The sequence below is a fragment of the Marinobacter azerbaijanicus genome, assembly GCF_030250645.1.
In the GTDB taxonomy this organism is placed as follows: domain Bacteria; phylum Pseudomonadota; class Gammaproteobacteria; order Pseudomonadales; family Oleiphilaceae; genus Marinobacter; species Marinobacter azerbaijanicus.
The window spans coordinates 115343-172563 of sequence record NZ_JASSVS010000006.1 but is presented as its reverse complement, the minus strand read 5'-3'; the positions used below and the strand labels follow the sequence as shown (position 1 = coordinate 172563).

53 protein-coding genes (2 of these 53 running past the window's edge) are annotated in these 57221 nt (G+C 58.1%); 34 read left to right on the top strand and 19 right to left on the bottom strand.

Going from position 1 to position 57221, the window contains the following annotated elements; all coding sequences use genetic code 11:
- The 4 genes from QPM17_RS13375 to QPM17_RS13360 form a co-directional block, all read left to right on the top strand.
- Positions 1-469, top strand: partial view of a S8 family peptidase gene (locus tag QPM17_RS13375; protein ID WP_285391291.1) — the 3' end only. Its footprint begins 2168 nt before the window's first position; the window shows 469 of its 2637 coding nt (coding positions 2169-2637); its start codon lies off the left edge, out of view; the stop codon is at positions 467-469.
- The gene (locus tag QPM17_RS13370) at positions 466-957 is read left to right on the top strand and encodes a protease complex subunit PrcB family protein (RefSeq protein WP_285391290.1); all 492 of its coding nucleotides are present in this window, start codon (positions 466-468) and stop codon (positions 955-957) included. Before QPM17_RS13375 ends, QPM17_RS13370 begins: the two co-directional genes overlap by 4 nt.
- Before the next feature lie 114 nt (positions 958-1071).
- Positions 1072-2967: a DNA topoisomerase IV subunit B gene (parE, locus tag QPM17_RS13365; RefSeq protein ID WP_285391289.1), complete on the top strand. Its 1896-nt coding sequence runs from the start codon at positions 1072-1074 to the stop codon at positions 2965-2967.
- A 101-nt stretch (positions 2968-3068) separates the two neighbouring features.
- Positions 3069-4844, top strand: a complete 1776-nt coding sequence (locus QPM17_RS13360; protein WP_285391287.1) for an SLC13 family permease — start codon at positions 3069-3071, stop codon at positions 4842-4844.
- Here QPM17_RS13360 and QPM17_RS13355 read toward each other — a convergent pair.
- A complete protein-coding gene (locus QPM17_RS13355) occupies positions 4831-6126 on the bottom strand; it encodes an EAL domain-containing protein (protein WP_285391286.1) in 1296 nt (431 codons plus the stop codon). The genes QPM17_RS13360 and QPM17_RS13355 overlap by 14 nt on opposite strands.
- Before the next feature lie 565 nt (positions 6127-6691).
- Between QPM17_RS13355 and QPM17_RS13350 the strand changes: the two genes are divergently transcribed.
- Positions 6692-7252, top strand: a complete 561-nt coding sequence (locus QPM17_RS13350) for a cytochrome b (protein WP_285391285.1) — start codon at positions 6692-6694, stop codon at positions 7250-7252.
- 65 nt (positions 7253-7317) lie between these two features.
- Positions 7318-7899 (top strand): YceI family protein, encoded by a 582-nt coding sequence (locus QPM17_RS13345; protein WP_285391283.1) that lies wholly within the window; start codon positions 7318-7320, stop codon positions 7897-7899.
- An 84-nt stretch (positions 7900-7983) separates the two neighbouring features.
- Here the strand turns inward: QPM17_RS13345 and QPM17_RS13340 are convergent, their stop codons facing one another.
- Entirely contained in the window at positions 7984-8223 is a 240-nt protein-coding gene (locus QPM17_RS13340) for a hypothetical protein (protein WP_285391282.1), read from the bottom strand.
- A 208-nt stretch (positions 8224-8431) separates the two neighbouring features.
- Here QPM17_RS13340 and parC point away from each other — a divergent pair, with 208 nt between their 5' ends.
- Entirely contained in the window at positions 8432-10738 is a 2307-nt protein-coding gene (parC, locus tag QPM17_RS13335; RefSeq protein ID WP_285391281.1) for a DNA topoisomerase IV subunit A, read from the top strand.
- On the top strand, positions 10731-11960 hold the full coding sequence (serB, locus tag QPM17_RS13330; RefSeq protein WP_285391280.1) for a phosphoserine phosphatase SerB: 1230 nt from the start codon (positions 10731-10733) through the stop codon (positions 11958-11960). The genes parC and serB overlap by 8 nt, the downstream gene beginning before the upstream one ends.
- A 16-nt stretch (positions 11961-11976) precedes the next feature.
- On the opposite strand, the gene QPM17_RS13325 is transcribed toward serB, so the two are convergent.
- From QPM17_RS13325 to epmB, 3 genes are all read right to left on the bottom strand, one after another.
- Entirely contained in the window at positions 11977-14064 is a 2088-nt protein-coding gene (locus tag QPM17_RS13325) for an EAL domain-containing response regulator (protein WP_285391279.1), read from the bottom strand.
- Positions 14065-14215: 151 nt separating this feature from the next.
- Positions 14216-16030: a GTPase gene (locus tag QPM17_RS13320; RefSeq protein ID WP_285391277.1), complete on the bottom strand. Its 1815-nt coding sequence runs from the start codon at positions 16028-16030 to the stop codon at positions 14216-14218.
- A gap of 227 nt (positions 16031-16257) precedes the next feature.
- Positions 16258-17298, bottom strand: a complete 1041-nt coding sequence (epmB, locus tag QPM17_RS13315) for an EF-P beta-lysylation protein EpmB (protein ID WP_285391276.1) — start codon at positions 17296-17298, stop codon at positions 16258-16260.
- Between the two features lie 45 nt (positions 17299-17343).
- On the opposite strand from epmB, the gene efp reads away from it, so the two are divergent.
- Positions 17344-17919, top strand: coding sequence for an elongation factor P (efp, locus tag QPM17_RS13310; RefSeq protein WP_285391275.1), 576 nt, complete (start codon positions 17344-17346; stop codon positions 17917-17919).
- A 12-nt stretch (positions 17920-17931) separates the two neighbouring features.
- Positions 17932-18906: an EF-P lysine aminoacylase EpmA gene (gene epmA, locus QPM17_RS13305; RefSeq protein WP_285391274.1), complete on the top strand. Its 975-nt coding sequence runs from the start codon at positions 17932-17934 to the stop codon at positions 18904-18906.
- Here the strand turns inward: epmA and asd are convergent.
- Positions 18878-19756 (bottom strand): archaetidylserine decarboxylase, encoded by an 879-nt coding sequence (gene asd / locus QPM17_RS13300; RefSeq protein ID WP_285391273.1) that lies wholly within the window; start codon positions 19754-19756, stop codon positions 18878-18880. The genes epmA and asd overlap by 29 nt on opposite strands.
- Before the next feature lie 179 nt (positions 19757-19935).
- On the opposite strand from asd, the gene motA reads away from it, so the two are divergent.
- Positions 19936-20787 carry a flagellar motor stator protein MotA gene (motA, locus tag QPM17_RS13295; RefSeq protein WP_285391272.1) on the top strand — a complete coding sequence of 284 codons (852 nt, stop codon included), beginning with the start codon at positions 19936-19938 and terminating at the stop codon, positions 20785-20787.
- A 29-nt stretch (positions 20788-20816) separates the two neighbouring features.
- Positions 20817-21776, top strand: coding sequence for a flagellar motor protein MotB (motB, locus tag QPM17_RS13290; RefSeq protein ID WP_285391271.1), 960 nt, complete (start codon positions 20817-20819; stop codon positions 21774-21776).
- Between the two features lie 6 nt (positions 21777-21782).
- Here motB and rsgA read toward each other — a convergent pair whose 3' ends face one another.
- The gene (gene rsgA, locus QPM17_RS13285; protein ID WP_285391270.1) at positions 21783-22838 is read right to left on the bottom strand and encodes a small ribosomal subunit biogenesis GTPase RsgA; all 1056 of its coding nucleotides are present in this window, start codon (positions 22836-22838) and stop codon (positions 21783-21785) included.
- A 228-nt stretch (positions 22839-23066) separates the two neighbouring features.
- On the opposite strand from rsgA, the gene orn reads away from it, so the two are divergent.
- Complete coding sequence (gene orn, locus QPM17_RS13280) at positions 23067-23609, top strand: oligoribonuclease (protein WP_285391269.1); 543 nt, start codon at positions 23067-23069, stop codon at positions 23607-23609.
- On the opposite strand, the gene queG is transcribed toward orn, so the two are convergent.
- Positions 23604-24668 carry a tRNA epoxyqueuosine(34) reductase QueG gene (gene queG / locus QPM17_RS13275; RefSeq protein WP_285391268.1) on the bottom strand — a complete coding sequence of 355 codons (1065 nt, stop codon included), beginning with the start codon at positions 24666-24668 and terminating at the stop codon, positions 23604-23606. The two genes, orn and queG, sit on opposite strands and share 6 nt — an antisense overlap.
- A gap of 119 nt (positions 24669-24787) precedes the next feature.
- Here queG and QPM17_RS13270 point away from each other — a divergent pair, with 119 nt between their 5' ends.
- The 11 genes from QPM17_RS13270 to QPM17_RS13220 all read left to right on the top strand — a co-directional run bounded on the left by QPM17_RS13270 (position 24788) and on the right by QPM17_RS13220 (position 37830).
- The gene (locus tag QPM17_RS13270; RefSeq protein ID WP_285391267.1) at positions 24788-26353 is read left to right on the top strand and encodes an NAD(P)H-hydrate dehydratase; all 1566 of its coding nucleotides are present in this window, start codon (positions 24788-24790) and stop codon (positions 26351-26353) included.
- Positions 26353-26859, top strand: coding sequence for a tRNA (adenosine(37)-N6)-threonylcarbamoyltransferase complex ATPase subunit type 1 TsaE (tsaE, locus tag QPM17_RS13265; protein WP_285391266.1), 507 nt, complete (start codon positions 26353-26355; stop codon positions 26857-26859). The genes QPM17_RS13270 and tsaE overlap by 1 nt, the downstream gene beginning before the upstream one ends.
- Positions 26860-26893: 34 nt before the next feature.
- On the top strand, positions 26894-28246 hold the full coding sequence (locus QPM17_RS13260) for an N-acetylmuramoyl-L-alanine amidase (RefSeq protein WP_285391265.1): 1353 nt from the start codon (positions 26894-26896) through the stop codon (positions 28244-28246).
- Positions 28247-28265: 19 nt separating this feature from the next.
- Entirely contained in the window at positions 28266-30173 is a 1908-nt protein-coding gene (gene mutL, locus QPM17_RS13255) for a DNA mismatch repair endonuclease MutL (RefSeq protein ID WP_285391264.1), read from the top strand.
- A gap of 7 nt (positions 30174-30180) precedes the next feature.
- Positions 30181-31224, top strand: a complete 1044-nt coding sequence (gene miaA, locus QPM17_RS13250) for a tRNA (adenosine(37)-N6)-dimethylallyltransferase MiaA (RefSeq protein WP_285391263.1) — start codon at positions 30181-30183, stop codon at positions 31222-31224.
- A gap of 40 nt (positions 31225-31264) precedes the next feature.
- Positions 31265-31513, top strand: coding sequence for an RNA chaperone Hfq (hfq, locus tag QPM17_RS13245; protein WP_007154829.1), 249 nt, complete (start codon positions 31265-31267; stop codon positions 31511-31513).
- 119 nt (positions 31514-31632) lie between these two features.
- Positions 31633-32931, top strand: coding sequence for a ribosome rescue GTPase HflX (hflX, locus tag QPM17_RS13240; protein ID WP_285391262.1), 1299 nt, complete (start codon positions 31633-31635; stop codon positions 32929-32931).
- A 78-nt stretch (positions 32932-33009) separates the two neighbouring features.
- A complete protein-coding gene (hflK, locus tag QPM17_RS13235) occupies positions 33010-34209 on the top strand; it encodes an FtsH protease activity modulator HflK (RefSeq protein ID WP_285391261.1) in 1200 nt (399 codons plus the stop codon).
- 1 nt (position 34210) lies between these two features.
- Positions 34211-35086: a protease modulator HflC gene (gene hflC, locus QPM17_RS13230; RefSeq protein ID WP_285391260.1), complete on the top strand. Its 876-nt coding sequence runs from the start codon at positions 34211-34213 to the stop codon at positions 35084-35086.
- Positions 35087-35269: 183 nt separating this feature from the next.
- Positions 35270-36451 (top strand): ATP phosphoribosyltransferase regulatory subunit, encoded by a 1182-nt coding sequence (locus QPM17_RS13225; protein WP_285391259.1) that lies wholly within the window; start codon positions 35270-35272, stop codon positions 36449-36451.
- Between the two features lie 83 nt (positions 36452-36534).
- A complete protein-coding gene (locus tag QPM17_RS13220; protein WP_285391258.1) occupies positions 36535-37830 on the top strand; it encodes an adenylosuccinate synthase in 1296 nt (431 codons plus the stop codon).
- A 25-nt stretch (positions 37831-37855) separates the two neighbouring features.
- Here the strand turns inward: QPM17_RS13220 and cmoB are convergent, their stop codons facing one another.
- Genes cmoB through QPM17_RS13195 form a run of 5 tightly spaced genes read right to left on the bottom strand, consistent with a single transcriptional unit; the run spans position 37856 to position 41434 of the window.
- Positions 37856-38851 (bottom strand): tRNA 5-methoxyuridine(34)/uridine 5-oxyacetic acid(34) synthase CmoB, encoded by a 996-nt coding sequence (gene cmoB, locus QPM17_RS13215; RefSeq protein ID WP_285391257.1) that lies wholly within the window; start codon positions 38849-38851, stop codon positions 37856-37858.
- Between the two features lie 11 nt (positions 38852-38862).
- Positions 38863-39618: a carboxy-S-adenosyl-L-methionine synthase CmoA gene (gene cmoA / locus QPM17_RS13210; RefSeq protein ID WP_285391255.1), complete on the bottom strand. Its 756-nt coding sequence runs from the start codon at positions 39616-39618 to the stop codon at positions 38863-38865.
- Entirely contained in the window at positions 39611-39967 is a 357-nt protein-coding gene (locus tag QPM17_RS13205) for a PA3694 family proteiin (protein ID WP_285391254.1), read from the bottom strand. Before QPM17_RS13205 ends, cmoA begins: the two co-directional genes overlap by 8 nt.
- Positions 39968-40000: 33 nt before the next feature.
- Positions 40001-41002 carry a serine/threonine protein kinase gene (locus QPM17_RS13200; RefSeq protein ID WP_285391253.1) on the bottom strand — a complete coding sequence of 334 codons (1002 nt, stop codon included), beginning with the start codon at positions 41000-41002 and terminating at the stop codon, positions 40001-40003.
- A 9-nt stretch (positions 41003-41011) separates the two neighbouring features.
- The gene (locus tag QPM17_RS13195) at positions 41012-41434 is read right to left on the bottom strand and encodes a hypothetical protein (protein WP_285391252.1); all 423 of its coding nucleotides are present in this window, start codon (positions 41432-41434) and stop codon (positions 41012-41014) included.
- Between the two features lie 160 nt (positions 41435-41594).
- On the opposite strand from QPM17_RS13195, the gene QPM17_RS13190 reads away from it, so the two are divergent.
- Positions 41595-42695 (top strand): NAD(P)/FAD-dependent oxidoreductase, encoded by a 1101-nt coding sequence (locus tag QPM17_RS13190; RefSeq protein WP_285391464.1) that lies wholly within the window; start codon positions 41595-41597, stop codon positions 42693-42695.
- 11 nt (positions 42696-42706) lie between these two features.
- Here QPM17_RS13190 and QPM17_RS13185 read toward each other — a convergent pair whose 3' ends face one another.
- Positions 42707-43486: a ComF family protein gene (locus QPM17_RS13185; RefSeq protein WP_285391251.1), complete on the bottom strand. Its 780-nt coding sequence runs from the start codon at positions 43484-43486 to the stop codon at positions 42707-42709.
- A 40-nt stretch (positions 43487-43526) separates the two neighbouring features.
- Here QPM17_RS13185 and bioB point away from each other — a divergent pair, with 40 nt between their 5' ends.
- The 9 genes from bioB to QPM17_RS13140 all read left to right on the top strand — a co-directional run bounded on the left by bioB (position 43527) and on the right by QPM17_RS13140 (position 53193).
- Positions 43527-44585 carry a biotin synthase BioB gene (gene bioB / locus QPM17_RS13180; protein ID WP_285391250.1) on the top strand — a complete coding sequence of 353 codons (1059 nt, stop codon included), beginning with the start codon at positions 43527-43529 and terminating at the stop codon, positions 44583-44585.
- A gap of 26 nt (positions 44586-44611) precedes the next feature.
- Positions 44612-45790 (top strand): 8-amino-7-oxononanoate synthase, encoded by a 1179-nt coding sequence (bioF, locus tag QPM17_RS13175; protein ID WP_285391249.1) that lies wholly within the window; start codon positions 44612-44614, stop codon positions 45788-45790.
- Positions 45787-46539 (top strand): alpha/beta fold hydrolase, encoded by a 753-nt coding sequence (locus tag QPM17_RS13170; protein WP_285391248.1) that lies wholly within the window; start codon positions 45787-45789, stop codon positions 46537-46539. Before bioF ends, QPM17_RS13170 begins: the two co-directional genes overlap by 4 nt.
- Complete coding sequence (locus tag QPM17_RS13165; protein WP_340366741.1) at positions 46527-47375, top strand: methyltransferase domain-containing protein; 849 nt, start codon at positions 46527-46529, stop codon at positions 47373-47375. The genes QPM17_RS13170 and QPM17_RS13165 overlap by 13 nt, the downstream gene beginning before the upstream one ends.
- Before the next feature lie 20 nt (positions 47376-47395).
- Positions 47396-48088: a dethiobiotin synthase gene (gene bioD / locus QPM17_RS13160; protein ID WP_285391246.1), complete on the top strand. Its 693-nt coding sequence runs from the start codon at positions 47396-47398 to the stop codon at positions 48086-48088.
- Positions 48089-48139: 51 nt separating this feature from the next.
- Positions 48140-48385: a flagellar biosynthesis protein FlgE gene (locus tag QPM17_RS13155; RefSeq protein WP_285391245.1), complete on the top strand. Its 246-nt coding sequence runs from the start codon at positions 48140-48142 to the stop codon at positions 48383-48385.
- A 53-nt stretch (positions 48386-48438) separates the two neighbouring features.
- Entirely contained in the window at positions 48439-49149 is a 711-nt protein-coding gene (locus QPM17_RS13150; RefSeq protein ID WP_285391244.1) for a putative metalloprotease CJM1_0395 family protein, read from the top strand.
- Positions 49150-49387: 238 nt separating this feature from the next.
- Complete coding sequence (locus tag QPM17_RS13145) at positions 49388-51187, top strand: acyl-CoA dehydrogenase C-terminal domain-containing protein (RefSeq protein WP_285391242.1); 1800 nt, start codon at positions 49388-49390, stop codon at positions 51185-51187.
- Positions 51188-51402: 215 nt separating this feature from the next.
- Positions 51403-53193: an acyl-CoA dehydrogenase C-terminal domain-containing protein gene (locus QPM17_RS13140; protein ID WP_285391241.1), complete on the top strand. Its 1791-nt coding sequence runs from the start codon at positions 51403-51405 to the stop codon at positions 53191-53193.
- A gap of 70 nt (positions 53194-53263) precedes the next feature.
- On the opposite strand, the gene QPM17_RS13135 is transcribed toward QPM17_RS13140, so the two are convergent.
- The 5 genes from QPM17_RS13135 to leuS all read right to left on the bottom strand — a co-directional run.
- On the bottom strand, positions 53264-53899 hold the full coding sequence (locus QPM17_RS13135; protein WP_285391240.1) for an endonuclease: 636 nt from the start codon (positions 53897-53899) through the stop codon (positions 53264-53266).
- Positions 53900-54086: 187 nt separating this feature from the next.
- Positions 54087-54350 (bottom strand): hypothetical protein, encoded by a 264-nt coding sequence (locus tag QPM17_RS13130; protein WP_285391239.1) that lies wholly within the window; start codon positions 54348-54350, stop codon positions 54087-54089.
- 99 nt (positions 54351-54449) lie between these two features.
- Entirely contained in the window at positions 54450-55457 is a 1008-nt protein-coding gene (gene holA, locus QPM17_RS13125) for a DNA polymerase III subunit delta (RefSeq protein ID WP_285391238.1), read from the bottom strand.
- Positions 55454-56029: an LPS-assembly lipoprotein LptE gene (locus tag QPM17_RS13120; protein WP_285391237.1), complete on the bottom strand. Its 576-nt coding sequence runs from the start codon at positions 56027-56029 to the stop codon at positions 55454-55456. The genes holA and QPM17_RS13120 overlap by 4 nt, the downstream gene beginning before the upstream one ends.
- Before the next feature lies 1 nt (position 56030).
- Positions 56031-57221: the final stretch of a leucine--tRNA ligase gene (leuS, locus tag QPM17_RS13115; protein ID WP_285391462.1), read on the bottom strand. The gene runs 1395 nt beyond the window's last position; the window shows 1191 of its 2586 coding nt (coding positions 1396-2586); the start codon falls outside the window, past its right edge; it ends in the stop codon at positions 56031-56033.

Here is a 57221-nt window from a genome sequence, read left to right as displayed (position 1 = left end):
GCAGAATGGCGATCCCGACACCCTTACAGTACCAGTTTCCCTGCGTCTCGGTACCTCGACGGATGACCGGGATGCAGGAAGGCACTATGTGCTCCTGGTTAATGCGGATGACAAACAGGATACCATTGAGCAGGTCGTCGTCTCGGCAAGCGGCGGTGAGTACCGTTTTGCATTTGACCAGGTGGAGCCGGGAGAATACTTCCTGGTGGCGGGTACGGACATGGACAACAATGGCCTGATATGCGAAAACGGTGAAGCCTGTGCCGAGTACCCGGTCAACGGCTTGCCGGAGAAAATCGTGATTGGCGACAAGCCAATCAGTGGCGTAGGGTTAAGCACCAGTTTCCGCCGGCCTACCATTTCTGCCCTGGGCCTGCCACGGGTCGGATTTGAAGGTTATCGCCTGAAATCGGACAGCGGGGAAGAGCGGGGCAGTGAGCCGGTCCGCAGCGTGGAGAGCGACCTTTGACGAGAAATTTCATAGATATCACAGCACTGGCCCTGTCCATTGTACTGGTGACAGGCTGTGCCATTAATCGCTCGGCAACCGCCGATGGCGCACCACTGGCGCGACAGGTAACAGAGTCCGACCATTGCGGGTTGACCGCGCCAGGGCTGGTCTATATCCGCAACGCCAGTGAGCTGGACAGTTTGTCGCGCCTGCCATCCGGGAATCTGTCCATGAATCAGCTCCGGGCCATTGATCTGGATCAGGAGCATCTGGTGCTTGTGGGGCTGGGTCAGAAGTCCACCGGAGGCTACGGGGTGACTCTCGAGACCGCCGAGATCGTTGACGATGTGCTGGAACTGACTCTCAAAGCCCGGGAACCGTCGCCCGACGCCATGGTCACCCAGGCCCTGACCACCCCCTGTGCAGTGATTGCCATCAGTCCGGAAGACTGGGAGCGGCTCAGGGTATCCGGCGAGGGCCTGGATACCATTACACGGGAGCGGTAATCGTTCTGCAGTGGTGTTGGTCCTCACCGGCACAAATCAACCGTTGATCTTTCCCCCCGAATCCCTAAGCTATGGGCCTGTTTAATAACAAACCCGTGGAGTCGCTTTCTTCCCATGAGCCAGAAACAGTACAACGCAGACGCCATTGAAGTTCTTAGTGGCCTGGACCCGGTTCGCAAACGTCCCGGCATGTACACCGACACCAGTCGGCCCAACCATCTGGCCCAGGAAGTCATCGATAACAGCGTCGACGAAGCACTGGCAGGCCATGCCCGCCGGATTGATGTGATTCTCCACAGCGACGGCTCGCTCAGTGTTGAGGATGACGGCCGCGGTATGCCGGTGGATATGCACAAAGAGCATGGTGTTCCCGGCGTTGAGCTGATCCTTACCCGTCTTCATGCTGGCGGCAAGTTCTCCCAGGGCAACTACAATTTCTCAGGTGGTCTGCATGGTGTTGGTGTGTCGGTGGTCAATGCGCTGTCGACCCACCTTGAGGTCCTGATCAAACGGGACGGACAACTGCACCGGATGACCTTCGAGAATGGCTACAAGCAGACCGATCTTGAAGTTGTGGACACCGTTGGTAAACGCAACACCGGCACCCGGCTGAAGTTCACACCGGATCCCAGTTATTTCGACAGCCCTAAATTCTCTGTCAGCCGATTACGCCACAACCTACGGGCCAAGGCGGTTCTCTGCCCAGGCCTGAACATCACCTTTCTGCAGGAGCAGACAGGCGATAAAGATGAGTGGTGCTACGAGGGCGGTCTGCGCGATTACCTGCGTACGGAGCTGGCAGACATCGAGGCGGTTCCACTGGAACCATTTACCGGTAGTTTTTCCGGTAACAAGGAAGCGGTGGACTGGGCCATCCAGTGGCTGCCGGAAGGTGGCGAAGCGGTGATGGAAAGCTACGTGAACCTGATACCCACGGCCCAGGGCGGTACACACGTTAACGGGCTTCGCACCGGCCTGCTGGAGGCCATGCGCGAATTCTGTGAGTTCCGCAGCCTGCTGCCCCGCGGCGTGAAGCTGTCACCGGAAGACATCTGGGAGCGCTGCGCCTATGTTCTGTCCTTCAAGATGCAGGAACCCCAGTTCTCCGGCCAGACCAAGGAACGACTGTCATCCCGGGAAGCCGCCGCGTTTATCTCTGGCGTGGTCAAGGATGCTTTCAGCCTGTGGCTGAACCAGCACACGGATATCGCGGAGGCACTGGCTGAGCTGTTTATCAGTAACGCCCAACGCCGCCTTCGGGCCAGCAAGAAAGTCGCCCGCAAAAGGGTCACCTCGGGCCCGGCCCTGCCCGGCAAGCTCGCAGACTGCTCCGGCAGCGACAGTAACCGCTCCGAACTGTTCCTGGTGGAAGGCGATTCCGCCGGCGGTTCCGCCAAGCAGGCTCGTGACCGTGAATTCCAGGCCGTGATGCCTTTGCGGGGCAAGATCCTAAACACATGGGAGGTGGACTCCGGTGAGATCCTCGCCTCCCAGGAAGTTCACGATATTGCCGTTGCCATCGGGGTAGACCCGGGCTCTGACAAGCTCGACGGCCTCCGCTACAACAAGATCTGCATCCTCGCCGATGCCGACTCCGACGGGCTCCACATCGCCACATTGCTGTGTGCGCTGTTCGTCAAACATTTCCGCCCGCTGGTCGCTGCCGGCCATGTCTTTGTTGCCATGCCTCCGCTGTATCGGGTGGACCTGGGCAAGGAGACCTTCTATGCCCTGGACGAGCACGAGAAGCAGGGCATCCTTGACCGCCTGGCGGCGGAAAACCGCCGTGGCAAGATCTCGGTTACCCGCTTCAAGGGCCTGGGGGAGATGAATCCGCTCCAGCTTCGCGAAACCACAATGGCCCCGGATACCCGCCGGCTGGTCATGCTCACCATCGCCGATGGGGACGATACCGACAGTCGTATGGATATGCTGCTGGGCAAAAAACGGGCGTCTGACCGCCGGATATGGCTTGAGACCTACGGGAATATGGCAGATATTGAGGTGTAGCTCTCTCTATATTCTTATTAGTGCTTTAAGCAGCATCCTTTATTCTTTCTCAGCCTCTATAAAACTGGTTATCCTGCCCCTTTTATCCAAGGGAACACCAGATGGACTGGCAGGGCTGGTTTGCTTTAAGCCTCGCGGGAGTAGCGTTACTGTTGATGAGTGTTGGGCGGTTTGGCCCGCACCTCGTCATGATGGGCGTGCTCGTCGTGCTGAGTGCCAGCGGTATTGTCACCGCCGATCAGGCGCTCGCCGGCTTCAGTAACACGGGGCTGATTACCGTGGTTGCCATGTTCGTGGTAGCCGCTGGCATCCATCATTCCGGTGGTGTGGATCTGGTGGTTCATCATCTTCTACGCTCGCCCCGCACTGTGCGCTCAGCCCAGGCCCGCATTGCTTTTCCAGTGGCGTTGCTGAGCGGATTTCTCAATAACACCCCGGTGGTTGCCACCATGATCCCGGCGGTTCACGCCTGGTCACGGAAAATCGGTATTTCCCCCTCGAAACTGATGATTCCCCTGAGTTATTCCGCCATTCTGGGCGGCACGCTGACACTGATCGGTACCAGCACCAACCTGGTGGTAAACGGGCAGTATCAGCAATTGACCGGGGAAGACGGTTTCTCGATTTTCTCGATAACCGCTGTCGGGCTGCCGGTCGCCGTGATTGGTCTGGCTGTGATGCTGCTGGTGCTGCCCAGGGCCTTGCCGGAGCGCAAGGACCAGCAGAAGTTCGGCTCCATGCGGGAGTTTACCCTGGAGGTTGCCGTTGCCTTTGACGGGCCGCTGGTCGGCAAGAGCGTTGGCGAGGCTGGCCTTCGAGAGCTGGAGCGGCTGTATCTGGTAGAGATCGAGCGTGATGGCAGTGTGGTAACTGCTGTTCCCTCGGAAGAGCGCCTGCGGGGCGGCGACAGGCTGGTATTTGCCGGTGATACCCAGGCCATCTCCGACCTGCTGCGGATCAATGGCATTGTACCTTCGGTTCACGATGATGAGCCCAGTTTGAGCAAAGACCGGGCAGAACGCCGGCTGGTTGAGGCCGCCCTGTCTCCGCAATCGGAAGTGCTCGGCCAGACGATTCGTGATGCCCGTTTCCGAGACCGTTACGGTGCCGTGGTGCTGGCGGTTGCTCGTGGTGGTGAAAGGGTGTCCGGCAACCTTGGCAATATCCGACTGAAGACCGGTGATGTTCTTCTGCTGGAGGCCCGCCCTGCGTTTGTCAGCCGTCAGCGCTACGCCAAGGACTTCCTGCTGATCAATGACCTGGAAACCGAGACCCCCCGTCATGACCGCGCCTACCTGTCCTGGGGGATTCTGCTGATACTGGTGGGAGCGGCGGCCCTTGGTGTGTTGACGATGCTCAATGCCGCATTGATGGGAGCTGCACTGATGATCCTCAGCGGCTGCTGTTCGGTTGGTCAGGCGCAGAAGGCCGTGGATGTCCCCGTCATTCTCACCATTGCCGCCTCGTTTGCACTGGGTGCGGCCCTCCAGGAAACCGGTGCGGCGGCCTATGTCGCCGAGGGGATTCTGAATGTCAGCAGTGGTCACCCGCTACTGACGATTCTGTTGGTGTATTTTGCTGTCTCGGTGCTGACGGAGGTCATTACCAACAACGCAGCAGCGGTGCTCGTGCTGCCGATCGTTCTGTCGATGACAACCTCTCTCGGTATTGCCTCAGAACCCTATGTGATTGCCGTCATGATGGCCGCTTCGGCAAGCTTTGCCACCCCGCTCGGGTATCAGACCAATATGATGGTATTTGGCCCGGGGGGCTACCGGTTCATGGATTTCGTGAAAGTGGGCTTGCCGATGAACCTGTTTATCGGGCTGGTCACCGTCGGGGTGATTTCCCTGGTTTACGGGATCAATCTTTCCTGACTGCGGTTTCAGTCGGGTTGGCCAGAATGTCGCAGCAAAGTACCCGTAGCTGGCCATGGTGGTAATAGCCCAGAGAGAGGGTGACACACATGTAGGCGCCGGTGATGCACAGGTAGGGAGCTGTTATCTGAAGGTAACCCGGCTGTGCGATGGCCTGACGCAGGTACTGCTGGCGATACCAGTCAGCACTGGTGGTGCTTTCCAGCGGGCGGAAGCGGGGGTCAAGACTGCTGGCCATGGCATCTGACACCAGGGTGTCGTCAATCTGTACGCCATTTTCATCCACCAGGTAGCACCGTGAGACTGCCGGGTGATTCAGCAGGGTATTGCAGGCCTCTCCCATCAACATGCCCTGGCTGAGCCGGTCTACGGCATTGCGGAAAAATCCCTCGAAAAAGGACGTCAACTGCCGGGTCGGATCCCGGGTTACCCGGTTCTGGTTCTTGTAGTCCTTCAGCAAACCATCCAGATCGGTTATTTCTCCCGGGATGTCCGCCAGTGCCGTGCTGGGCCTGCGGAAGTAGAACCCCTGAACGAAATCCACGCCCGCATCAATGGCGATCATTGCCTGGTCGTGAGTCTCAACACCTTCCAGGAGGACAAGGCAGCCGGACTGGTGCAGCAGCGATACGATGCCGTTCAGTATCTGTCTGGCCTTGTGATCGTTGGTGGCCCGAGTCAATAGTTTGCGGTCCAGTTTTACGATATCCGGAGACAGGTTCCAGATCCGCTCGAAGTTGGAATGGCCCGCGCCGAAATCATCAATAGCGGTGAGACAACCCAGTTTCTGGTAGTAAGCGACGGTTTCGCGCAGTCTTTCAGCGTCATCAGTGGGCTGCTCAACAATCTCCATCACGATGCGGTGAGGGGGGAGCCCGGTTTTTTTCAGCAATTCGCCGAAAAATGAGTCAGCCCGGTTGCCCGCAGATACCACACGTGGAGAAACATTCAGAAACAGCCAGTTAAGCTGATCCTGGAAGTCTGAATAGTTACGGATGTGTAAATAGCGACAAAGACGGTCAAGGAGGAGGTTTTCGGCGTCGGACGATGGCAATTCGAACAGGTGCAGGGGGAGCACCGCAGCATTATCCGTATCAAAGGCGCGGATAAGGGCCTCATAGCCGACAATACGTTTGTGGGAGATGCTGAATATGGGTTGTAATGCCGTTCGCAGCGTCAGCCCCTGGTACTCTGCCGTCCATGATTCACCCTCCCTGGTCAACATCGGCGACAGCACATCAACTTCGGGTGCGGTCAACTCTTCTGGGAGGGTTCGCGACATAGGCCATTCTGTTCCGGATAAACGAAAACATCGGCAACGCCCGGTGGCATCCCGATCTGTCAATCCCGGTCGCACTCCACTGATTTATGGTGAAAACCTATTCGGAGCGCACAGGATAATGAAAGCAGACAGAAGAGTGCCAAAACCCACAAATTATTGCCACTATTTCATGTAAAAACAGGCAACTTCGGGTAACAACGCACAGAATTGCGCTGGAGGGAGTAGTGTAGACGGCCCGTCGGAGCCGTCTGAAATCAGTTGTTGCTTGGAACTACAACAGTTTCGTCAAATTCAATTTCCATGTCTATTCCTCTCGTTCAATGAGCAGCCCTAACGGGGCTTTTGATATACACAAAGTTTATCCTGATCATCGTTTTCTGCAATCCGTAGAACCCGTATCAGACCAAAGGTATAAGGGAAAGTACGTGCGGCGCAGTGGGGAAGCCCTTGGTCAGAATTTCTGATCTAAGTATGCAAAACATTTTGATTGGCTTTGTGAGCGCCTGTTTCTACACTGCTTTCAGTGTTTCCGGCAGGCTGGAGCCTGTTAAGCAGGGAGATAGATATGCAGGTACGCAATACCGCCAACCGGTTTGGAGCTTTAAGTATCGGTATCCACTGGGTGGTTGCCGTTGCCGTTTTCGGGCTGTTCGGCCTTGGCTACTGGATGGTGGATCTGTCCTATTATGATGACTGGTATCGCACGGCGCCGGACATCCACCGTAGCATCGGCATTCTGCTGTTCATGGTTATGTTGCTGCGGCTGGTGTGGCGATTTGTTAGCCCGGTGCCCCGTCCGCTGCCCAATCACACTCGCTTCGAGGTAGTAGCGGCTCGTGTTGCTCACCTGGTGCTTTATGTTCTGGTTTTTGTGGCGATGGTCAGCGGCTATCTGATTTCCACAGCTGACGGGTCGTCCATCAGTGTGTTTGACTGGTTTGAAGTGCCTTCGGTAACCGGTCAGATCAAGGGAATGGAGGATACCGCCGGGCTCGTTCATTACTGGACCACCTGGGCCCTGGTGGTGCTTGCCAGCCTGCATGGTCTTGCCGCGATAAAACATCATCTGATTGACCGGGACGACACCTTGCGGCGTATGCTGGGTACAGACCGGCGCCACCACTGATGCCATTACCGCTGTGAACAACGCCTACAATCGCGCCTTCGGGCTGTTTCAACGAGGAGATGACTATGAAAAAATTGCTGCTTGCATCCGCTGTGACACTCACAATGGTTGGTGGAACCCAGGCATCCGAACACAGTGGAACCTATGCCTTTGATACCGAGGGTGATCACCAGTTCATTACTTTCAAGATTTCCCATCTGGGTTATAGCTGGCTTTACGGTCGCTTCAATGAATTTGACGGGCAGTTTGTTTACGACGCGGAAAACCCGGAAAACAGCTCGGTGGAAGTGACGGTGGATACCTCCAGCGTTGACTCGAATCACGCCGAACGGGACAAGCACCTGCGCGAGGAAGATTTCCTCTATGTCAGAGAGTATCCGGAAGCAACGTTCAAGAGCACGAAAGTTGTCGTGGACGACAAGGGAGAGGCTGACATCATCGGTGACCTGACTCTGCGTGGAGTTACCAAAGAGATCACCCTTGATGTGGAGATGGTGGGCCACGGCAAAGATCCCTGGGGAGGTTACCGCATGGGCTTTGAGGCTGGAACAGAGTTCAAGCTGACTGACTTTGGAATACCAATGGATTTGGGAAAGGCGTCTGAAACAGTGGAGTTGATTATCTCTGTGGAAGGTGTTCGCCAGTAAACGCTGAACTGACAATGCCTCCCGGGGTGCCGGGAGGTATTGTGAGTTTAACCCATCGCCTCCGCTTCAGAGGCATTCAGGCTATCAAAGCAGGTCAGTGGGTTGTCCGGAACCGCTATCATTGCGGCAAAGGTGCCGCTGTCGCCAGAACTGGCCAAAAAAGATCACCAGCCCGATCAGAAGTCCCGCCCATAAGTAGGGTTCTGCAAGCTGAAAACTGCCGCTTATGGCAAACTCCACCAGCAGCATCAGAGCCAGAGCAAGAACAGCATTCACCACGGCCGTCATCATGGCCTGCCCGCAGGCCTTCAGGTTGGGTCTCATAGTTCTCCACTCTCGGATGTCGTGAAACGGATCATCGTTTTACTGATTGCGAGCATACGGCGAGGGTTAAACTCTCTCCATGCGGGAATTCCGCTATTGGAAATCCGACAGGGTGTTGGTGTATCTGCCCCCGCCTCCATATAATGTGCCCTCCGGCTGCCGGCCGGGGTAACCAGCGGAATTCATATCACGCAACAAAGGGGCATCCATGCCAGAGTTTCAGACCACGGATGAAGGCTTTGAGCGGGTTTCATTGAGGGACTACACCGAGAAGGCCTACCTTGATTACTCCATGTACGTCATTCTCGACAGGGCGCTGCCCAACGTAGGTGACGGGCTGAAGCCGGTTCAGCGCCGGATCATCTACGCCATGTCCGAGCTCGGTCTCAAGTCCACCTCCAAATACAAGAAGTCCGCCCGTACGGTAGGTGATGTTCTGGGTAAGTTCCATCCCCATGGTGACAGCGCCTGTTACGAGGCCATGGTGCTGATGGCCCAGCCTTTCTCATACCGCTATCCGCTGGTCGACGGTCAGGGTAACTGGGGCGCGCCTGACGACCCCAAGTCTTTTGCTGCCATGCGTTACACCGAATCCCGGCTGGCCAGATTCGCGGATGTCCTTCTCAGTGAGCTGGGGCAGGGTACGGTCGACTGGGTGCCGAACTTTGACGGCACCATGGATGAGCCCTCGGTGTTGCCCGCCAGGTTACCCCACGTTTTGCTGAACGGAACAACCGGCATTGCCGTGGGTATGGCAACGGATATCCCGCCTCACAATGTACGGGAAATTACCGCAGCCTGTGTGCGCCTGCTCGACCAGCCAGACGCCACCACCGACGACCTTTGTGAACACGTCAAGGGCCCGGATTTTCCGACTTACGCAGAGATCATTACCCCCAGAAAAGACATCCGGCAGATGTACGAAACCGGTAAGGGATCCCTGCGGATGCGTGCCCGCTGGATCAACGAGGGTGGCGAGATTGTAGTGACGGACCTGCCGCACCAGGTTTCGGGTAACCGGGTGCTGGAGCAGATCGCTCAGCAGATGCAGACCAAAAAGCTGCCCATGGTGGCAGACCTGCGTGACGAATCGGACCATGAGAATCCGACCCGGCTGGTGATCGTGCCCCGTTCCAACCGGGTGGATCAGGAAGGGCTGATGGCCCATCTGTTTGCCAGTACCGACCTGGAGAAGACCTACCGGGTCAACATCAATGTCATCGGTAATGACGGTCGCCCGGGCGTCAAGGGCCTGCGTGAGATGCTGACGGAATGGCTAAGCTTCCGCCGCACCACTGTCACACGTCGCCTACAGCACCGTCTGGACAAGGTGTTGGCGCGCCTGCATATCCTTGAGGGCTTGCTGGTTGCGTATCTGAATATCGATGAAGTCATCGCGATCATCCGTTATGAGGACAAGCCCAAAGCTGAATTGATTTCCCGTTTTGGCCTGTCGGAACAGCAGGCCGAAGCCATCCTTGAGCTGAAACTGCGTCATCTGGCCAAGCTTGAGGAAATGAAAATCCGTGGTGAGCAGGACGAGCTGGCTGCTGAGCGGGATGAACTACAGGCCATTCTGGGTTCCGAAGACCGTCTGCGGGGGCTGATCAAGGACGAGCTGCTGGCAGACGCGGAAACCTTTGGCGACGATCGTCGTTCGCCCATTGTTGAGCGCCGCGAGGCCAGGGCCTTCAGCGAAACCGAGCTGGTATCCAATGACCCGGTGACCGTTGTGCTGTCCGAGAAGGGATGGGTCAGGGCTGCCAAAGGCCATGACATTGAGCCCGAAGGGCTCAGCTACAAGGCCGGCGACCGCTTTGCCATGGCTGCGAAGGGCCGAAATAACCAGCAGGCCGTGTTCCTGGATTCCACCGGCCGGGCCTATTCCCTGGTCGCCCATACGTTTCCCTCCGCCAGGGGCCAGGGTGAACCACTCAGTGGACGAATCAATCCACCGTCGGGGGCCACTTTTGCAGGTCTTCTGATGGGTGACCCGGCCCGCAAGGTGCTGCTGGTTACTGACGGTGGCTACGGGTTTGTTACCTCGCTCAATGACATGATCAGCAAGAACCGCAATGGTAAAGCTGTGGTATCGGTGCCGAAAGGGGCCAGGATCATGCCTCCGGTGATGGTGCCGGATTCCGACAAACCACTTTACCTGGGCGCTATTTCCAATGAGGGCAGGATGCTGGTGTTCCCTCTGAGCGAGCTGCCGGAGCTGGCCAAGGGCAAGGGCAACAAGATCATCAGTATTCCCTCTGCACGGGTGCAGAACCGGGAAGAATACGTGGTAGCAGTTGCGGTGTTTGCCGAGGATGACCAGCTGGAAATCCGCGCTGGCAAGCGAAAGATGGGATTGCAGTTCGCCGATCTGGAGCACTACCTGGGCGAGCGCGGCCGCCGCGGCCATAAGCTTCCACGGGGGCTCCAGCGGGTGGACGCCATTGATGTCATCCAGTCGGCCAGCAATGCCGCTGATGCCGCCAGTTCAGAGGAGCAGCCTGACAGTGAGTGAGCTGGTACTGATTAACGTGTCGGGGCGCGACAAGCCCGGCCTGACGTCGGAGATTACCGGCATCATGGGGCAGTACGATGTGCGGATTCTGGATATTGGCCAAGCGGTGATTCACGACCACCTTACTTGGGGAATCCTGATTGAAATCCCGGACGAATCCAAATCCTCACCGGTTATCCGGGACCTGCTGTTCCGGCTGCACGCGCTGGATCTTCAGGTTCGCTTTGCCCCCATTACCATCGAGGCGTATCAGCAGTGGGCGGAAGGGCGCAATCGCGCCTGCTACATCGTCACGCTGCTGTCCCGGGACATCAAGGCCGAACAGATTGCGCGGGTGTCGGCGATCACCGCCCGTCATGGTCTGAACATCGACAATATCAGCCGGCTCTCGGCCCGCCCGTCTTTGAACCCGTCCGAGAACCGCATTGCCTGTGTGGAGTTTTCCGTCAGGGGGACGCCATCGGACCTGGAGCAATTGCGTTATGATTTCCTGCACATCGCAGGGGAAATGAATGTGGATATCGCCTTTCAGGAAGATTCCATTTTCCGTCGCAACCGCCGTCTGGTGGTGTTCGATATGGATTCAACGCTGATTGACGCGGAAGTAATCGATGAGCTGGCGCTGGAAGCCGGGGTGGGCAAGCAGGTGGCGGAGATTACCGAGCGTGCCATGCAGGGCGAGCTGGACTTCAGCCAGAGCTTTGCCGAGCGTCTGGCGTTGCTCAAAGGGTTGGATGAGTCGGTGCTGGAGGGTATCGCAGCTCGCCTGCGCCTGACTGAAGGAGCAGAACACCTGATCCGCAGTCTCAAGTCACTGGGTTATCGCACGGCGATTCTGTCAGGCGGCTTTACCTACTTCGCCCGTCACCTGCAGCAAAAGCTGGGGATTGACTACGTTTATGCCAACGAGCTGGAAATCGAGAATGGCAAGGTGACCGGCCGGGTGGCCGGCCAGATTGTTGATGGCAAGCGCAAGGCCGAACTGCTTCAGGAAATTGCCGAGCGGGAGCACATATCACGGGAACAGGTAATCGCAGTGGGGGACGGTGCCAATGACCTGCCCATGCTGAGCCAGGCTGGCCTGGGTGTTGCGTTCCGGGCAAAGCCTCTGGTGAAGGAATCTGCCCGTCATTCCATTTCGACCCTGGGACTGGACGCCATTCTCTATCTGATCGGGTTCCGGGAAAGTGACAGTCTGCAGGTAGGGCAGGCGGGAAAATAACGCCCCCTGGGGGGCGTTAGTGGTCGCCGAAGTCGTAGTTCATCTCTGGAACAGGCGCCTGCAGGTAGTAGCCCTGAATGTAGTTAACGCCAGCCTGCCACAGGGTTGCCAGTACACTGGCGTTTTCCACCAGCGGTACGATGGTCAGTTTGCCGGCGCTTTGCAGGCTCTTGACCATTTCCTTGACCTCTTCCTTGGCTTGGTCCTTCTTCTGGATTTCTTCGGTGAACGAGCCGTCAATCTTTACGTAATCCACGTCGATATGCTTGAGCGTGTTGAACGGGTTCAACGCACACCCGAACTGGCAGATGGAGACCTTGGCGTGCAACTCATGAACAGCTTTGGCAAACTCCTTGGCCTGTTTCATGTAATTGTTGGCGTCCCCTTCGCGGATCTGGAAAATCAGCGAGTCACCCGGCAGGCGAGCCGCCTTCAGCGCCACGCTCAGCCAGGGGGTAAAGGTTTTGTCTTCAAGGGTTTCTGCCGTTACGTTCAGGAACAGACGCGTGTCATGCCCTCGTGAACGGTGGCTGGATAGCTGCTTGATGGTTTGCAGAATTACCCAGCGATCAATCTTGATGGCCATTTCCGAGGGGCCGACCGGCGGCAGGAAGTCGTAGGGAGAGACCTCCTCATCGTCTTTGTTCAGCATCCTGACGAAGGCTTCGTAATGTTCCTCACCCTCACCCCTGAGGTTGATAATGGGCTGGAACAGGAGTCGGAACCGGTTGTCGTCCAGGGCTTTCTGTATGGCGTCGGCTGAATTGCTTTCGTCCAGCGACTCGTGGTCAGCCGGGTTGTAGACCATCACACCATTACCACGCTCATGACCCTCTTTCTTCTTCAGCTCCGAGGAAGCGGTATGGGCCCGCCCCATCAGGTCAGGCGCCTTGGGTGCGTTCTCGGTAATGGCTGCAACCCCAATGCTCAGAGTCAGTTGGACGGTGCGGCCGCTGATATCAAACAGATGATCCTCCACCTTCCTGCAGAGGGTCTCGCACAGTTCAGCCATGGTTTTTTCTTCACAGGGCTGGCAAAGCAGGCAGAAAGCGTCGTCGCTCAGGCGCGCAAGAATCATGTTGTCTGGGGTGTGTTCTTTCAGCAGGCTGGCCAGGTCCCCCAGCATGAGATCCGCACCGGCTATACCGACCTGTCCCTTCAGGCTCATGAAGTTGTCCAGGGCAATGTAGGCCAGCGCACCGGTCTGATTGTCCTTGCCAGCCGTTGCTATGGCCTGGCCCAGCGCATCCATCAGGTACTGCCGGTTGAACAGGCCGGTAAGCAGATCCTGGCTGCTGATCTGCCGAATTTTCTCCTCCAGCTCGGCGTCGCTATGTTCTGGCTGGATGACGATCTGCGTGCAGGCTTCGCCATCATAGGTTGCCGCAGACACAGACATGGTAACGTTGAGCTCCTGATCATCACTGCGGCGGGCGACGCAGTTCATGGTCATGCCGTCCTCCCCGCTCTCGGCGAAGGATTTCATGAATTCTTTGTACTTTTCCTGGCTTTCCGGTGTCAGGGTGTCCAGAACCGGGATGCAGATCAGGTCGTCGATATCGTCGTAGCCAAGGAATTCCATGTAGGACTGGTTGGCGTAGATATGCATGCCATCGTTGATGTAGGCAATGGCGTCCTTGGAGCTCTCAAGCAACAGCTGGCAGCGCTGCTCCGCCTCGCGCAGATGCGATTCGAGGATTCTGCGCCGCCGGCGATCATCCAGGGCGCCCAGTTCGCGGTTAACCACCAGTACCAGCTGATCCGTGTTCTCAAACGGCACCGTATCCTGGGCGCCGGCCTTCATCACAGCCACTGTGCGCTCACGGTTGAATTCCCGGGTAAGCAGTACGAACGGGATGTCTTTGTCCATGCGGCGGATCATCGCCAGGGCACTGTCCGGCCCGAATTCCTGCTCGACGTCGTCCCGTGCCAGCAACAGGTCCCAGTTACCAGCTTTCAGGGTTTCCTCAAGATCTTCCTCGGACGTGATGCGGTGGGCGCGTGTAGCCTTGCCTGAATTCCGGAGAAGGCTGACCAGGGTCTCAGCGTCATTTTGAGAGGGGTCGAGGATGAGCAGGTGTACGGTTGCGTTCTTTTTCTGCATTCGTCAGATGTCTCGTGGTACGCATTGGCTGTGCCAACTCTTTCGAATGTGCAGAGCCGGCCTTTCACTAACGCTGAATGATGCAGGGGTTAACAGCTAATAACAACCCCTGGCACCGGCCCGAACGCTGCTGATTGTTGGAAACAATGATCTAGAGTGACGGCCACAGGGAATCAAACTCATCTTCGCTGGTTCCCGCCGCTGCCGGCGTGTTGACCATGGCTGTGGCAGTAGCACCGGTATTGTGCAGTTTGAGCTCAAACTGACTGATGCTTCCGGTTGCGGAGATCTTGCGGGAAAGTGTGCCCTGATCCTCACGGCCATCATGGAGAAGCGAAATCCGGCTTCCGGACTGGAAGGGAAGCCTGGGCGTAATAAGGGTTGCCGCCTGATTGACCACACTTATTTCCGGTAGCAACAGGCCGCGAAGGTATTCGCTGCTGTTGCCCACTTTCTGGATCAGCCTGACGCCACAGGGCGCAGCGCTGGGGGCAAGCAGTTCGATGCCGGCCTGGGTCCCCTGATTGCGAACCTGGCGTATCCATCGCACCACCGCGATGCTCCAGGGGTAGTTGGTCTGTTCACGTACTCCCAGTATTTCGCCGGCCTGGAGAGACGCCGGGACGCCGGTTTCCCAGGCCACGCAGTAACCACCCGGGCTGGTGTTTATCAGCAGGGCATGATGGGACTGCGGGCGCCTGCGGTCCTGCTCGCTGTCGGGTGTGGCGCCGATACTGTTGCGAAAGTTGATGGGAGTGTCCGCCGATTGCATCGGATCATCACCAACGCCGGCATCATGGGCGCCAGCCCAGGCATCTTCTTTCCGGCGTGATGCCTTCAGAAACTGGTTGTCCTGATCATGGCGGCCGTTGTCATTGCCACTGACAAACTCATTGAACGTTTTCGCGCCGGCCACAAAGAAATGGGTGGCGGTCAGCCCAACGCATATTTCCAGGGTGCCCTGGCTGGCAATGCGGTTGAAGTTGCGTTTTGCCAGAATTCCCAGCGCCTGGCTGAGATGGGTCAGCAGGGTGTCACTGACCCGGGACGGAAGCTCCAGGTCGCTGGTGGAGTGGCCGTCTTTCTGATGGCGTGCATGTTGTGCTTCGGTAATCTGTTCCGACAGTTCGCGGGTGTCGAAGTTGTAACTGTCATTACCTGGCTTCTGTTCAAGCAGGCTGCGGTAAACGGGTGCGGTATCCCGCTCCATATTGACCACAAACAGGCTGTCGTTGTCTGTCTCGGGCCCGCAGGAAACAAGATGGGTCCAGTTCTCAAACAGTTCATAAACCCGGGCCAGTTCGGTCTGGCGCAACTGGTTGGGTCGGGCACAGCCAAGCAGTAGTATGCGCTTGTAGCTGTCTTCTACTGTACTGGTGCGACGGTGGTTCAGGGTTTCATCGTTAACAGAAAGGCCGTGGAGTTTGTTGCGATGGGCGAACCGGTACAGGCGATGGCATTCCAGCCAGCTGTTTGTGGGGCTGGGGCAGTAGAGCTGATGGGATCGCACAATAGTAGCGGCCAATTCGGAAATGGCGCGGTGAATCGCCGTGGCCAGGCCTTTACGGTTCTTGTCCAGCCCACCATTGTCCAGAAACTCCAGTACGCAGAGCTTGTAACCACTGGCAGCATGGAGCTGGAGCGCCTGGGACAGGTTGGCGATCTTGCGCTGTTTTTCGGGCAGCGCAATGGCCAGGCCAAGATAGTGCCTGGACAGTTCGGAGCAGACAAAGTGTATCTTGGGGCGAATCAGCTCCAGCAGCTGTAGCCGCTGCTGCGGTGCAATAAACAAGTGATTCAGCTCAATAATGGCATGGTATAGCTGCCGCGAAGCCTCACCAATGTTGGCCATTGGTAGCTGGTTGACCCAGTCCCTGAAGGCCTTTGGTGAAGTATGGCAAAATGAAAGACTTGCCGTTTTCTGTTCAGGAACACGGAGGTCAGGTTTCAGGATCATGCCTTCCATGAGTTCACGCCAATTGTCTGGGCCACGGTTGGTACTCCGGGTTGCACCACGAACCACAGGCGCGGAGCTACTGACGCCTGCGTGAATAAATGGGAAAACGCCTTAGATACGGCTTTTTTTGTTATCACTCTTTTGCACTCTAAAATAGCAAACCCACAACAAAAAGCGAGAAAAGCACGAGTTGACAATATTTTACAAGTAGATTTGCCCCGACTTTGCCAAATGTGTCACGCAAACAGGTCCAGTGGTGTTTTTCCGGGGCGGTCAGGCACCTCCCTGACAAGCCTTGGCACCAGGAATCCCGGAAGAATGCCGATCAGTTCCCGAACCAGCGCCCTTGCCCCGTCGTCACTGACGTTAAAGTGATGGGCGCCCTCCACAGGATCAAATGCGTGGAGGTAATAGGGCAGCACGCCACATTCAAACAGTCGCTCGCTAAGATCGGCCAGCACACCTACCGTGTCGTTGACACCTTTCAGGATGACGCTCTGGTTAAGCAGGGTGACGCCGGCGGCCTTCAATTGTCCTAGCGCATGTCGGGTGTCGGTATCCAGTTCCGCCGGGTGGTTGGTGTGGATCACCATCACAATCTGCAGTCGGGTTCCCGCCAGCCACGCAAGCAGCGAGTCGCACACACGCTGGGGAATGACAACGGGCAGGCGCGTGTGAATTCTCAGGCGTCGAATATGGGGTATATCCGCAAGAGCTTCGGCCCAGAACGACAAAAGCCGGTCGCTGGCCACAAGCGGGTCCCCGCCGCTGAGAATCACCTCGTTGATATGGGTGTCTTCGGTCAGGGTGGTCAGTATCTTCGACCGGTCGGCTGGTGAAAGCCGGTTGTCTTCATAGGGAAAATGGCGGCGGAAGCAGTAACGACAATTGATGGCGCACTGACCGGTGACCATCAGCAGAGCCCGGCTCTGGTATTTGCGGATAAGTCCGGTGGTCTGCATCGAGTCGCCCTCCTGCAGTGGATCACGGACAAATCCCGGTTCGGTGTCTGCTTCTTCAGAGAGTGGCAGAACCTGCCGTAACAATGGGTCCGCAGGATCACCGGGAACAATGCGTTGCAGGTAGGGCTCCGGCACCCGCAGTGGAAACAGCCGGTGGCCTTCGGCGGCACCGGAAAGCCAGACGGCGGGGTCAAGCCTGAGCCGCCGGAGCAGCTCCTCGGGAGTTGTGACAGAGGCTGACAGCAGTTGCTGCCAGCTGCGTGTGTCACGATCGAGTGGGCGGGCTTCTATACGGGTGGCGGTTCGCTGTATCATAGCGACCTTCGAATTTTTATACGCATCTTTTCAGGTGATAATTTCATGGCTTCATATTCTACCAACGAATTCCGTGGCGGTCTTAAGGTTTTGCTGGACGGCGACCCCTGTATCATTCTCGAGAACGAATTCGTAAAGCCCGGAAAGGGCCAGGCGTTCAACCGGGTCAAGCTTCGCAACCTGATGACCAATCGGCAATGGGAGCGCACTTTCAAGTCTGGTGAAAGCCTGGAAGCTGCCGACGTCGTCGATCTGGAAATGGAATATCTGTACACGGATGGCGAGTTCTGGCACTTCATGAAAACCGATGGCTCCTTCGAGCAGTACCCTGCCGATGCGAAGGCCGTTGGTGATGCCCTCAAGTGGCTGAAAGAGCAGGACGTTTATACCGTCACACTCTACAACGGCGCGCCGCTGACCGTGACACCGCCGAATTTCGTTGAGCTGGAAGTGGTGGACACTGATCCGGGTATGAAAGGCGATACCGCCCAGGGCGGGTCCAAGCCTGCAACCCTGTCTACGGGGGCTGTCGTGAACGTGCCGCTGTTTATTACCATTGGCGAGGTGCTCAAGGTTGATACCCGCTCCGGCGAATATGTCAGCCGCGTTAAAAGCAGCTGATCGGTTGTTTTAGTGACTGCAACCACTCCCTGGCAGCCTGCCACATCCCTGCCTGCTCTTGAAAGCCGTGCACGCCAGCTGGCCTGGGTGCGCGGCTTTTTTGCACAGCGTGGCGTGATGGAAGTTGAGACACCCGTGCTGGGCCGGTGCGGTGTTACCGATATCAACATCGACAGCATCCCTGCCTGCCCCCGGGCTGTGGCTGCCGGTTTCTCGAAAGCCTGGCTCCAGACCTCCCCCGAGTACCACATGAAACGCCTCCTGGCGTCAGGTTCCGGTCCCATCTACCAGGTGGCGCGGGTGTTTCGCGATGGTGAGTACGGGCGCAGGCATAATCCTGAATTTTCCCTGCTTGAATGGTACCGGCCTGGTTTTACGGATTCCGACCTGATGGCCGAGGTGTCTGAGCTGGTGTGCGGATGGCTGGGCTGTGAAGCGCCAACGACCATGCTTTACCGTGACGTCTTTTGTCGCTTTGCGGGGGTTGATCCGTTCCTGGCCAGTGACGGCGAGTTGTCGGCCCTTTGCGAGAAGTGGATGGAGCCGGCGCAGCTGGAGGCGTTTACTCGTGACGAATATCTGGATCTGCTGATGAGTTGTCAGGTAGAGCCGGCGCTGGCGGAAGCCGGGCCGGTGTTCGTTACAGGTTATCCGGAGTCCCAGGCAGCGCTGGCACGGGTGTCCGAACAGGACGGGCTGCGCCAGGCGCACCGCTTCGAACTCTATGTACAGGGGGTGGAACTGTGTAACGGTTATTGGGAACTGACTGACAGGGAAGAGCAGCAGCGCCGATTTGCGGCAGATAACCAGGCGCGTGTGGCCGCCGGCAAGCCGGAAATGCCCGTTGATCAGGCACTTCTGGCGGCACTGCAGGCCGGCATACCAGACTGTGCAGGCGTGGCCCTGGGTCTTGACCGCTTGCTGATGCTCAAGCTGGGGCTGGATGATCTTTCTGGGGTTATTGCGTTTCCTGCTGACCGGGCGTGATCCGTCCGAACGCAGCTCCCATGCGAACTCTCCCACCTGCCACCTGATCACTGTTCCAGGTGACCGAGCCCTTGGGCATGACCATGATAACGGTTGATCCCAGGCGGAACCGCCCCATTTCCTCGCCCTTTTCAAAGCGTATCGGTGTTTTGAGGTTATCGTAACGTGTAACGTCCACATGGCGTTTGCCCGGGGCTACGATGCCTGCCCAGGTGGTTTCAACACTGCCGACAATCATGGCACCGACCAGTACGAAGGCCATGGGGCCCGCAGCAGTGTCGAAAATGCAGACTACCCGCTCGTTTCGCGCAAACAGATTGGGTACGTTTTCCACCGTTGTCGGGTTGACCGAAAACAGCTTGCCGGGGATGTAGATCATCTCTCGCAGGGTGCCGGCCAACGGCATATGAATGCGATGGTAGTCCCTCGGAGCCAGATAGATAGTGGCAAACTCGCCATTGGCAAAGGTCCGGGCCCGCTCCTGCTCGCCACCGAGCAGTTCATTGAGGCTGAAGGATTGTCCTTTTGCCTGGAAAACCCGACCATCGCTGATGTCGCCTAACTGACTGATGGTGCCATCCACGGGGCTGACGATCACTGACTCGTCGGTATCCATTGGTCGCAGGCCGGGCTTGAGGGCGCGGGTGAAAAAGGCATTGAAGCTGGGGTATGCGTCAGGGTCTGGCTCAAGTGCCTCGCTCATGTCTACGCCATAACGGCCGATAAACCAGTTTACAACCCGGTTCTTGAGCGCCGGAACGCTTTCATTGTCTGCAAGGCGGCCAGCCAGGCGTGAAATGGCCAGCTGTGGTGCCAGATACTGGCCCGTTACAAAAAGCTTGTCGTACATCAGGGGTGATCCTTGGCGCGCAAAGTGGCAGAGTTTACCAAACCACGCGGTGTGTATAGAAATTGTTTCACACCTTCGCGGTTACGACCGGTGCTTGCTATTATCTGCTCAAAGCGGAATGGCTGCCTGGGCTCTGTCGCAGTTTCCGATAACAACCATAGAAGGTATGTTCTCTTTCCATGCTACTTATAATCGGCGCAGTAATTGTAATTGCAAGCGTCCTGGGGGGCTATGTCCTTCACGGCGGCAATCTCATGGTGTTATGGCAGCCCACTGAAATCCTGATCATCGGGGGTGCAGCCGTGGGATCCTTCATCATTGCCAATCCCATGCACACCATCAAGGAGGTGGGTAAAGGCGTTCTCAGCCAGTTGACCGGTTCCCCCTACAACAAGTCTTTCTATATGGACCTGTTGAGCCTGATGTATGAAATTTTCGACAAATCCCGCAAGCAGGGCGTCATGGCCATTGAGGAAGATATTGATAATCCCCAGGAGAGCCAGATTTTCACCCGCTATCCGGCCATCATGAAGTCCAAATACCTGCTCGCCTTCATGACCGACTACCTGCGGATTATCAGTTCCGGAAACATGGCGACCCATGAGCTGGAAGGCATGATGGAGAACGAGATCGACAGCCGTCAGCACGAACTGGAGGAACCTTCCCATGCCGTTAACAAGATAGCGGACGCATTACCGGGCCTGGGGATTGTTGCAGCGGTGCTGGGTATCGTTATCACCATGAACTTTCTGAGCGAGGGGCCGGAGAAGATCGGTCTCAGCGTGGCAGCGGCCCTGGTGGGTACGTTTCTGGGTATCTGGATGGGCTACGGCTTTGTTGGTCCCACCTCCATCGCCATGGAGCATTCTGCCCGGTATGAACTCAAGGCTTATGAGTGTGTGAAATCCGCGATTGTTGCGACCGTCTCCGGCCAGGCACCGCAAATGGCCATTGAGTTCGGCCGCAAGGCGCTGCCGTCGGACAAGCGGCCGGGATTCCAGGAACTGAACGACCACGTGCGTTCGAAATAATCTGAACAAGAGCCGTCTGGAGCAGTTTCTTGGAAGAACAGCCAATCATCATCAAGCGAAAGAAAAAGGTTGTCGGCGGGCATCACGGCGGGTCATGGAAAGTGGCCTTTGCGGATTTTGCCACGGCCATGATGGCCTTTTTCCTTGTGCTATGGCTCACCGCCACGGCATCCCCGGAACAGAAACTCGCGGTGGAGGGTTACTTCAAGGATCCGGTTGGCTTTACCGAGGGTGGATCCCCGAATCCCGTCGATCTTGAGGGCAGTGCGTCTGTCATCAACGAGAGCAGCGAGGATATCGAGCGAAGTGACATACAGATTGAAGACCAGGTTGTTGAGGAGCTTGCACAGACCCTGGAACAGCAACAGATGGAGGAGCTGTTCCAGGATCTGAAAGACCGGATTGAACAGAACGAAACCCTGCAGGAGTTCAAGGATCAGCTGTTGATCGATATTACCAGTGAAGGTCTGCGGATCCAGATTGTGGACCGCTCCCAGCGCCCAATGTTCGACAGTGGGCGTGCGGAGCTCAAGTACTACTCCCAGGATATCCTGTTCGAGCTTGCCAAGACCCTCAGTACCGTGAATAACAAGCTGAGCATTACCGGCCACACCGACTCTACCCCGTTCAGCGGCCGTCCCGGCTATACCAATTGGGAGCTGTCTGCGGATCGCGCCAACACTGCCCGCAGGGCGCTGGTGGCCGGTGGTGTAAGGCAGGAACAGATTGGTCGGGTAGTGGGGCTGAGTGATTCCGTGCTGTTTGATCAGGACGACCCGCAGGCCCCCGTCAACCGCCGTATTTCAATCATTGTGATGAACAAGAAGACGGCAGAAAGCATCCAGAGCAGCGCCGGCAGATCGAACGAACCATTAATCGACCTGACTGCGCCCTCCGAGGAAGAGCAGCAGGAGGCCATGAAGCGGCTTGAGGACGGCAACTGGTCGCAGGAGAAGGAAGATCCCGAGCCCGGGGAGTTGAACTGGTAAGCCCGATTAGTCGGCTTTCAGTCCCCGGGATTGTTGTTCCGCCATATCCTGCAAAATCCGCCGGAAGCTTTTCATGCGCTCCACACTGATACGGCCGTCCTCGGCGGCCTGGGTAATGGCACAGCCAGGGTCGCCCATATGGCTGCAGTTACGAAACCGGCAGTGACCGATCAGGTCGCGGATTTCGCGGAAGCCGTACTCGATTTCCTGTGGGGTCATATGCCACAGCCCAAATTCCCTTATGCCAGGGGAATCGATCAGATCGCCGCCGCATTTGAGATGAAAGAGCCTGGCAGTGGTGGTGGTGTGAATGCCTTTGCCGGTGCTTTCCGAAAGCGCACCCACCCGGATCGACTCGTCAGGGAGCAGCGTCTGGATAATGGACGACTTGCCAACCCCGGACTGGCCCACGAACACACTGGTCTGGTCTTTCACCAGGTCCTCCACCCGAACCGCCTGCTCGCCCTCCAGGGTTTTTGCTGACGTGCGTTCCGTGCGGTAGCCCAGCTTTTCATAGCGAGCCAGCAGTCTGTCGATGGACTCCCGGTTCTGATCGGTGATCAGATCGGTCTTGTTGAGCAGGATGATGACCGGAATATCTGTGCTTTCTGCTGCTACCAGGTATCTGTCGATCAGATTGTCATGGGGCTCCGGCTCAGGGGCAATGACCAGGATTATATAGTCGATGTTGGCCGCAACGGGTTTGAGCGCGCCGAAATTGTCTGGCCGTTGCAGCAGGGTATTGCGGTCGCAACGAGCCACGATCACCCCGGTGCCGTCGCTGCCCGGCCGCCAGATCACCTTGTCGCCGGTGACCAGGCTGTCGATATTGGCTCTCACGAAGCAGCGAAGCACCTTGCCGGTGTCCTCACCCTCCAGCGCTTCCACGTCCAGTTGCTGGCCATAATGAGCAATAACCAGCCCCTGCTGCTCTGGCCCCAGGTCGCCAGCATCCAGTTTCTCACCGATGGATTCTTCTTTCTTTGCGGCCCGGGCAGCCCGTTCCTGCTGGACTTTCTTGATGCGCCATTGCTGCTGCTTGTTCAGTCGACGTTTAGCCATATTGTAGGTCGGTCAGATCCTGGTGAAGAATAGTGAAAGCTGTAACATCATACGTGATTCATCCACAATAGGCAGACTATGTGCAACAACGGTCGGGCAGGGCTTCCCGGGAGACGCTACGAGCACGTCCATGTGCGCTTGACTGAAGCCATCCATGGCTTCAGACACTCCCGGGAAGCCCTGCCCGACCGTTGCCCGAATCACGAGTTATAGGCTGGAGACCATTGAATGCCAGAAGCCAACTATCTTGTCTGGATCGACCTTGAAATGACCGGGCTGGACCCGGAAAAAGAACGCATTATCGAGATTGCGACCATTGTTACAGATTCTGAATTGAACACGATTGAAGAAGGGCCGGTGATTGCCGTGCACCAGTCCGACAAGCTGCTCAGCGAAATGGACGAGTGGTGCACGCGAACCCATGGCGAGAGTGGGCTGACCCAGAGGGTCAAGGACAGCAGGTTCAGCGAGATTGATGCCGAACAGAAAACCCTGGAATTCCTTCAGCGTTATCTCGAACCCGGCCAGTCACCCCTTTGTGGTAATAGCATAGGCCAGGACCGGCGCTTTCTGGTGAAGTATATGCCGGAGCTTGAAGCCTTCTTCCACTACCGTAATCTGGATGTAAGTACCATCAAGGAGCTGGCGCGGCGCTGGCGGCCGGATGTCCTGGACGGGGTTGAGAAGAAGGGCACTCATCTGGCCCTGGATGATATCCGGGACTCCATCAACGAGCTTCGTCACTACCGGGAAACCTTCTTCAAGTTATAGACCGTGCCTGCGCAGGGCCCAATGCACATGCTCCCGGACCATTTCCGATGGGTGGTCCGCCCTCTGCTTGAGGGCTTCGATCACTGGAATGGTTGAAGGTGCATTGCCCAGTCCCACGGCCAGGTTCCGCAGCCAGCCTTCGTAACCGGTACGGCGGATGGCGGAACCTTCGGTACGTTTCAGAAATTCTTCTTCTGTCCACAGGAACAGGGTAGCCAGTTCACTGTTATCCAGGCCATGGCGGGGCTGGAAATCCTTCTCGGCAGTGGGCTTGCTGAACTTGTTCCAGGGGCAGACCAGCTGGCAGTCGTCGCAGCCAAAGACGCGGTTACCCATTTTCGATCTCAGCGCTTCCGGGATGCTGCCTTTCAGCTCAATGGTGAGGTAGCTGATGCATTTGCGGGCATCCAGCTTGTGGGGGCCATCGAAGGCGTCGGTGGGGCAGACATCCAGGCAGGCGGCGCAGGTGCCACAGTGTTCTTTCTCGAAAGGCTCATCAACGGGTAGCGGAGCGCTGGTGAATATCTCACCGAGAAAGAAGAATGAGCCGGCTTTCGGGTGAATCAGCATGTTGTTCTTGCCGATCCAGCCTAACCCGGCACGCTGGGCCAGAGCGCGCTCGAGCACCGGGGCGCTGTCCACGAATGCCCGGTAGTCGAATCCCGACACGGCTTCGTCAATCCACTTTGCCAGGGTCGCCAGGCGCTTGCGCATCAGCTTGTGGTAGTCCCGCCCCACTGCATAGCGTGTGATATAGGCTTTCTCACGGTTAGTGAGTACCTGCCCCGGGTTGTCCGGTGCCGGCATGTAATCCAGCCGAACGGAAATAACCCGCTGGGTTCCCTCCACCAGGGATGTGGGGGTATAGCGTTTGTCGCCATGGTCTGCCATGTACGACATTTCTCCGTGAAGCCCTTCACGCAGCCAGCTTTTGAGCCGCTCACCGTGAACGCCGGTATCCGGCAGGGTGATACCGGCGTCATTGAACCCCAGTTCATGGGCCCAGGTGCGGATCTGCCGGGGCAGAGAATCCAGTTCTTGTTCGGTTGGATCGGTCATTGAATGCCAGTAACGAAGTTTAATTTGATTAAGTTATGACCTTTTCCACTGTTTTGCTATTCTTTACAGAGATCTGGCCGTTTTTCTTAATCCGAATTCTGTAACGGGAGCGGACTTCCATGCCCCTGTCTGGTGGTCACAGTTTACCAGAAGACCTCTACTCCGCCGATGCAGTGCGAGAGATTGATCGCTATGTGATTGATCAAAAAGGGGTCGACGGATTTGAGTTGATGCAGTCTGCCGCTGCGAGCGCGTTCCGGAGGCTGGTGCGATACTGGCCAGAACCAGGACGGATTCTGGTGCTGTGCGGAGCCGGCAACAATGGTGGCGACGGCTATCTGGTCGCTGCCAATGCGGTACGTCATGGTCTGGAGGTGGGCTGCCTTGCTGTTGCCCCCACGGAGAAGCTGTCCGGCGATGCCCGCAGGGCCTGGAAGAAAGCCGTCGCGGATGGAGTGAACGTGAAGGAGCTGGCGGAGCTAACTGCCACTGATGTCGGCCAGTATTTTGCCAGTGCGGGGCTGATTGTGGACGCCATGCTGGGAACCGGGGTCACTGGTGCGCCGAGAGAGCCGTTCGCAGACATGATCCGCCGATGCAATGACGCCACTGTACCAACACTGGCTATAGATTTGCCCTCCGGGCTGAATGCTACAACCGGCACTGTGGCCGGGGAAGCGGTCAGGGCTGCGGCAACGGTCACGTTTATCGGGCTCAAGGCAGGCCTGTTTACCGCTCAGGGCGCAGAATACGCCGGGGAGGTTGCGTTTGAGTCCCTGGGTACCGACGACTGGGCCCGGGAGAGTGGGCAGCGCCCGCTGGCCCGACGAGTGGACTGGTCAGGCCTCCGGGCCGAGATACCCCGGCGCCCTCGGGTTGCCCACAAGGGGCGTTTCGGACACGTGTTGATCGTTGCCGGCGATCGGGGGTTTGGCGGGGCCGGCATGATGGCAGCGGAAGCGGCGTCCAGAGCCGGGGCAGGCATGGTGACTCTGGCAACGCGCCCGGAATACGTGTCGCCCGCCCTGGCCCGTTGTCCATCGGTCATGGTTCAGGGGTTGATTCACGGTTCGGAATTGCCACCGTTGATCAGTGCAGCGGACGTAATTGTTTGCGGCCCCGGCATTGGGCAGGGTGCCTGGGGGCAGCAGATGTTGCAGCAGGTAGTGGCCAGCGGAAAACCGCGGGTGCTTGATGCGGATGCACTGAACCTGATGGCATCGCGGGTTGCGCAACCGGCGGATAATCATATTCTCACTCCGCACCCGGGAGAAGCGGCGCGTCTGCTGGAGTGCAGGGTGGACGAGATTGAGAGTGACCGGGTGGGCGCAGCAGAGCAGCTTCGCAAGCTGTTTGGCGGCGTGGTCCTGCTCAAGGGTGCCGGGACGGTTGTCGCCTGGGGGGAGGCGCTGCCGGATATAGTCAGTGGCAGTAACCCGGGAATGGCAACCGGTGGCATGGGGGATGTGCTCTCAGGAATACTCGGCAGTCTGTATGGGCAGCTGGGAAATGCTCATCTGTCGGCCTCGTTAGCGGCTTCGCTCCACCTGGCAGCGGCAGATCGGGCATCGGTGAGCCGGGGCTATATGGGCCTGCTGCCGATGGATGTCATTGATGCCCTGTCGAAGGTTCTGATGGAGTCAGAGCGGGGGGCTCCGACTGCACAGGGGGCAGTGGAAGAATAATGAATGTTGCAGAGAGCGAGCTCAGGCTGCACCTGAAGGCCGAGTCGGATACGGAAAAACTGGGCAGGATACTGGCAGGCCTGGTGAGCGATAGCGGTCAGGGCGCGGTGGTTTTCCTGGAGGGAGACCTGGGTATGGGAAAGACGACGCTGAGCCGGGGGATAATGCGTGGCCTGGGTCACGAGGGCGCGGTCAAGAGCCCGACCTATACCATCGTTGAGCCCTATGAGCACCTGACTCCGCCGGCCTATCATTTTGATCTTTACCGACTTGGCGATCCGGAAGAGCTTGAATACATGGGAATACGGGATTACTTCCAGGGTGAGAGCCTGTGTGTCATTGAGTGGCCTGAACGCGGCCAGGGCATACTACCCGTGCCGGATCTGCTGATTCGACTGGGTAAAAGTGGCGACGGGCGCAGTGCCCTGATCTCAGCATCAACAACCCGTGGTGGCCGATTGCTGGCCGGTATTGGTGAGCAGTGGCGTCAGGGACAGGGACATTAATCGTGTGTGATCAATGCAGGTGTGCAGGATGATTATGAGAACATTATCCAGATGGTTTCTTGTAGCGGGCCTGGCGTGGTCATTGCTCTTTCCGCTAGCAGCAATGGCGGGCGTTACTGTCGAGAGCGCCCGGATCTGGCCGGCGCCGGACCATACGCGTCTGGTGCTTGATGTCGGCAACAAGGTTGATCACAAGGTGTTTGCCCTGTCGGGGCCGTCACGTCTGGTGATCGATCTGAAAAATACCCGCCTCAAGGCTGACCTCGAAAAACTGGACCTGTCGGGCAGCCCTGTTCGCCGCATTCGCAGTGCGCCCAGAAATGGCAGTGATCTGCGGGTCGTTCTGGACCTCAAGAGCGATATCAAACCGCGGAGTTTTCAGCTGGAGCCGAATCAGCAATATGGCCATCGGTTGGTGGTGGATCTCATTGATGAGGGTGGTCTCAAGTCCCGGAAACCCGCCGAGCCAACCGTTACCGAGAACAGCAATGGTAAGCGGGATATTGTTGTCGTTATTGATGCCGGTCACGGTGGTGAGGATCCCGGCGCTATCGGCCCCCGTGGTACCCGTGAGAAAGATGTCGTGCTGAAAATGGCAAGGACCCTGGCGGACCTGGTCGATGCCAGGCCGGGGTATACAGCCAAACTGACACGCACCGGTGATTACTATATTGATCTGCGCAGCCGGACACTGCTGGCTCGCAAGCATAACGCCGACCTGTTTGTGTCTGTCCATGCAGATGCGTTCCGTACACCCCAGCCCAGTGGCGCATCGGTGTTTGCACTGTCGCAACGGGGAGCCACCAGTGAAACAGCCCGCTGGCTGGCCAAAAGCGAAAACCGGTCAGACCTGATTGGTGGCGCCGGTGGCGTGTCACTGGATGGTCGTGATGAAATGCTGGCGGGTGTTCTTCTGGATCTGTCGATGACGGCCAGCATCAATTCCAGCCTGGGTGTCGGCGACTCCATTCTCGGCAGGCTTGGCAATGTTGCCAAGCTCCACAAGAAGGGTGTTGAGCAGGCTGCGTTTGCCGTGCTGAAATCGCCGGATATTCCCTCCATACTGGTTGAGGCCGGCTTTATATCGAACCCGAAAGAAGAACAGAATCTGTCAAGCTCCTGGTATCGTGAAAAAATCTCCCGGGCGGTTTTCGCGGGCATTGATGACTATTTCCAGAAGTCACCGCCGCCAGGCACCCTGTTGGCGTGGCAGAAGCAGAATGGGCAGGGCGGCGGCACAGTCAGTCAGTATCGGATTCGTCGGGGCGATACGCTTTCTGGCGTGGCCCGCGAGAACCAGACAAGCGTCAGTGAACTGATGCAGTATAACGACCTCAATGATGACCGTGTTATGGTAGGGCAAACCATTCGTATTCCCGCATCCTGAAACGAGGTGTCCCGGTAACATGCCCTCCATTCGATTACTGACTCCACGCCTGGCAAACCAGATTGCTGCCGGCGAGGTGGTTGAGCGTCCGGCTTCGGTCGTCAAGGAACTGATTGAAAACGCGCTCGACGCCGGCGCCCGGCGGGTTGATATCGAGATTGAACAGGGGGGTGTCAAACTCATCCGGATTCGTGATGACGGCAGCGGCATCGACGAGGCGGATCTTCCCCTGGCCCTCAGCCGCCACGCCACCAGCAAGATTGCGAATCTTGACGATCTTGAAGCGGTAGCGTCACTCGGTTTCCGCGGTGAGGCCCTGGCGAGTATCAGTTCGGTCTCCCGGCTTGCGTTAACCTCACGGACCGAAAGCCAGGAAGCGGCCTCGAAGGTGGAAGTGGAAGGGCGCGACATGGATGCCACCATCTTGCCAGCGGCCCATCCGGTGGGCACAACGGTCGAGGTGCGGGACCTGTTTTTTAATACGCCCGCCCGTCGAAAATTTCTCCGTACAGAAAAAACCGAATTCAATCACGTGGACGAATGTGTACGACGGCAGGCTCTGAGCCGCTTCGATACCGGGTTTACACTTCGCCATAACCAGCGCGTGGTCCAGAGCCTGCGTCCGGCAGAGAACCCACTGGACCGTGAACGGCGAATCGGTTCCCTGTGCGGGCAGCAGTTCATCGACAATTCCGTAGTGATCGATGCCGAGGCGACAGGGCTTAAGCTCTGGGGCTGGGTGGCGCTGCCCACCTTTTCCCGCAGCCAGGCGGACCTGCAGTACTTTTTCGTCAATGGCCGGGTGATCCGTGACCGGCTGGTGGCCCATGCGGTGCGCCAAGCCTACCGTGATGTGCTCTACAACAACCGCCACCCGGCTTTCGTGCTGTACCTGGAGGTTGATCCGTCGAATGTCGATGTCAACGTGCACCCCACCAAACACGAGGTGCGTTTTCGCGATGGTCGCCTGGTTCACGATTTTATTTTCCGCACTCTCCACAAGGCATTGGCGGATGTGCGGCCGGATGACCACCTGAGGGGCGCCGTGGCCCAGTCCCATGGGCGTGAGGCGGCTGGCGTATCCGACCGGTACGGCGCCCAGTCAGCCATGCCCGGGGTGAGCCACCATCCGGCTCCCGAGTCTTTTGCCGCCGCTGGTGGCCAGCAGCCAGCCGGGTTTTCCGGTAGTCCGCAGCCGCCGCAGCACGAATGGCAGGCCCGTGACCAGATGGCCTTCTATCAGTCCCTGAATGAGGGTGGTGGTGTGAATGGTCAGCCAGCCATGGCTGAAACAGGAGAGTTGGCAGTTGCATCTCCCACGCCGCCCCAGGATAGTGGCGACGAGCCGCCTCTGGGTTTTGCCATCGCCCAGCTGCACGGGATTTACATCCTTGCCCAGAGTCGCCAGGGCATGATTGTGGTGGATATGCACGCGGCCCACGAGCGCATCACCTACGAACGCATGAAGCGTGCGCTGGAAGCCCAGGATCTCAAAAGCCAGCCACTTCTGGTGCCGGTTTCCCTTGCGGTCAGCCAGAAAGAGGCTGCTTTGGCTGAAACCCATGGTGAAGAGCTGCTGCAGTTGGGGTTGAGAGTGGAAAGGATCGGCCCTGAAACCATAGCTGTGCGGCAGGTTCCAGCCCTGCTGCGGGGCGCGGATGCCGAGCAGCTGGTCAGGGATGTGCTGTCGGATCTGATTGAAAACGGTGAAAGTGACCGCGTGGAGGCAGTCACCCACGAACTGCTTGGCACCATGGCCTGTCATGGTTCGGTACGCGCCAACCGGCAACTGACTATTCCGGAAATGAACACCCTGTTGCGTGATATGGAGGCCACTGAGCGCAGTGGCCAGTGTAACCACGGCCGGCCAACCTGGACCGTGGTCACACTGTCCGAGCTGGACAAGCTGTTCCTGCGGGGGCGTTAGGGCCTTTATGAGTGCAACCCCGCTGCACGGAGCCAGGCCTCCTGCCATATGCCTGATGGGACCAACGGCCTCCGGCAAGACCGATCTGGCCATTGAACTCTGTCGTCGTCTTCCCTGTGAGATCATCAGCGTGGATTCTGCGATGATATACCGGGGCATGGATATCGGCACGGCAAAACCGTCCAGGGAAGAGCTTGCCCAGGCACCTCACCGGCTGATTGATATCTGTGACCCGGCAGAAACGTACTCTGCGGCGGACTTTCGCCGTGATGCCCTTGATGAAATGGCGCAGATTACCTCGGCGGGCCGGATCCCGTTGCTGGTGGGGGGCACCATGATGTATTTCAAGGCGTTGCTGCATGGGATGTCTGACCTGCCTTCCGCTGACCCCGACATTCGGCAGGCGCTGGAGCAGGAGGCCCGGGAGAGAGGGTGGGGCGCCCTTTATCAGGAGCTGGAGCAGCGGGACCCGGTAGCGGCCGGGCTGATTCACCAGAACAACCGACAGCGGCTGGTCCGGGCACTTGAGGTGATTCGTCTGACCGGCCGGCCGATATCTTCGATCTGGGAGAACAGATCCGGTCGGGAGAATGCGCGCGGCGATGAGAATGGAGAAGGTATTGAGGATTACACCTATTTCACTCAATGGCAGGCAGACGAAACGCCGTCTCTTCCGTATACTGTAGTGCAGCTAGCGATGGCTCCGGCCGAGAGGCGAACGCTCCACGACAGAATCAACCGCCGTTTTCAGGTAATGCTGGATGCTGGTTTTCTTGATGAGGTCAGGGCGCTGATGGCCAGAGGCGACTTGCACCCCGGCCTGCCTTCCATGCGTTGTGTCGGGTATCGTCAGGCATGGTCCTATCTGGCTGGTGATTATGATTACACCACCATGGTCGAGAAGGGAACTGCTGCTACCCGGCAGCTTGCCAAGCGACAGCTGACCTGGTTGCGAAAATGGTCCGGTTTGGACTGGCTGGACAGTGAAAACAAACTTATGTCAGACACTGCCTTGAAAATTATTGAATTTCGCACCACATTTAAACTTTGAAAATGACGATCTGCCTTTACTTATAAACAGGAGAAAACACATGTCAAAAGGGCACTCTCTACAAGACCCTTACCTTAATGCATTGCGCAAGGAACGCATTCCGGTTTCTATCTTTCTGGTCAATGGCATCAAGCTTCAGGGCCAGATTGAGTCTTTCGACCAGTTCGTGATTTTGCTGAAAAATACTGTCAGCCAGATGGTCTACAAGCATGCTATTTCCACAGTGGTGCCCGCGCGGAATGTTCGTATCCCGCCACAGGCTCCGGGCGGAGAAGAGTCTGAAGACTGATTTACCCGGTTATTCCGGCGTTGCCACCCGCGCTCCCGAAGAAACTGATAAGGTTTCCAGGGCCGCGGGTGTTTGTTTTGATGACAGGCCTGGCCTGACTGATTCGGAGTTTTTGCTACTTGTTTGAACGTCCAGACGTTGGTGAACGGGCAATTCTCGTTCATATTGAGTTTTCCTCCCACGAAGAATCCGAGGATCTGGATGAGTTCCGTGAGCTGGTCTGGTCCGCCGGAGTAGAGCCGGTGGGGGTTGTGACCGGCTCGCGCAAGCAGCCGAGTCCGAGATTTTTTGTTGGCGAGGGTAAGCTGGAAGAAATCCGCGATGCGGTAACCGCGAACGAAGCCGATGTGGTGCTTTTCAACCACGCACTCAGCCCCAGCCAGGAACGTAACATCGAGCGCGAGCTCCAATGTCGCGTGCTGGATCGTACCGGTGTCATTCTCGATATTTTTGCCCAGCGGGCCCGCACCCATGAAGGTAAACTTCAGGTGGAGCTGGCCCAGTTGGAACATATGTCCACGCGCCTGGTCCGGGGGTGGACCCACCTGGAGCGGCAGAAGGGCGGCATCGGCCTTCGGGGCCCGGGTGAAACCCAGTTGGAGACCGACCGGCGGTTGCTGAGGGAGCGCATCAAGTCCATTCACCGTCGGCTTGATAAAGTCCGTAAGCAGCGCAACCAGGGGCGTCGCGCCCGCAAGCGTGCGGATATTCCAACGGTTTCCCTGGTGGGTTACACCAATGCTGGCAAATCCACGCTGTTCAATCGCATCACAACGTCCACTGTGTACGCGGCCAATCAGCTGTTTGCGACCCTTGACCCGACCCTGAGACGGCTGGAACTTCCTGATATCGGGCCGGTCGTAATGGCGGACACCGTGGGATTTATCCGCCACCTCCCCCATAAGCTGGTAGAGGCTTTCCGTGCCACCCTTGAGGAAACCACGGAGGCCTCCCTCCTGCTTCACATAATCGACTGCCACGATCATCGGCGGGAAGAGAACATGGAGCAGGTTGAAGAGGTGCTGGCGGAAATCGGTGCCGACGAGATTCCGGTACTGCAGGTTTTCAACAAGATTGATCTTCTGGATAATTTTCAGCCGCGAATAGAGCGCAACGAAGATGGCGTACCGGTTCGCGCCTGGGTGTCCGCTGTTACCGGCGAAGGGCTTGATGGCCTGTTCGATTCCATTGTGGAGCGCCTGGCGGAAGATGTAATTCATCAGTTCGTGCTGCTGGGGCCAGCGGATGGAAAGCTGCGGGCACTGCTGCACCAGGCCGGGTCCGTGGTGTCCGAAAATCACCGTGATAGCGGGGATTCGGTACTGGAGGTTCGCCTGCAGCACCGGGACTGGTTACAGCTCCTCAGCCGCGCCGGCGTGCGCGAAAAAGACGTAAGACTCGACGATCAACGTACATAGACAGGCTGTGCTATTGCCGGGGAGCTTATAAATCCCTAGTATTTGCAGCCATTCGACTCGTTTGGAACGGAGAAAACTATGGCCTGGAATGAACCGGGTGGAAACCGCAACGACAATGACCCCTGGGGAACCGGTGGCGGTCGTGGTGGCAAAGATCAGGGTCCACCAGACTTGGACGAAGCGCTGAAAAAGGGCCTCGACAAGCTCAACAAGTTGCTCGGTGGCAAGGGCAACAAGTCAGGTGGTAGTGGCGGCTCTCCCTCCGGTGGCGGCAGCGCCGGCGGATTCGGGGCAATTCTTGCCCTGGCGGCAATCATTTTTGTCGGGTACGTCGTTTTTCAGTCTTTTTACACAGTGGACGAACAGGAGCGTGCGGTTGTTCTGCGCTTTGGCGAATTCAGCCGCACAGAACCTCCTGGCCTGCGGTTCAAGGTTCCGTTGATTGATAGCGTTCGGTTGGTGAGAGTCACCAGCGTGCGGAATGCGGAATCCACGGGGCAGATGCTGACACAGGACGAGAATCTTGTATCTGTGGACCTGCAGGTTCAGTACCGCGTTGGCGACGCCAGGGCCTATGTGCTGAATGTCCGTGATTCCAATCAGGCGCTGGCATATGCGACCGACAGCGCCCTGCGCCACGAAGTTGGCAGTTCGACGTTGGACGATGTTCTGACTGAAGGGCGTGCAGAGCTGGCCGTGCGTGTCGAACAGCGTCTTCAGACCTTCCTGGAGGATTATGGCACAGGTCTGTCAATCGTCCGTGTCAACGTTGAGAGCACCCAGCCGCCGGATGCGGTACAGGATGCTTTCCGGGAAGTGCAGCGCGCCCGAGAAGATGAGCAACAGCTCAAGGAAGAAGCCGAAACCTACCGTAACAAAGTGGTTCCGGAGGCTCGCGGCCGGGCTCAGCGCTTGACCGAAGAGGCCTCTGCCTATAAGGAAGAGGTAATCGAGAGGGCACGTGGTGAAACCTCACGCTTCCTGGCGGTGCTTGGTGTGTACGAGAACGCACCGGAAGTCACCCGTGAGCGCATGTACATCCAGGCACTTGAAGGCGTGCTGTCCAGGACCAGTAAAGTGCTGGTGGACACGCAAAGCAGCGACAACATGATGTATCTGCCCCTGGACAGGCTGACGAATCGCTCTGGCGCAGGCGCTGGCAATCAGAGCAGCTCCGGAAGCTCTGGCAGCGGAGACGTCGACATCAAGACCCTGTCAGACCAGGTAATTCAGGAACTGCGTGGCAGGCAGGATACTGGCGTTCGGAGGAGTAGATAATATGGGATCCAAAAGCATAGTAGGCCTTGCTGGCGCCCTGATCATAGTGCTCGTGACGCTGTCCAGCGTATACATCATTCCGGAAACCCACCGTGGTGTGTTGCTGCGGTTTGGTGAGTTGATCGAAACCGACATTGAAGCCGGGCTTCACTTCAAGGTGCCTGTCATTGATCAGGTCAGGGAGTTCGATGTCCGGTTGCTGACAACCGACCTGCCGTCGCGCCAGTACCTGACCATCGAGAAGAAGCCGCTTGACGTGGATTCGTACATCGCCTGGAAAATTCAGGATGTGGACCAGTTCTATCGCGCCACTGGTGGCGATGAGTACCGGGCATCCGAGCTGTTGATGTCCCGGGTCGATAACGGCCTGCGCGATGAATTCGGTGTGCGCACCATGGTTGAGGTGGTTTCCGGTCAGCGTGACGAATTGATGATTACGCTAACCGAACGGGTGAATGAAACGGCACAGAAGGAATTTGGCATCCAGGTGGTGGATATTCGCGTCAAGGCGATCGAATTCCCCGGCCAGGTCAGCCAGAATGTTTTCCGCCGCATGGCAACCGAACGTGAAAAGCTGGCACAGGAATTCCGTTCCCGTGGTCGCGAGCTGGCGGAGGGTATCCGGGCTGACGCTGATCGGCAGAGAACGGTTATCCTGGCGGAAGCCTTTGCCAAGGCAGAAGAAATGCGCGGTGAGGGCGATGCAGGAGCAGCCCAGATCTACGCTGACGCCTATGGCTCTAACAGCGAGTTCTATAGTTTCTATCGCAGTCTTGAAGCCTATCAGAAGACCTTCGCGAACGAAGATGACATCATGATCATCGACACTGACAGCGACTTCCTGAGATTCCTCAAGGACCCCCAGGGCGCTCGTTAACCGTCGGCGTCAGACTGACAAAACCGGAATACCTCGGTATTCCGGTTTTTTTGTGCCTGCCAACAGTGTAAAATTCTGCCGGTTTTGGTTCGGGTTTTTATCTGGTACCGAACATCGCCCTAAATCCTGTGCACTCCCGCGGCTCAAGTTTTTGCCCCGGGGCAGAACGGACAACCGAATCTCATGACAGTATCTGATCGCTGGCTGCTGCCGGATGGCGTGGAAGACATCCTCCCGCCACTGGCTGGACAGATTGAATCCCTGCGCCGGGATGTAATGGATACGTGCCAGCACTGGGGTTACCAGCTGGTTATCCCTCCATTGATTGAATACCTGGAGTCGCTGTTCACCGGCACCGGGCATGATCTGGAGCTTCAGACCTTCAAACTGACCGACCAGCTGACCGGCCGGATGATGGGTTTGCGGGCAGACATGACACCCCAGGCAGCACGCATTGATGCCCACACACTCGGCCAGGAAGGCATTACCCGGCTCTGTTACGCCGGCCATGTCCTGCACACCCGGCCGCGACATATGTTGACCGGTCGCACGCCGATCCAGGCAGGTTGCGAGCTTTTTGGCAGCGCTTCCGAATCGGCGGATATGGAAGTGATCAGTCTGATGCTGGAAACACTGAGAGTGTCCGGTTTACCGCGAATCCACCTGGATCTGGCCCATGTGGCCATCTATGAAACTCTGGTGGGTGAAGCCGGGTTTGATCGTGAGACGGGCGCAGCGATTTTCGATGCCATGGCGCGAAAATCGGTCCCGGAGCTGGATCAACTGCTGGGAGACTGCCCTCCGGGATCCTCCGGAGCGATGCTCAGGGAGCTGGCGCGAGTCAGTGGCGGAAGGGAAGCTCTGGTGGAAGCCAGGCGCATTCTAGAGGGGGCACCAAGGCCACTCGTGCGCGCACTTGAACAGCTGGAGCGGGTGGCTGGAATGCTGGCCGCAAACTACCCGGAGGTGAGCTTCGGTTTCGACTTCTGCGAACTTCGTGGATACAACTACCATACCGGGCTTGTTTTCGCGGCCTATGTGCCGGGACATGGCGACGCGGTTGCCAAGGGTGGCCGGTACGACGCCATCGGCAGTGACTTTGGCCGGGCACGCCCGGCCACCGGATTCAGTCTGGATATCCGTGCCCTGGTGTCTCTCGGGCAGCGACCCAGGCCGGCCGCCAAAGCGATCTGGGCGCCGGCTGAGGAAGACCCCGCCCTTGGCGGCGTTATCTCCGGATTGCGGATGACCGAGACCGTTGTCAGGGCGCTGCCTGAAGACGAAGGCATTGATCCTCGGTCCCGAAATTGCGACCGGATTCTGGTAAAGCGCGACGGCCAGTGGGTCGTGGAGCAGTTGGGCTGATAGCCGACAGGTATCAGGCTACTCATTTACAGGTAAATCTGCGGTTATTCCGTCGACCGGCGAAGCCGCATTGAGAGAGAGTCATGGGTAAAAACGTTGTAGTGCTGGGCACCCAATGGGGTGACGAAGGAAAGGGCAAGATTGTTGATCTTCTGACTGACAAGGTCGCTGCCGTGGTACGTTTTCAGGGTGGCCACAACGCTGGCCATACCCTGGTCATTGAAGGTAAGAAAACCGCCCTTCACCTGATCCCCTCCGGCATTCTCCGCAAGGATGTCCAGTGTCTCATCGGCAACGGTGTAGTGCTCTCTCCGGAAGCACTGCTGAAAGAAGTCAGAGAGCTTGAAGGTAATGGGGTTGCCGTACGCGACCGGCTCAGGATCAGTCTGGCCTGCCCCATCATCCTCAAGACCCACGTGCGTATTGACCAGGCACGTGAGCGCGCCCGCGGTGTCGACAAGATCGGTACCACCGGCCGTGGTATTGGGCCGGCCTATGAAGACAAGGTCTCCCGCCGTGGGCTTCGCGTTGGTGACCTGTGCGACCCTGCAAGTTTCAAAGAGAAGCTTCAGGAAATCATGTCCTACCACAATTTTGTGCTGACCGAGTATTTCCGCGAAGAGCCGGAAGACATTGATCAGGCGTTCGACGAACTGATGGCCATGGGCAAGGAAATATGGCCGATGTCTGCCGATGTGACGGATATTCTTCACGATCTGCGCAAGCGCGGCGAGCCCATTCTGTTCGAGGGCGCACAGGGCTCGTTGCTGGATATTGACCTGGGTACCTATCCCTTCGTTACCTCCTCAAACACCACGGCGGGCGGCACCGCCACGGGTACCGGTTTCGGGCCGTTGTTTCTGGATTATGTCCTGGGTATCACCAAGGCTTACACCACCCGCGTTGGCTCCGGTCCCTTCCCGACCGAGCTGTTCGATGATATGGGCCAGCATCTGGCGGTTAAAGGCAATGAGATTGGCACCACGACAGGCCGTTCCCGCCGTTGTGGCTGGTTTGATGCCGTGGCGCTGCGTCATGCCATCCAGATTAACAGTGTTTCCGGTATCTGTCTGACCAAGCTTGATGTGCTGGACGGCATGGACACCGTCAAGGTGTGTATCGGTTACAAAACGCCCAATGGCGAAATAACCCGTCCGCCCATTGGTTGTGACACCTACAAGGATATTGAGCCGGTGTTTGCGGAGATGCCGGGCTGGCAGGAAAGCACCGTCGGGCTGACTGGCCTGGATCAATTGCCGGAGAATGCCAAGGCCTATATTCGCTTCCTGGAAGAGCAGATCGAAGCACCTATCGATATCATTTCCACCGGCCCTGATCGGGTTGAAACCATCGTCCTCCGCCACCCCTTTGGTGAGTAATCACTGACGGCTGTCGCCGACGGCCCTATGGTTTGTCGGCGATAACCGTTGCCCGCGTCGGCCCCGGATAGCCTTCGATGGTTTTCCCGGGGTCGTCCGGGTCCAGAAAGTCCTGCAACGACTGAAAGCGCATCCAGTCAGTGCTCCGCTGTTCTTCGATGGTGGTTTCGGTTACGTCCACCACGCGGGCGTTACGAAACCCGGTCCGGTCCAACCAGCGCAGCAGGGTGTCGCAACTGGGCAGAAACCATACGTTCCGCATCCGGCCATAGCGATCTTCCGGCATCAGGCTGTAGCCTTCCGGCCCGTCCGCAATCAAGGTTTCCAGCACCAGCTCGCCCCCCGGCCGAAGCGTGTCTTTCAGTTCAAGAAGGTGATCCAGCGGTGAGCGGCGGTGGTAGAGCACGCCCATGGAGAAGGTGGTGTCGAAGGCCTCCAGTTTTGCCGGAAGGTCTTCCATGCGCACCGGCAGCAGGTCAACACGGTACTCCGCACCCACGTACCGTTTAACGCTCAGGAACTGGAACAGGAACAGCAGTCCGGGATCGATACCAACCACGCGACCGGCGCCTTCTCCCAGCATGCGCCAGCAGTGATAGCCGGAACCGCAACCCACATCCAGGATCTGACGGCCGCTCAGATCTGAAAGGTAGGGCGATACCCGGTCCCATTTCCAGTCCGAACGCCATTCGGTATCAATATAGGTGCCAAAAAAATCAAACGGCCCCTTGCGCCAGGGCATCAGCCCCCGCAGCCCCTCTTCAAGTTGCGAGGCTGTAGTGGCGGAAAGAGGCTGCCGGGCCGTAAGGGTAATGGCAGAGCGGTTCAGGTCCGCCTCGGCGTCCGGGATGTCAGGCAGGGTGTTCAGCGCCTCCAGCCAGCGGGCGATATCACCGTGGGGGTTCTCGTCAAAGCGCCTGTGGAGCTGTTGCTGCAGCAGGTGCCGCCAATGCTCCAGGCCACGGCTGTCAAGATCATCAAACAGCGGGGAAAAACACCGCTGCCAGTCGAAGGTCGTCATGAAAGCTCCGTTCAGGGCGATTTAATGGCGAGCATGGAAACAAAGTTGAAGCACTGATACCACACCAGCACCTGGTTAAAACCCGCCTTCATCAGCCTTTGCCGGTGCTCCGTCAGGGTTTCCGGAATCAGCACCTGTTCCAGCGCCGACCGTTTCTGGCTGATCTCCAGGTCGGAGTAGCCGTTGGCGCGCTTGAACTCGTGATGGAGTTGCGTCTGTATTGCCTGTTCAGCATCGGATTCAAAACGGATCTTTTCAGACAGAATCAGCACACCCCCTGGCAGAGTGGCATCGGCAATGCGTGTCATCAGTTCCGCGCGTCTTTCCGGCGCCACAAACTGGAGGGTGAAATTCAGGGTGGTGACCGAGGCATTGTCGATGAAGGTGTCCAGAATATCTTCGCAACGCAGGGTGACGGGTAATGGATGGTCGTCCAGGGCAATGTAGTGTTCACAGCGTTCAATCATGGCGGCCGAGTTGTCGACCCCTGTCAGGCTGCAGTCCCTGTCACCGATGCCGTGGCGCATGGCCAGGGTGGAGGCGCCCAGGGAACACCCCAGGTCGTAGCAGTGGCTGCCCGGGCGGGCGTACTGCTCGGTAATGACCTCGATCATCGGAATGATGGTGGTGTAGCCAGGCACCGAACGGCGAATCATGTCCGGGAATACCCGTGCTACCGACGCATCAAAGCGGAATTCCCCGCTTTCACGCTCACTGGCATACAACCGGTCCAGTGCCTGTCCCGGTTTTTTGTTCGGATCACTCATCGTTCGCAGGCTCCTGACTCCTGTCTACAGAGGCAGGACCGCGACTGCAGCGAACACCCCGGTTCTTGTAGTCCACAAGAATGCCCCGGAAATCGGGGTCTGCGTCGGCAGCGATGGCCAGATAACCCTGCTCACAGACCGCATGAAGCTCCGACGATTTGGGGGACATGCGGAATTCCTCGCCCGGGGTGATATGAACCGCCTCAAATTCTCCCACCGGTACGTGATCCTTGTTGTCTGAATGGTCAATTCTGCCGCTGGCTTCAAGCACGATAACGGTCACGATTATGGTGCCAATGGCTGTCGCAATCAGACTGCGTACGGTGAATCTGGCCTCACTCTGGCTCATCAATCAGTCTCCGGTCTTTCAGTTTTTCCGGCCTCAGTACTGGCCGGGCACGTTAATGGAAGGGGCCTGCAGCGCCGCGAGCTGTTCCCGCAGCGACAGGATCTGGTCGGCCCAGAAACGGGGCTGGGCAAACCAGGGGAAGAAACGCGGGAACGCGGGGTCGTCCCAGCGTTTTGCCAGCCAGGTGCAGTGAGAGATCTGCCGGTAACAACGCAAGGGTTCGATGAGGTGTCTCTCGCGGCGGTTGAAGTCCCGGAACATCTCGTAACCCTCCAGCAATTCGCCGAACTGCTGCCCGCGCTCGATATCGTCGCCATTGAGCAGTAGCCAGAGGTCCTGGATGGCTGGCCCGGTGCGGCAGTCGTCCAGATCGACAAACAGCATCTGTTCCTCGCGGCAGAGAATGTTCCCGGCATGGCAGTCGCCGTGCAGTCTCAGGGAATGAACCTCTCCGGCTTCATCAATCCGGCGGGCACAGTTGTTGACCAGGTCAGGGATCAGGGAGTCCCACGCCGGGCGCAGATCATCGGGAACCCAACGGTTCTCCGTCAGGAACCGGTTATTATCCTCAATGCCGGAGAGTATGGACATGGCCGGACGGTGGTGGAAGCTGGCGGTGTCGCCAATATTGTGAAGCTGCCCAAGCCACTGCCCGAGGCGGTAGAGTGTGTCGGTCACACTGGTGTCCGGAGCCTGTCCACCCCGTTGCGGGAAAACAGCAAACAGGAAGTCGCTGTGTCTGCCCAGAGTATCGCCAGAGGACATGGTCATGGGGGCAACCACCGGGATGTCCGCTTCGAGCAGTTGGAGTGTGAATTCGTGCTCCTCCCGAATCTGGGCTTCGCTCCATCGCCCCGGGCGATAGAACTTGGTGATGACTGGCGGCTGGTCTTCGATGCCTATCTGATAGACGCGGTTTTCATAACTGTTCAGGGCGAAGAGTCGCCCGTTAACCACAAATCCAGCATCCTCCATGGCATCGAGAATTGTATCGGGCTTGAGGTGATCGTATGGATGGCTGGAGATTTCGGTCATAAATAAGGTTTAGCGCCTCGAATTCTGTTGGGCTTGCATCTCGGCAAGGTGATACCAGTTTTCGTCCAGTTCCCAGCGGACCCGTTCAATACCGGAGGCGCTGAGCACGATGTCACCTGCCCTGGCCTGAACCTGGGCCAGTTCACGCTCGGCTCGCTGCCAGTCCCTGTGGTTGTCGCCCAGGTTGCGCATGCTGGGAAAAATGGTGGTCAGTGCTTCATGGGTGGATGTCTGGTGCGAACGCAGGGAGCTCATGATGGCGGTGTTTCCCTCCACTCTCAGTACGCGGTGCTGGTAGGGGTAGTTTGCCACCATGGCATCCGCTTTGAGGTCCTGGTTGAGGCTGATAACCTCAAAACCACGCCACCCGAGCCAGCCGACAAATATGGCGGCTACCATCATTACAATTATAAACTGCTTCCTGTCAGACATCGTTTACCTGCTCCATGCACTGATTTCATGGGCAAGTATAACGTTTCAGGGGCGCCACAGTAATGTGGTTAAGGCTTTTTCACGGTCAAGTACATTGGTGGTACTGACTTCGACCCGGATGGTGATAAAGGTGGGGCCAAAGCAGATGACAGCCAGGGACATGTTCCAGACCGATACCGTGGTGATCGGTGCCGGCGTCGTTGGGCTTGCGGTGGCCAGGAGGCTGGCCATGCAGGGCAGGGAAGTGCTGGTTCTGGAGGCGGGGGCTCACTTCGGTGAGGGCCTCTCGTCCCGCAACAGTGAGGTTATCCATGCCGGCCTTTATTATCCGGAGGATTCCCTAAAGGCAAGTTTGTGCGTTCGAGGTCGGCATCTACTGTATGACTACTGTCGTCAGCATGGCATAGGGCACCGCAAGACCGGCAAATGGATCGTCGCGGGCGGCCAGGCTCAATTGGAGAAACTCCACGCCATAGCCGCGCAGGCGCAGTGTAATGGTGTTCCCCTCGAGCGGGTGGGAAGCAGGGTGTTGCGGGAGTCGTTGCCCGGCGTCACCGCAGATGAAGCGCTGTACTCCCCGGAAACCGGCATTGTGGATAGCCACGGAGTGATGCTGGCAATGCTGGCGGAGCTTGAAAGCTGTGGTGGGCAACTGATTTGCCATGCCCCAGTGGAGCGGGGCGTAACCAGCGGGGCTCAGCATCGGCTATGGATAGGCGGCCAGGCACCCTGTGAGCTTCTGGCGCGGCGGGTGGTCAACGCTGCAGGCCTTGGGGCGGTTGCACTGGCGAAGGGCTGGGAGGGCATGCCAGAGTATGTGACTCCACGGCAATGGCTGGCTCGCGGGGTCTATTTCAGTTATTCAGGCCGTCATCCTTTCAGCTCACTCGTCTATCCGGTACCCGAGAGGGGGGGGCTGGGTGTCCATCTGACCCTGGATCTCGCCGGCCAGGCCCGCTTCGGACCGGATGTGGAGTGGATAGAGGGGATCGATTTCTCGGTTGACCCGGACCGGGCGGGGTTGTTTGCAGACAGCATTCGTCGTTGGTGGCCGGGACTGGATGAAACCCGTCTGCAGCCGGCCTATGCCGGCATCCGGCCGAAGCTGGCGGGGCCGGATGGTGGGTTTACGGATTTCCGGCTTGATGGAGAATCAGAGCACGGTGTTCCCGGCCTGGTGCACCTGCTGGGTATTGAGTCACCGGGGCTGACAGCGTCCCTGGCGATTGCGGAGGAGGTGACCGCACAACTGGGCGATTAAGTGGTATCCGGTTATCCCGGCGTCCTTGCCAACGCCCAGATCTGCACATCCCGGGCGCCGGCTTCCAGTAAGGCGATGGTCAGACTTCTTGCAGTGGCGCCGGTGGTCACCACATCGTCCACTATGGCAATTCTCTCGGGTGCGCGGCGGGTTACATGAAAGATCCTCGTCAGGTTTGCCAGGCGTTCTTCCCGGCTCAGGCCCCGCTGGGGGCGGGTGCGCCGGTTCCGTATCACAAGCTCCGTCGTCCACGGAATGCCGCACCGTATGCTGATCTGTTCGGCAATGTCTGCTGCCTGGTTAAAGCCCCGCTGTCGACGGCGGGCCGGATGCATGGGGCTGGCTACCAGTAGTTCCGGCCGCCGTTCCGGTGCTGCTTCCAGAACGGACACCAGGTGTTCGGCGAGATCGTTGATCAACGGCCGGGCAAACGTTCGCTGGCCGTTGTACTTGTAGCGCTGGATCATGCTGTCGACCGGGAACCGGTAACGCCAGGGTGCAATAACCCCGCTGAACGGTGGTGGGTCCTGCAGGCACTGGCCGCAGAGCCTGTCATTACCCTCGAAGGCAAGGGGCAGGGCGCACTGTCGGCAATGCCAGTGATTGGCCGGCAGGTCCTGGCGGCAGGGAGTGCAGAGGCCAAAGTGGGCGTTTGGCTCCAGGCACGCCACGCACTGGCCGCCGGCAGAGCACAGGATGCCCCGCACAGAATGGTGAATCCGTTCTCCGCTGTTAACCTTTGGTGTTAACAAGGTTGACAGTAATCTCAGTCCCTTTATCATCTGTTTCATCCGTAAACCAGAATCCCGGTAAAGTTAACAGGACTGAATCATGACTGCCACCGCACCCCGTCACGACTGGACCATGCAGGAAGCCCGCGCGCTGTTCGAGCTGCCATTCAACGATCTTCTGTTTCGCGCCCAGAGTGTCCATCGTGAGCACTTTGATCCCAATGAGGTGCAGATCAGCACGCTACTGTCCATCAAGACCGGTGCCTGCCCGGAGGACTGTAAGTACTGTCCCCAGAGCGGCCATTACAACACCGGACTGGAAAAAGAAAAGCTGCTGGAAATCGAAAAAGTGGTTGCTGAAGCCAAAGCAGCCAAAGCCAAGGGGGCGTCCCGTTTCTGCATGGGCGCGGCCTGGCGCAGCCCTTCGAAGAAGGACATGGGGTATGTGGTGGATATGGTGCGCCAGGTGAAATCCCTGGGGCTGGAGACCTGTATGACCCTCGGCATGCTGCAGCAGGAACAGGCCGACGAGCTGGCCAGTGCCGGGCTGGATTATTACAATCACAATCTGGACACTTCCGAGAAGTACTACAGCCACATCATCACCACTCGCACCTATCAGGATCGGCTCGACACTCTGGAGAACGTCCGCAACGCCGGTATGAAAGTCTGCTGTGGCGGCATCGTGGGCATGGGCGAGGATCCCGATGACCGGGTTGGCCTGCTTGTGCAACTGGCAAACCTGCCTCACCACCCCGAGAGTGTTCCGGTGAACATGCTGGTGAAGGTGCCGGGCACGCCCATGGAAAACGTGGCAGATCTTGATCCGTTCGACTTTATTCGCACTATCGCGGTGGCCCGCATCATGATGCCGGCCTCCCATGTGCGCCTGTCTGCGGGTCGCGAGGATATGAACGAGCAGATGCAGTCCCTTTGCTTCCTGGCTGGCGCCAACTCGATTTTCTACGGTGAGAAACTGCTGACTACCGCCAATCCCGAAGCGGATGCGGACCGTGAACTGTTCCGACGCCTGGGCATTCGCCCTGAAATGCGTGAGCAGGCCTGCTCGGAGCAGGATGCGGAAGAAGCCATTGTCGAGGCGGTGGAATACGAGCAGACCCGTCATATGTTCTACGACGCCACCCGTGAGTCTGCATAAGCAGGCGACCCCGGTAAGGGCCGACCATGCGTGACTTTGCAGCGGAACTGGATCAGCGAAAGCAGGCAGGGCTCTACCGCACCCGTCGGGTGATCAGTGGGCCCCAGCAGCCAGAACTGGTCTCCGATGGTGTTCCATTGCTGTCATTCTGCAGTAATGACTATTTGGGGCTGGCCAGCCATCCTGACATCGTCCGTGCTGCCACGGATGCCATGCCGCATACCGGTCTGGGTGGGGCAGCATCACACCTGATCTGCGGCCATCACAGTGCCCATCACCAGCTGGAGGTTCGGTTAGCGGCATTTACCCGCCGCAGTTCGGCCCTGTTTTTCTCCACCGGCTATATGGCCAACATGGGCGCAATATCGGCGCTGGCTGGCCGTGGTGACACCATCTTTTCCGATCGCCTGAATCACGCCTCTATTATCGACGGATGTATTCTCAGCCGTGCCAGGGTTCGTCGCTATCCTCACGGGGATATGGACGCCCTGGCGGATATGCTGGCCAGCACCGGTGGTCACAAGCTGGTGGTGACCGACGGCGTGTTCAGCATGGACGGGGACATTGCACCCCTGAAGGAGCTCGCGGCCCTCTGTCGCAAGCACGATGCGCTGCTGGTAGTGGACGACGCCCACGGTGTGGGTGTGCTCGGACCTCAGGGGCGAGGCAGCCTGATCGAACAGGGGCTTACCGAGGATGATGTTCCGGTGCTGATAGGGACGCTGGGCAAGGCTGTGGGTACCAGTGGTGCGTTTGTCGCCGGACCGAAACTGCTGATGGATTACCTGGTTCAAAAGGCCCGAACCTACATCTATACCACAGCCATGCCTCCGGCTATTGCCGCGGCGACCTGTACCAGCCTTGACCTGATAGAGCGGGAAGACAGCCGTCGCAGCCACCTCCAGCTACTGATTGCAGAGTTCCGCCGCGAAGCAGCGGCCCTGGGCTTCAGGCTGATGCCGTCCCGCACTCCGATACAACCGATCATGGTTGGGGACAACTGGTCCGCCCTGGCGCTCAGCGAGGCGCTGGAGCAGAAAGGGCTGCTGGTCACGGCCATCAGGCCACCGACAGTTCCGGAAGGTGAAGCCCGTTTGCGTGTGACGCTCAGTGCAGCCCACTCCATGGCGGATCTGGAAAGGCTGTTGGTCGCACTCGCGGACTGTCGTCCGCTGCTTGAATCGAAGTCTGCAGAGGCGGTATGAATCGAGTGGTCCAACAGACCCCACTGGTCCTTATCGGAGGCTGGGGTGTCGATGCCGCCATGCTTCTTCCCCTGTTCGAGCGCTGGCCGGGTGAAATTCACCTGGTGTCATTGACCGACGCCGTGATGAGCCGGTGCGAGTCGGTGGCCGATGTTGCCGCTCAGCTTCTGGATCGCTATCCGGGCCGCTCAGTCTGGGCAGGCTGGTCCCAGGGTGCCCAGGTGGCGATGGCAGCGGCATCGCTGGGCGGCCCGCAGGTTGGCAGAGTGATTACGCTCGCGGGGTTCCCCCGCTTTGTCGCCGGCCCCGACTGGCCGTCTGGTATGTCGCCTGAGACCTTTGCCGACTTCAGGGCCGGGGTTGTCAGCCAGGCCAGCCAGGCCTGGCGGCGTTTCCAGCGTCTTTTGATTCAGGGCTGTGACGATCATCTCCAGGCCCGCCAGGAACTTCAGCCCTGGCTGCAACAGGGAGCCTCGGTGTCGCCGGCCAATCTGATTCGCGGGCTGGAATGGCTGGAGACGGAAAATCAGCAGTCATTATGGCAGGAAATACGGGTGCCAGTGCTTCACCTTCAGGCGGAGCAGGATGCGATCGTCCGGTCCTGGGCGGAAACCTTTACCCCGGCGGTGACATCCGAGGTGGTCACTGTACCCGGAATGACCCATTGGCCCCGGAAGCAAGCGGTCACCCTTTGCCGGGATGAAATTTGCCAGTTTGTGTTCGGAAAGGGGGATTCGTGGGAGATCTGACAGCGCTTACAGATCCGGCAACAGTGATTGTGCAGGGGGCGGCCAAAACAGAGGTTGCACGGGATTTCGGGGCGGCATCAAAAACCTATAACCCGGCAGCACGGCTGCAGCGTTACATGGGCCAGGTCATGCTCGACCAGTTGTCGGAGCAGGGCTGTCTTCGGGAAGCCGGGGATGGCTGCCAGATACTGGACCTGGGGTGTGGCACCGGTTGGTTTACCGGGCAATTGGCCGGGATAGCGGGCGGTGCCGGGAATTCCGTCACCGGAGCAGACCTGTCGCAGGGTATGCTTGACTACGCCCGTGCGGTTGCGGCCCCGGACATTCGCTGGCTGGTCGCAGATGCCGAATCCCTGCCGCTGGAAGACAACAGCCTGGATGTGATTTTCAGCAACCTGATGATCCAGTGGTGCAATGGTTCGGCGGGTGTGCTTGCCGAGTGTCGCCGGGTACTGCGCCCCGGTGGGCAATTGTTTATATCAACCTTGCTGGAGGGCACGCTGGATGAGCTGCGTGGCGCCTGGCACCGGGCCGATCCTGGGCATGAGCATGTTAACCGATTCGAAAGCGAGGATGCCTTTCGCACGCAGGCTATTGAAGTGCTGCCGGCGCCGCGCATTGCTACCGAATCCATTGCCCTCGATTACCCGTCACCAATGGCCCTGCTGGCAGAGTTGAAAGCCATCGGGGCCGGTTTCAAGGGTTCGTCCCGTCGCCGGAATGCGACAGCACCGGGCCGTTTACGGGCCATGTGCCATCATTACCCGAAAGGCGATGATGGCCAGGTCCACGCTACTTACCAGGCGGCATGGCTGACCTGCCGCCTGCCTGACTGACTATCGGAGTTCTCTGGGCCATGGCCAGAAAAAGTTATTTTGTGACAGGTACGGATACGGGTGTTGGCAAGACGCTGGTCTCGGCGGCGATCCTGGAGGCGGCGGCGTCTCTCGGAAAACGGACACTGGCGATGAAGCCGGTGGCTTCTGGCTGTGATGACACGCCAGACGGCCTGCGCAATGAGGATGCGCTGATACTGATGGAGGCCATGTCGGAATCCCTGGCCTACGACCAGGTCAATCCGGTGGCGCTGAAACCTGCCATTGCACCCCATGTGGCCGCCGCCCAGGCAGGACGACAGATCACCGCCGAGCGTCTGGTGGGATTCTGCCGCGGCCTGCAGATGCGCCCGGCGGATCTGCTGCTGGTGGAAGGCGCCGGAGGCTGGCGGGTACCGCTCAATGATCGAGAGACCTATGCCGCCATGCCAGTGGCGCTGCAAATGCCTGTCATTCTCGTGGTGCCCCTGAAACTTGGCTGCATCAACCATGCCCTGTTGACCGCCGAAGCCATCCGGCGGGACGGACTGACCGTCGCGGGCTGGGTAGCCAACCGACCGGAGGCAGAGGCGATGGACTGTGAACAGGAAACCCTGGAGTACCTGATCAATCACCTGGAGACTCCCTGTATGGGCATCCTGCCCTGGCAGGACTCGCCAGACCCGAGAGCCTTGGCTGCAAGTCTCAATGTGCATTGTTTGTTTGAAAATTGACCAGAAATGTGGCTTACTTGAGTCAATTAATGGTCATCGGACAACGCAGTTATGATCAACAACACATTGGGAATTGGTATTCAGGGCATCCAGACCGGCATGCAGGGTATGGAAAATGCTGCCCGTCAGATCGCCCGCGGTGGCGCTGATGGCCCCCAGGGCACGGCCGATGGTGCCGGTGGCTTGGTTGAGCCCATCATTGATCTCAAGCTCTATGAGCGCAGTGTTGAGGCTTCGGCCCAGGTCGTGAAAACCGCCGATGAAACCCTTGGTACGTTGCTGGATATCAAGGCCTGAACCCGCCGGCAGTGGCCTCCTGGTCGCCTGTTCCGGTTACCTGAATCGCTGACATGATGATTTCCGGCTCACTTCCCTCCGTGGCACCAGTGTATCCCCTCCCGGGCGTCGGGGCAGCCGAAGCTACCCGGCAGCCGGGCAGTGAGCCTTCCTCTGCTGATTCCGATAGAGCTTCCACAAACAGAACCGTCAGCGAGGACAGGGAAGCCGGCGATCGTGCACGTCCACAAACCTCCGGCTCAGACGATCCCCAGGGGCTGGAAGAGGCGCAGCTGCAGGAACTGTCTGACCTGAAAGCCCGAGACCGTGAAGTCCGCGCCCACGAGGCAGCTCACCAGGCTGTGGGTGGGCAATATGCCGGGTCCATTTCCTTCGTGTATGAACGAGGCCCCGACGGTGCTCAATACGCAGTGGGTGGCGAAGTATCCATTGACACCGCCCCGGTGCAGGGCGATCCACAGGCGACCATTGAAAAGATGCGCGTGGTCAGGGCGGCAGCGCTTGCGCCTGCGGAACCCTCTGCCCAGGATCGTGCTGTTGCTGCCGAGGCCATGCAGCTCATGTTGCAGGCCCAGTCCGAGTTGTCCACGGAGCTGGCCGGCTCTGAAGACGCCGATCCTTCAGAAAGCGCAGATGCAGATGATGGTGAGCCGGGGGTTGCTGAATCCCGCAGTGCGGCCACCGCCTACCAGATGGTCTCCGGCTTCTCTGAATCTGACACCATAACTGATGGCATCACCCCCAGGTTTCAGGCAACCGCCTGATAAAAAGCGCATTACCCTGTTCCTTCCTGCATTTATCCCGCTGCCGGCGTAAAACTTCACCACAAAATACAACACAAATTTCAGGCATGGCTATTGACAATTCCTTGCCTCTAAACGTATGTTTCAAACAAGTGTTTAACTAGCGGTGCGGTATCGATTGCTGTGCCGTGTGAGCAAACCCCGAGGCAAAGTGCTGTGACCGTTTCGCAGCTGTGACCGAAAATCTGAGGTGGATCCCATGCCTGACTACAAAGCGCCCCTGCGTGACATTAAATTTGTAATGACCGAGCTGCTGGATAGCGAGCAGCACTATGCCAATCTGGAAGGTGCCGAAGATGCAAGTCCGGATATGGTCGACGCCATTATCGGGGAAGGTGCCAAGTTCTGTGAGCAGGTTCTGTCTCCGCTTAACCAGGTGGGTGACAAGGAAGGCTGCACCTGGAGTGAAGACGGTGTGAAAACGCCCACCGGCTTCAAGGAAGCCTACCAGCAGTATGTGGAAGGCGGCTGGCCATCCATGACGGCTGACCCCAACTACGGTGGCCAGGGGCTGCCACACTCCCTCGGCCTGGTCATGAGCGAAATGGTCGGTACGGCCAACTGGTCTTGGGGCATGTATCCGGGCCTGAGCCATGGTGCCACCAACACGATTGAAGCTCACGGTACCGAAGAACAGAAACAGACCTACCTGACCAAGCTGATCAGCGGTGAGTGGACCGGCACCATGTGTCTGACCGAGCCACACTGTGGTTCCGACCTCGGCACACTGCGCACCAAGGCTGAGCCGAACGCTGATGGCACCTACGCCATTACCGGCACCAAGATCTTTATCTCTGCCGGCGAGCACGACATGGCGGAGAACATCGTCCATATCGTTCTGGCCCGTCTGCCCGGCGCACCGGAAGGCACCAAAGGTATCTCTCTGTTCATCGTGCCCAAGAACCTGCCCAACGAAGATGGAGCCTCTGGTGAGCGCAACGCCGTTTCCTGTGGCTCTATCGAGCACAAGATGGGGATCCACGGCAACGCTACCTGCGTGATGAACTTCGACGGCGCCAAAGGTTGGTTGATCGGGCCTGAGAACAAGGGTCTTAACTGCATGTTCACCTTCATGAACACTGCCCGTATTGGTACTGCCATCCAGGGTCTCGGCGCAGCGGAGCTGGGCTTCCAGGGTTCGCTGGCCTATGCCAAGGAGCGTCTGGCCATGCGTTCCCTCAGCGGTGCTAAGAACCCCGAGGGCATTGCGGACCCGATCATTGTTCACCCGGACGTACGCCGCATGTTGCTGACCCAGAAAGCGATTGCCGAAGGCGCTCGTGCTCTGATCTATCTGACAGCGCAGCAGGCTGACATTGTTCACAGCGGCAAGACCGAGGAAGAGCGCAAGGCGGCCGATGAAGCTCTGGGCTTCCTGACTCCCATCGCCAAGGCCTTCCTGACCGAGATTGGCTACGAGGCAGCAAACCTGGGCATGCAGGTTTATGGTGGCCACGGCTTCATCTCCGAGTGGGGCATGGAGCAGAACGTTCGTGATGCCCGTATCGGCATGATCTACGAGGGCACTACCGGTATCCAGGCGCTGGACCTGTTGGGCCGTAAGGTGCTGATGACGCAGGGTGAGTCCCTGAAGGGCTTTACCAAGCAGGTACACGTGTTCTGCAAGGAGAATGCCGACAACGAACAGCTCAGGGAATTCATCGAGCCGCTGGCGGCCCTGAACAAGGAATGGGGCGACCTGACCATGAAGGTCGGCATGACCGCCATGAAGAACCGTGAGGAAGTGGGTGCGGCCTCCGTCGACTACCTGATGTACTCCGGTTACGCTGTCTTTGCTTACCTGTGGGCCCGCATGGCCAAGGTAGCACTGGACAAGATGGTTGAAGGCACCACCGAAGAAATGTTCTATAACGCCAAGGTGCAGACGGCGCGCTTCTACTTCAAGCGCATGCTGCCTCGCGCCAAGGGTCATGCAGAGAGCATGCTGGCCGGCGCTGACACCCTGATGGACATGCCGGAAGAAGCCTTCGCCCTCTAAGGCGGGCTTCAAGGAGCCGAAAAAGCCCGCTCTCCCAGGAGGCGGGCTTTTTTCATGAAATGGCCGCCGGGACCTCATGAGTTGGGGGCGTCATTAGGGTAGAATAAGCCACCATAAAAAATAACCTGAGCGGACACATAGCCGAGGAAGTGGACAGGGCCAGGGGCCCGTGTTTGTTCGCTTCGCAGACTGACTGAATTGTGGAGAGTTTTTAGATGGCTGATTATCAGGCACCTTTACGTGACATGCGCTTTGTCCTGAATGAAGTTTTTGATGCACCAACCCTGTGGGCTTCCCTGCCGAAAGTGGCGGAGAACGTGGACCCGGACACCGCCGACGCCATTCTGGAAGAAGCGGGAAAAATTACCAGCGGCGTGCTGGCTCCCCTGAACCGCGAGGGCGACGAGCAGGGCTGCAAGTGGAACGACGGCGAAGTGTCTACCCCGGAAGGCTTTCGTGAAGCCTACCAGACCATCGTTGAGGGTGGATGGAACGGCCTGGGCGGCAATCCTGAATTCGGTGGCATGGGTATGCCCAAAACCCTGGTGGCCCAGTTCGAGGAGATGATGCAGGCCGCAAATATGGCGTTTGGTCTTGCTCCCATGCTTACCGCCGGCGCCTCCCTCGCCCTGGATGCCCACGGCAGCCAGGAGCTCAAGGAAAAGTATCTGCCCAACATGTACGCGGGCGTCTGGTCCGGTGCCATGGACCTGACCGAGCCGCACGCCGGTACCGATCTGGGCATTATCCGCACCAAGGCAGAGCCTAACGGCGATGGTTCCTTCAGCCTGACGGGTACCAAGATCTTTATCACCTGGGGCGAGCATGATATGGCGGAGAACATCATCCATCTGGTGCTGGCCAAGCTTCCGGATGCCCCCAAGGGGCCCAAGGGGATCTCTCTGTTCCTGGTTCCCAAGTTCCAGGTGAATGATGACGGATCTCTGGGCGAGCGTAACAGCGTGAGCTGTGGCTCCATTGAGAAGAAGATGGGCATCAAGGGCTCCGCCACCTGTGTCATGAACTTCGACGGCGCCAGGGGCTGGCTGGTTGGCGAGGAGAACAAGGGTCTGGCAGCCATGTTCACAATGATGAACTATGAGCGCCTGGGTGTGGGCATCCAGGGTATCGGCGCTGCAGAAGCCTCCCTGCAGAGTGCCCGGGAGTACGCCATGGAGCGTATCCAGAGCCGTGCACCCACCGGTGCCCAGCAGCCGGAAAAAGCCGCAGACCCGATTCTGGTTCACCCGGACGTCCGCCGTATGCTTCTCACCATGAAAGGCTATGTGGAAGGAGGCCGCGCTTTCTCCACCTACGTGGCTCAATGGCTGGACATCTCCAAGTTCTCTGACGATGATGAACGCCGCAAGCATGCCGAGGGCATGGTGGCGTTGCTGACGCCAGTGGCGAAAGCCTTCCTGACCGACCGTGGTCTGGACGCCTGTATCATGGGCCAGCAGGTTTTCGGTGGTCACGGCTTTATCCGGGAGTGGGGGCAGGAGCAGCTGGTTCGCGACTGCCGTATCACCCAGATCTACGAAGGTACCAACGGTATTCAGGCGCTGGATCTGATGGGCCGTAAGGTGGTCGGTAGTCAGGGCAAGCTGTATGAGCTGTTTGCCGAAGACGTTGCGGCTTTCATTGAAGAGAACAGCAACGACGAGACTATGCGTCCCTACCTGGAACCACTGGCAGCGGCCTTCGAGCGCCTGTCTGATGTGACTGAACATGTGATCAGGCAGGCCGGTGACAACCCGGATGCTGTCGGGGCGGCGTCGGTCGATTATCTGGACCTGTTTGGCCTGACCGCCCTTGGTTACATGTGGGCGAAAATGGTGAAAGCAGCGGCTCCGAAGGCGGAGACTGATACCTCCGGCTTCTATACCGGCAAGGTTAAGACCGCACGCTTCTACTTTGATCGTTTGCTACCGAAGACAGTAGCACTGGCCGAAGGGATTCGCAGCGGTAGTGGCTCGATGATGGCCCTGACCGCCGAAGAATTCTGATTCGCTGGTCACAAACAAAAAAGGCAGGCTCGTGAGCCTGCCTTTTTTTATACAGGGATGAGCGGGCCAGTTAGAGATTCTCCATCCGGTCCGGTTCGAGGACAAACGGATTTTCGTTGCCCTGGATTTCCGCTATCCGGCGATGGCGGGTCAACTCTCCGTCGTCCGGCGGATCCATCCGGTTCCAGTTCTTGAAAACCGAGGTTGCCCCTGCCCAGGGCAGGTTATAGGTGTCCACCATATAGGCAACGGTCCGGGCAACATCACCTTTCACCTTTTCGGGAGGCTCAAAGAACTGGGCGCTTTGGCGAATGCCACACTCATCCGGCTTGCCTGATGGGCCGAGTTCCTCGTACAGCGCATTGCGCCGTCTCATTTCGGTGCGGTTGCGAACCGGTACGATATTGTGAAGATCGGAGGCAATCTGCCGGTATCGGTCATCGCTGGCGCACTGGCTGGAGGTGCCGCACTCAAGGGCTCTGCGAACCTGGGCCAGCGGATAGATGTAGCCGTCCGTCAGCAGGAAGCCCTTGCTGGTGAACGGTGTCTCACAGAAGAAGGATGTTCCGCCATCGGCATAGAGCTTTCCCCAGAATTCGTCCTGGACAACCGTGGCCGGGTCACTGAAGCGAGTATTCTGGCTACTGACCATTGACGAAACGAGCAGTACTGACAGCGTTAGCAGGATGACAGTTAAGGTTCTCATAGGCCATTTATACCTCTCAGTGCAAGGAAACGCCCTGGCTGATGGGGCCATGAATAAGTGCTCTGTGGCCGGATCAGACAGAAAAATGACGCTTCATTCACTTATAATGAGAAGTATGGCACAGAGGCCCCTTATGAACAGAGCCTCGGGGTGGGTATTTGTAGCGTTCTGTTAACTGGTTAACACTTCACTTCAGTCGGTTACGGATTTTCTCGTATCCGGTTTTCAGATCTTCGCCGAGTTTATGGGCAGTCTGGCGTGCTTCCTTAGACGTATCGTCTGCGTCGTGAAGGAGACCGTCGAGCTTATTGCGGAACCGCTCCCAGTCCTCTTCCAGATCATCCCATTCATCCTTGACGTCTTCCCTGGCCAGATGTAGCTGAACACGGGCTTCATCGCGGTATTGTTTGATTTTTTCTGACAGCTGTTTCAGTTCGTCCTGGAAACTCATATCACGCACCTCCTTTGATGATTGGAAGCTATACCATGCTACCGAACGTCAAAAACTGTCAAGTAGGGCCGTGAGGGATTGTTGTGGTTTTGACCTGGGTCAGGCGGGCCTTGCCAGCAGGGTGATCATGTCCTGCAGATAATGCCATGGGGACAGGCTGTCAAAGCCCTTGGCGGCACGGTCAGTGGCGCTGCAGAGCTCCAGAGCGGCCATCAGCTGGCGGCGGTTCAGGCGTTTGGCCGCCTGTTCTACAGCCTTTGCTCGCTGGGGCTGGAATACGCCGCGCTTTTTCAGGAAACCAGAAGTGTTCTCCCGTTTGGCAGTGGCGATGTTCAGCTCCATGGTGAGGTTCAGATCCCGGGAGAGAACCGTCAGCAGGCCCAGGGGGTTTTCACCTTCCTGCTGCAACACGCCGATGATTTTTCTGGCATGAGTAGCCCTGCCTGCAAGAAGTTCCGTTACCAGTTCAAAGCCGTTAAACCGTGAGCTGTCCTGGACCGCCTGTTCCACGGTTTCTTCGTCAATGGTGGTGCTGGAGCCCAGAAGAGCCAGACGGTCCAGTTCCTGGCTGGCCGCCAGCAGATTGCCTTCCAGGCGTTCCGCGAGGATGTCCAACGCGCCACGGGTCAGACTGAGGCCGTGGTTGCGGGCCCTTTGTTGTAGCCATCCCGGGAACTTGTCTGCATCGATAGGCCATACCGGCACATGCACGCCTTTTCCCTGGAGTTCCTTGTACCATTTACGGCGGGTTTCCGCCGCATCCAGTCGGGCGCTGATCAACAACAGAATAATGTCTTCCGGCGGATTCTCCAGTACCCGTTCCAGGACAGGGCGACCATCTCCGAGCTTGCCGGTGGGCAGGTGAATTTCAATGCGACGTTTTTCGGCGAACAACGAGAGAGCTCCGAGCTCCTCGCCGACCCTGTTCCAGTCCAGTTGTTGATCCGCGTGGAAGGTAACCCGGTCTTCAAAGCCGGCTTCCCGGGCTGCCTTGCGGACATGGTCACAGCACTCCTGGACCAGCAAGGGTTCGTCCCCTGAAATCAGGTATACCGGTGACAGGCCTTTCTTCAGTAGCTGGGGTAGTTGGTTCGCCTGTGTCTTCATGACGACGGCTCTGTATCTTCGCTGCGTGCCTGTTCCGCTTCCTCTCTTAACCGTGCGATGCGGTCCTCATCAAGTGGAGCCAGACGGAAAATGATCTGCTGGGCCAGCCGATTATGGAGTTCTTCCCGCAGTGCCTCTTCTTCCCGCTGTTTGGCGAGCACATTGGACTCGTCGTAGCGATAGGTTTCGCTACTGTTGAGGTCGGCCGGCGCGATCAGTGGAATGTTATCGGCGGTAAGCAGCTCGATATCGACGGTATGCCGCAAGGTATACTCAGCAGCAGCGGCCCTGAGGGTGATCGCGCTCGCGCGCCGTTCCTGGCGGAAATTGCCGATCTTGAGCACAAAATCCGCCTCTCCGGCAGGTTTTAACTCAATCCGGCCCAGCTCCAGCTGCTCCCGGACTGCCGCGCATAGTTGTGCAGGCACATTATCCGAGCAATCGACAGCCAGGGGCTGTAGAACGGACGACACCGGTGGTGCGCCCCTGAGTTGAAAGCCGCAACCAGCAACCAGCAGGAGCAGGGCCCCTACCGTCAGAGAGCGAACCAGCGGGGCGCCAGCGGATGCCATATCAGTTGGCCACCACGTTTACCAGTTTGCCAGGCACAACGATGACCTTGCGAACGGTCTTGCCTTCGGTGAAGCGGATGACGTTCTCATTTTCCAGAGCCAGCGCCTCCAGGGCGTCTTTCTCGATATCAGCCGGAACGTCGGCCTTGGCCCGTACCTTTCCGTTCACCTGAAGCACAACCTGGATCTCGCTGCGAACCATGGCATCCTGGTCAGCCGTAGGCCAGGGGGCATCCACGACAGGCTCGTTATGACCCAGTGCCTGCCAGAGCCTGTGGCAGATATGAGGAACGATGGGAGACAGCATCAGCACGGCGGTATCCAGTGCTTCCTGTCGGACAGCCAGGCTTTGCGGCTGGTCATCGTCGAGTTTGCCAACTTCATTCAGCAGCTCCATGACGGCGGCGATGGAGGTGTTGAATGTCAGCCGCCGGCTGATGTCATCACTGACTTTGGCGATGGTTTCGTGGGTCTTGCGGCGAAGGTTGCGCTGGCTTTCATTGAGACTGGCGCTGTCGAGGGCGGGAGCCGCAGCTTTGGCGGTATGTTCACTCACCATGCGCCACAGACGCTTGAGGAAGCGATGAGCCCCCTCCACGCCACTGTCCGACCACTCCAGGGACTGCTCCGGGGGAGCAGCAAACATCATGAACAGTCGTACGGTGTCTGCGCCGTGTTCATCAATAATCGCCTGGGGATCAATGCCGTTGTTCTTGGACTTCGACATCTTGGTGACACCACCAGCTACGACCGGTTGCCCATCGTCTCTGTGAACGGCGCGGACAACCTGGCCTTTTTCGTCCTTTTCGGTGATCACGTCCGCCGGAGAGATCCATACCTTGCCGCCGTTGCCGTCTTCACGGTAATACGTTTCTGCCAGGACCATGCCCTGGCACAGAAGGCGGTTAAACGGCTCGGAGCTGTTCACCAGGCCCACGTCACGAAGAAGTTTATGGAAGAATCGCGCGTACAGCAGGTGAAGAATGGCGTGCTCGATACCACCGATGTACTGGTCGACCGGCAGCCAGTAATTGGCCGCCGCCGGGTCCAGCATACCCTTGTCATAGTTGGGGCTGCAGAAACGGGCGTAGTACCAGGACGACTCCATGAAGGTGTCGAAGGTGTCGGTTTCAAGCGTCGCCGGTTGGCCCTCATAACTGGTTTTCGCCCACTCGGGGTCGGCCTTGATGGG

Bases quoted from the DNA above. Each gene is read 5' to 3' on its own strand.
- parE (WP_285391289.1), top strand. From the start codon at position 1,072: ATGAGCCAGAAACAGTACAACGCAGACGCCATTGAAGTTCTTAGTGGC.
- QPM17_RS13360 (WP_285391287.1), top strand. From the start codon at position 3,069: ATGGACTGGCAGGGCTGGTTTGCTTTAAGCCTCGCGGGAGTAGCGTTA.
- QPM17_RS13355 (WP_285391286.1), bottom strand. From the start codon at position 6,126: ATGTCGCGAACCCTCCCAGAAGAGTTGACCGCACCCGAAGTTGATGTG.
- QPM17_RS13350 (WP_285391285.1), top strand. From the start codon at position 6,692: ATGCAGGTACGCAATACCGCCAACCGGTTTGGAGCTTTAAGTATCGGT.
- QPM17_RS13345 (WP_285391283.1), top strand. From the start codon at position 7,318: ATGAAAAAATTGCTGCTTGCATCCGCTGTGACACTCACAATGGTTGGT.
- QPM17_RS13340 (WP_285391282.1), bottom strand. From the start codon at position 8,223: ATGAGACCCAACCTGAAGGCCTGCGGGCAGGCCATGATGACGGCCGTG.
- parC (WP_285391281.1), top strand. From the start codon at position 8,432: ATGCCAGAGTTTCAGACCACGGATGAAGGCTTTGAGCGGGTTTCATTG.
- QPM17_RS13325 (WP_285391279.1), bottom strand. From the start codon at position 14,064: ATGCAGAAAAAGAACGCAACCGTACACCTGCTCATCCTCGACCCCTCT.
- QPM17_RS13320 (WP_285391277.1), bottom strand. From the start codon at position 16,030: ATGGAAGGCATGATCCTGAAACCTGACCTCCGTGTTCCTGAACAGAAA.
- epmB (WP_285391276.1), bottom strand. From the start codon at position 17,298: ATGATACAGCGAACCGCCACCCGTATAGAAGCCCGCCCACTCGATCGT.
- efp (WP_285391275.1), top strand. From the start codon at position 17,344: ATGGCTTCATATTCTACCAACGAATTCCGTGGCGGTCTTAAGGTTTTG.
- asd (WP_285391273.1), bottom strand. From the start codon at position 19,756: ATGTACGACAAGCTTTTTGTAACGGGCCAGTATCTGGCACCACAGCTG.
- motA (WP_285391272.1), top strand. From the start codon at position 19,936: ATGCTACTTATAATCGGCGCAGTAATTGTAATTGCAAGCGTCCTGGGG.
- rsgA (WP_285391270.1), bottom strand. From the start codon at position 22,838: ATGGCTAAACGTCGACTGAACAAGCAGCAGCAATGGCGCATCAAGAAA.
- orn (WP_285391269.1), top strand. From the start codon at position 23,067: ATGCCAGAAGCCAACTATCTTGTCTGGATCGACCTTGAAATGACCGGG.
- queG (WP_285391268.1), bottom strand. From the start codon at position 24,668: ATGACCGATCCAACCGAACAAGAACTGGATTCTCTGCCCCGGCAGATC.
- QPM17_RS13270 (WP_285391267.1), top strand. From the start codon at position 24,788: ATGCCCCTGTCTGGTGGTCACAGTTTACCAGAAGACCTCTACTCCGCC.
- tsaE (WP_285391266.1), top strand. From the start codon at position 26,353: ATGAATGTTGCAGAGAGCGAGCTCAGGCTGCACCTGAAGGCCGAGTCG.
- QPM17_RS13260 (WP_285391265.1), top strand. From the start codon at position 26,894: ATGAGAACATTATCCAGATGGTTTCTTGTAGCGGGCCTGGCGTGGTCA.
- mutL (WP_285391264.1), top strand. From the start codon at position 28,266: ATGCCCTCCATTCGATTACTGACTCCACGCCTGGCAAACCAGATTGCT.
- miaA (WP_285391263.1), top strand. From the start codon at position 30,181: ATGAGTGCAACCCCGCTGCACGGAGCCAGGCCTCCTGCCATATGCCTG.
- hfq (WP_007154829.1), top strand. From the start codon at position 31,265: ATGTCAAAAGGGCACTCTCTACAAGACCCTTACCTTAATGCATTGCGC.
- hflK (WP_285391261.1), top strand. From the start codon at position 33,010: ATGGCCTGGAATGAACCGGGTGGAAACCGCAACGACAATGACCCCTGG.
- hflC (WP_285391260.1), top strand. From the start codon at position 34,211: ATGGGATCCAAAAGCATAGTAGGCCTTGCTGGCGCCCTGATCATAGTG.
- QPM17_RS13225 (WP_285391259.1), top strand. From the start codon at position 35,270: ATGACAGTATCTGATCGCTGGCTGCTGCCGGATGGCGTGGAAGACATC.
- QPM17_RS13220 (WP_285391258.1), top strand. From the start codon at position 36,535: ATGGGTAAAAACGTTGTAGTGCTGGGCACCCAATGGGGTGACGAAGGA.
- cmoB (WP_285391257.1), bottom strand. From the start codon at position 38,851: ATGACGACCTTCGACTGGCAGCGGTGTTTTTCCCCGCTGTTTGATGAT.
- cmoA (WP_285391255.1), bottom strand. From the start codon at position 39,618: ATGAGTGATCCGAACAAAAAACCGGGACAGGCACTGGACCGGTTGTAT.
- QPM17_RS13205 (WP_285391254.1), bottom strand. From the start codon at position 39,967: ATGAGCCAGAGTGAGGCCAGATTCACCGTACGCAGTCTGATTGCGACA.
- QPM17_RS13200 (WP_285391253.1), bottom strand. From the start codon at position 41,002: ATGACCGAAATCTCCAGCCATCCATACGATCACCTCAAGCCCGATACA.
- QPM17_RS13195 (WP_285391252.1), bottom strand. From the start codon at position 41,434: ATGTCTGACAGGAAGCAGTTTATAATTGTAATGATGGTAGCCGCCATA.
- QPM17_RS13190 (WP_285391464.1), top strand. From the start codon at position 41,595: ATGTTCCAGACCGATACCGTGGTGATCGGTGCCGGCGTCGTTGGGCTT.
- QPM17_RS13185 (WP_285391251.1), bottom strand. From the start codon at position 43,486: ATGAAACAGATGATAAAGGGACTGAGATTACTGTCAACCTTGTTAACA.
- bioB (WP_285391250.1), top strand. From the start codon at position 43,527: ATGACTGCCACCGCACCCCGTCACGACTGGACCATGCAGGAAGCCCGC.
- bioF (WP_285391249.1), top strand. From the start codon at position 44,612: ATGCGTGACTTTGCAGCGGAACTGGATCAGCGAAAGCAGGCAGGGCTC.
- QPM17_RS13170 (WP_285391248.1), top strand. From the start codon at position 45,787: ATGAATCGAGTGGTCCAACAGACCCCACTGGTCCTTATCGGAGGCTGG.
- bioD (WP_285391246.1), top strand. From the start codon at position 47,396: ATGGCCAGAAAAAGTTATTTTGTGACAGGTACGGATACGGGTGTTGGC.
- QPM17_RS13155 (WP_285391245.1), top strand. From the start codon at position 48,140: ATGATCAACAACACATTGGGAATTGGTATTCAGGGCATCCAGACCGGC.
- QPM17_RS13150 (WP_285391244.1), top strand. From the start codon at position 48,439: ATGATGATTTCCGGCTCACTTCCCTCCGTGGCACCAGTGTATCCCCTC.
- QPM17_RS13145 (WP_285391242.1), top strand. From the start codon at position 49,388: ATGCCTGACTACAAAGCGCCCCTGCGTGACATTAAATTTGTAATGACC.
- QPM17_RS13140 (WP_285391241.1), top strand. From the start codon at position 51,403: ATGGCTGATTATCAGGCACCTTTACGTGACATGCGCTTTGTCCTGAAT.
- QPM17_RS13135 (WP_285391240.1), bottom strand. From the start codon at position 53,899: ATGAGAACCTTAACTGTCATCCTGCTAACGCTGTCAGTACTGCTCGTT.
- QPM17_RS13130 (WP_285391239.1), bottom strand. From the start codon at position 54,350: ATGAGTTTCCAGGACGAACTGAAACAGCTGTCAGAAAAAATCAAACAA.
- holA (WP_285391238.1), bottom strand. From the start codon at position 55,457: ATGAAGACACAGGCGAACCAACTACCCCAGCTACTGAAGAAAGGCCTG.
- QPM17_RS13120 (WP_285391237.1), bottom strand. From the start codon at position 56,029: ATGGCATCCGCTGGCGCCCCGCTGGTTCGCTCTCTGACGGTAGGGGCC.